This is a genomic window from Winogradskya consettensis (assembly GCF_018332715.1).
In the GTDB taxonomy this organism is placed as follows: domain Bacteria; phylum Actinomycetota; class Actinomycetes; order Mycobacteriales; family Micromonosporaceae; genus Actinoplanes; species Actinoplanes consettensis.
Genome location: NZ_BOQP01000009.1, coordinates 1 through 52,949, shown reverse-complemented (window position 1 = coordinate 52,949; position 52,949 = coordinate 1). Strand labels below are relative to the sequence as shown.

Here is a 52,949-nt window from a genome sequence, read left to right as displayed (position 1 = left end):
TCGGCGGCGGCTCGGCCTGCGGTGCAGGGGAGGCGTTCGCCGCAGATCGGGCAGATGGTGATGCCGTCGTGCGGGCCTTGGCCGCCGGCGTGGGATTGGAGCATTTCCCAGGCCGTGCGTGCGAGGACGCTGTCGGGTTTAACGTACTTTGTAATGCTGCCTGTCATGGTGTCCCACCCCCGAATGCTCCGCCGTGGAAGGCGTTCGGGGTCAAGTTCACCGTGATCCGCCCTGTTCCGGGCCACTTTCGGCACAATCGGGCCGCGGACCGGGGTGTGCGGGTTTTGCGGGGGCGGCGGCGGGCATCCGTGCGGGCATGACTGATACGGCTGGTGGCGGCGGGGCGGTCGTGGTGCCCTACGAGGACGGGCCGTTGCTGATCAGGGGCAACTTCATCATGCGTACGCCCGATGGTGCCGTCATCGATCCCGGCCGCGGCACGGTCGCGTTGTGCCGGTGCGGGAAGTCCGCGTCGAAACCGTTCTGCGACGGCACCCACAAGGCCGTCGGCTTCCGAGCCGGAACCGGCCGCGACACGCCGGCACCCCGCGAGACGCCGGCACCCCGCGACACGCCAGCAACCAGCGGCACTCCGTCAAAGAGCGACACGCCAGCGGACAGCAGCACGCCAGTAAACAGCGACACCCCAGCGGACTACAGCACGCGAGGTAACAGCGTCGTGCAGCCAGACAGCGACACACAGGCGGACAACGGGAAGCCAGCAGGTTACTGAGAGTCGCCAGAACGCTACCGACGGGCGGCCACGAGCCCGAATATTGCGCCGACGACCGGGATGGCGCAACTTCTCGGACCGAGGGCTGTCAAGCGCAAGGCAATCGTGTCTGAGCAAGAAACACATAACTTTGGGCCAAGGCTGTGACCAGCCACAACGCGAGCAGCCCAAATCGCCCGACCGGGCCCCGAGGAACAAGCGGCCGCAGCCCCAAAGAAAGCGGAGAGCTACAACGCCGCGCGGAGCGAGGATTCGCCGGCCGACCAGGCGGCCAGAACGTCCGAGGCCCAGCGGTCGTCGAGCGTGAGCACGCAGCGCGCGCCGAAAAGGACGTCCGCGGCGAGTTCAGGCTCCGCGGTGGCGAAGGAGCCGCACATGTCGAAGGCGGCGATCTGTTCGTGGACCGCGTCCGCCTCCACGTGCTCGTCGTAGAAGCGGGTTGCTGCCTCAGAGCCGCCGAGGCGGCGCAGGCCGTTGCCGTAGTTGCGGTTGGGGCCGGTGGAGGTCATCTCGTAGGCGGCGAGGTGGCCGAGGAGGGCTCCGCGCCAGCGCCGGTGCAGGCCGAACAGCGACATCAGGTTGTTGTTGGCGAGCGTGGCGGCGGGGACGAGGTCGACGTACGCGCCGTACGTGGTGTCGAGGTTGAGGGCTGTCATCGTGGATTTGAACAGTTCCTGGTGCATGCGGTTGAGGACTCCCCCGCCGTACTCGTCGATCTGGATCTCGAGGAGGGCGGCCTTGGCCGGGCCGCTGAGCCGGGGGATCGCGAAGGTGTGGGGGTCCGCCTCGCGCAGGTGGTAGACCGAGCGGTGGGCGGCGAATTCGCGGAACTGCTCGCGGGTGGCGCGGCCACGGATGTAACCCGAGAGGGAGGGCCCACCGGCTTCGCGGGTGAGGTCGATCAGGGCGTGGGGCACGTCTTTCACCGCGACGGGTACGCCCAGAGTCCGCAGATCCGCCTCGAACAGAGCCTCCAGCGCGGCCCGCACGCCGAGCAGCCCGGGCTCCCACTCCCACGCGTCGTCGACGCCGTCCCAGCCCCGGTAGTGCAGTTCGTAGCAGACGAACAGCGCCAGGTGCAGGTCGTCGGCGTCCGACGGATCCCCCGCGGAAATGGCGTGCGGGGCCCGGGTCAGGGCGTTGATCAGGGCTTCGGAGACGGGGCCTCGGGGCGTGGGCAGTTTCATGGTGGTTCCTTGCGTCGGTGGACCGGTGGGATTCCCGGTCACGATCGCTCGAAACGGTGGAGCGCCGATGAGGTTTCATGAGGTGCCAATTCACTCACTGTGGCTAGAACATCGCGCTCCGTACGATTGGGATACCCCCTGGAGGTGATCCCCATGGATGACACCGAGCTGTACCGCGAGCAGATCCTCCGGCACTCCGGCCCGGTCATCACCGGCCGGTTCCTCGGCTATCGAACCTCGTACACGCGCGAGGTCCGGGTCGGTCAGCCGCTGCTCATCGCGATCTTCGTCACCGCGAAGGTCATGCAGTCCATCGTCGGGCTGCTGCTCAGCCTGCTGCGCAGCGGTGGCGGCGGCGCGCGGCGCAAGTTCAAGGATCTGAAGAAGGGTCCCGAGTATCTCGTCACGGAACTGCGGCTGCGCGACGATCTCGGGCAGATCTACGAGATGGAGATGCACGGGCAGCTCCCCCAGTCGGCGCTGCACCGCGGCGACCTCGTCCAGGTGCGCACGGTGGCGCAGAAGGACCCGGATCTACCCGTGAAGATGCAGCAGGTCATCAATCTGGAGACGCTGCAGCCGTACCGGCCCTGGGTCCCGACGATGTGGTCGCACCTGGGTCCGGGCCTGCTGATCCAGGCCGTACTCGGCCTGATCGTGGTCCTGGCCGTGGCGGTGGCCTGGATCAGCTGACCGGTCGCTACCTCCTCAGAGCCGCGAGAGCGGGACCACCGCCGCCATGACCGCGTCCCCCGCGTCATTGGGGTGCAGGTGGTCACCGCTGTCGTACGCGGGAGCGATGATCGCCGGGTCGACGGCGTCCCGGGTCGCCTTGTCGAAGTCGGCGAGCCCGTCGAGCTGACCGTCACCGCCGTCCCGGATCCACGTGTTGACGGCGACGCGGGTCCGTTCGAGCTCGGGCGTCCACGAGTTCCAGCCCTTGAACGCCATGATCGTGGCGCCGACGACGCGCAGCCCGCGGGCGTGCGCCTGCGCGGTGATCTGGGCGAGCCCGGCGATGATCTGCTCCGGGTCGGTCTGGTGCGGGGTCTGCTGGATGTCGTTGACGCCCTCGAAGACGATGACCGAGCGGGCGCCGGCGCGTTCGAGCACGTCGAAGTTGAGCCGGGTGACCGCGCTGGGACCGAAGCCCTCGTAGATCGTGTAGTTCGGGTAGTTGGCGTCGAGCAGCACCCGGTTGCCGCTGATCCCCGAGTTGGCGATGCCGTAATCGGGCACCGGGCTGCCGGCGAGCCGTCCGGCCAGATAGTCGGTCCAGCGCCGGTTCGCGCCCCGGGTGGACGTGACACCGTCGGTGATGGAGTCGCCGAGCGCGACGACCGTGCCGGGCCCGCCGGTGACGTCGACGCCGTTCACGTAGTGCCACACGCCCGTGGTCTCGGCGAACGCGGTGGCCGCCTCGTCACCCGCGTGATCGGCCGGCCCCCGGCTGAAGAACGAGTCCTGCATGGCCGCCGGGTGGTAGGTGACGGTTCCGGACGGCTGCGGGGTCCAGGTCGTGACGAGCAGATCCCGATCGGCGGGTACGCGCAACCGCACCGGATCGCTGACGATCTCGGCACCCCGGGGGATCGTGAGGGCGGCCTTGCCGTTGAACAGCACGTTCCGCACGGTGCCCGGCGCCGCGGTGCCGTCGCTGCGGTCGACAGTGCCGTCGCGGCGGCCGCCGGCGTGCGCGGAGACGGCGACGGTGACGTGACCCATCAGCACGGGCTGCGTACCGAAGCGGTTGGAGAGATGGATCCGCACGCTGCCGCCGCCGGACGTGGTGTGCACGACGTTGCGGATGGAGTAGCCGGCGTATCCCTGCTCGGCGTCGGACACCGCGGCCGAGGGCGCGGTGGCCCAGGCGGTGGTCCAGGCGGCGGCCGCCGGTCTTGCCTGTTTCTCGCTGGCACCCGCGGGCGCGGCGATCACGGCCACGAGCAACGTGGACGTGGTGAGTGCACGGACGAGTCTGCGCATCGTTACCTCCCCTTACCGGTCGGAAGACAACGATCAGTCTCGATGTATTGTCACCTCCGTGTAAAGGGTGCGTTACTTTACGGAGTGCTTCTCCCTTACGATGGGACCACTTCCGCCGTACGGTCGGTGAGCAGCCCGCGCGACTTCGCCCAGCGCTCAAAGACGAGCGTCGCGAACGGCGGGATCGAGCAGACGAGCGCGACCAGCGTCATCCACCACTTCCAGCCCCCGGCCCGCGCCTGCAGAGCGGTGACCGCGAGGTACGCCATGAAGATCCCGCCGTGGATCGGACCGGCGATCTTCACGCCGATCTCGTTGTGCACGACGACGTACTTGAAGAACATCCCGGTCAGCAACAACGCCCAGCTCACCGCCTCGGCGATTGCGATGGTGGCGAACAGGGCAGGTATGCGGCGCAAGGTTTGTCTCCTCAGACTCAGCTGTCGGTCATCATAGGTGTGAGCCCGGTTCGGCCGGGGCTCGGGGAAAGGCGGTGCGCAGGTGGGCGAAGAGGTCGAGCGGCGCGATTTCACCCGCGAGGACCGCACGAAGTACCGGCAGAAGATCCGGCGGAGCCTCGACGTGTTCGCCGCGATGCTGCGCGAATCCCGCTTCGATTTCGAGCGGCCGATGACCGGGATGGAGATCGAGCTCAACCTCGTCGACGACAACGCCGACCCGGCGATGCGCAACGCGCAGGTGCTGGCCGCGATCGCCGACCCGGATTTCCAGACCGAGCTGGGCCAGTTCAACGTCGAGATCAACGTGGCGCCGCGCCGGCTCGCCGGGGACGGCAATGCCGAGCTCGAACGCGAGTTGCGGGCCAGCCTCAACAACGCGGAGAAGCACGCCCGGGACGCCGGCGCGCACATGGTGATGATCGGCATCCTGCCGACGCTGCGCCGCGAGCACCTGACCGCGGCGTCGCTGTCGACGAATCCCCGCTACGCCCTGCTCAACGAGCAGATCTTCGCGGCCCGCGGCGAGGACCTCGACATCAAGATCGACGGCGTCGACCGGCTCGCGGTCACCACCGACTCGATCGCGCCCGAGGCGGCGTGCACCAGTACCCAGTTCCACCTGCAGGTCAGCCCCGACCAGTTCGCGGCCTACTGGAACGCCGCTCAGGTCGTCGCCGGGGTGCAGGTCGCGCTCGGCGCCAACTCACCGCTGCTGTTCGGGCGCGAGCTGTGGCGCGAGACCCGGATCCCGCTGTTCGAGCAGGCGACGGACACGCGGTCGGAGGAGATCCGCGCCCAGGGCGTACGCCCCCGGGTCTGGTTCGGGGAGCGCTGGATCACCTCCGTCTTCGATCTCTTCGAGGAGAACGTGCGGTATTTCCCGGCGCTGCTGCCGATCTGCGCGGACGACGACCCGGAGCAGATCCTGGAGAGCGGCGACACCCCGGACCTCAGCGAGCTGCGCCTGCACAACGGCACGGTCTACCGCTGGAACAGGCCCATCTACGCGGTGGTCAACGGCCGCCCGCACCTGCGCGTGGAGAACAGGGTCCTGCCGGCCGGCCCGACGGTGCTCGACACGGTCGCGAACGGCGCGTTCTACTACGGCCTGGTCCGGGCGCTCGCCCTGGCCGACCGTCCCGTCTGGACCCAGATGTCGTTCAGTGCGGCGGAGGAGAATTTCCACACCTGCGCCCGGCACGGCATCGCGGCCTCGGTCTTCTGGCCGGGTCTCGGCTACGTCCCGGTGTCGGAGCTCGTTCTGCGCCGGCTGCTGCCGCTGGCCCACCAGGGCCTCGAGGAGTGGGGCGTCAGCCGCGAGCAGCGCGAACGCCTCCTCGGCATCATCGAGCAGCGCTGCCTGACCGGCCGCAACGGCGCCACCTGGCAGGTCGACACGCTGCACAAGCTGGAGGGCGAGGGCCACCTCGACCGCCAGGCCGCCCTGCACGAGATGCTGCGCCGCTACCTGCCGCCGATGCACGAGAACATCCCCGTCCACGAGTGGCCGGTCTAGCGCACGGCCTCTCGTAGCTCCTCGAGCACCTGACCCATCAGCGTTTCGAGGTCCCCGGTGCCCTCGCCGATCCATGCGACATAGGCGGTGTCGAAGACGGCGAGGGCGGCCTGGGCGGTGAGCCGGGCCCTGCCGAGGGGTACGCCGCGAGCGTTCAGCGCGTCCGCCAGCGCGGCGGTCAGCGAGGCGGTCTTGACCAGGTCGCGCTCGCGCAGCTCGATCGACGACTCGATGAGCCGCTGCCGGGCGCGGGCGAAGTCGCCGTACTGTACGAGATCCTCGCTGCTGCGGGTCAGCGCCGCGAGGACGGCGTCGAGGGGGCTGAGGTCGTCGCCGGCCTCCGCCAGGTATTTCAGGATGCCCGCCTCGTAATCCTTCGCGCCGGCGAAGAGAACCTCCCGCTTGTCGGTGAAGTGGTTGAAGAACGTGCGCTTGGTCAGCCCGGCCCGGTCGGCGATCTCGGCGACCGTCACGGAGGCATACCCCCGCTCCTGAAAAAGCTCCAGCGCCGCCAGTTGCAGTCGCCCCTGCGCGTCAGGTTCCCACCGTGCCATGGGTCTCAATCTAGCTCATTGCACTTGGTGCAGTCCCGTGCCAGACTGGCGACTGCACCAAGTGCATTCACTCTTCTCAGCAGGGAGCCGGGACCATGCCGACCAACACCGCCGCCTGGATCAACGCGAAGCACGCCCGGCTCGAGGTCGGGCCCGCGCCGTACCCGCGGCCCGGCGACGACCAGATCGTCGTCCGCAACCACGCCGTGGCGATCAACCCGCTCGAATGGATCATCCAGGTCGAGGGCACGCTCACGTACAACTGGCTGAAGTATCCAACGGTGCTCGGCTCAGACGTCGCGGGCGAGGTCGTCGAGGTCGGCAAGGCGGTCACCCGGTTCCGGGCCGGGGACCGGGTGCTCGGCCACGCGGTCGGCACCGACAAGGACACCAACACCGGGGCCGAGGGCGGCTTCCAGCAGTACACGGTCGTGCTGGAACGCCTGGCCGCCCCGATCCCGGAGTCCATGTCCTACGAGGACGCCGCCGTCCTGCCGCTGGGTGTCTCCACCGCGGCGTGCGCGCTGTTCCAGACCGACCAGCTGGGGCTGCGGCACCCGTCGGCGCGGGCCACGCCGACCGGCGAAACGGTGCTGGTGTGGGGTGGCTCGACGAGCGTCGGCAGCAACGCCGTCCAGCTCGCGACGGCCGCCGGCTACGACGTCATCGCCACGGCGTCGCCACGCAACTTCGACTACGTGAGGTCCCTCGGCGCCGTGCAGGTCTTCGACTACGCCGGTCCCACGGTCGTGCCGGACATCGTCGCGTCCCTGCGCGGGCGGACGTTCTCCGGGGCGGTCGCCATCGGGACCACGGGTGCGCCTGCCTGCGTACGCATCGCCGGTGCGGCCGAAGGCCAGAAGGTCGTGGCCGTCGCCAGCCCGCCGGTCTCGTTCGCAGGTCTCGCCGACGGGGGCCGCTTCGCCTTCGCGAAGGTGTTCGCGAAGCTCGTCGGCTCCAACGTGGCCCTGCAGGTCGCCGCCCGGTCCCGCGGGGTCCGCACGAAGTACATCTTCGGCAGCTCCCTGAAGACGAACGAGGTCAGCACGGCGGTCTACCGCGACTTCCTCCCGGCGGCCCTCGCCGAGGGCCGCTACCTCGCCGCGCCGCAGCCCACCGTCGTCGGGCACGGTGTCGGGGACTTCCAGCACGCCCTCGACATCCAGCGCAAGGGCGTCTCCGCGGCGAAGGTCGTCGTCACCCTCTGACGGGGTACGGCAGGGTCGGCTTCGGGAAGCGCAGGCTTCCAGCGGACTTCGCCAGGGCTGCCGGCGGGGTGTCGGTGCGGCGCATCAGGCGGCCGCCGTAGCGGTAGAACTCGACCCGGTCGTGACGGTCGCGGACGAAGCTGCTGCGGCTGTTGGAGTAGGTGCCGTCCGGGAAGGCGAAACGGACGAAATCCTTGCGGTAGAAGCCCAGCCGGAACAGTTCCTCGCCCTCGTACCGCAAACTCAGCTCGCCGCCGACGGCGACGGCCTCCAGCGTGATGCTCACGGCCGCGCCGTCGAAGCCGATCTGCTCCAGCGTGTAGTAGCCGAGGTAGTCGGCGATCCGGGATTCCGGCCGGACCTTCGCCGGAAGGTTGTGCAGGCCCGCGAACCTCGCCAGGGCCCAGTCATCGACGAACAGCTCGTCGAGCAGGTCGGGGCCGGTCTCCGAGTTGGTCAGCACGGTCAGGGCGAAATCCTGCCCCGGCACCATCAGGAACCCGGAGTGCTGACCCTCCCAGTCACCGCCGTGCTGGATGACCTTCGTGCCCTCGGCGGTCGGGCGCACCATCCAGGTCACCCCCATGCCGTCCAGCTCGACGAACAGGGCGCCGCCCGGGCCGGGCCGCGACCGCATGAGCCGCAGCGACCGGCGGCTCAGCACGCGTCCCCCGTCCCCCATGTGGAACCGGGCCCACCGCAGCTGATCGCGGACGCTGGAGATCAGCCCGCCCGCCGGATGGATGCTGCGGGGCATCGCGAACGATCCGAGGCTCGGCACCTGGGTGCCGTCCGGCCCGAACACGTGCGACATCGCCACCGTCACGGAGTCGTCCGGGAAGAAGCTGCTGTGGTCCAGCCGCAACGGCCCGGTGATCAGAGACCGGATCGCTTCTTCGTACGGCACCCCGGCGGCCACCTCGACCAGCCGGCCCGCCACACCGAGGGCCGCGTTGTTGTAGGCGAACACCTTCCCCGGCGGCGTCTGCTGCGGCACCCGCCCCATCGCGCCGACGTACCGCGCCAGGGCCTGATCGTCCGCCCCGGTGTCGTAGAAGTAGTCCCCGAGCCACCCGGCACTGTGGTTGAGCGCCTGCCGCACCGTCGCCGCGGGAAACCCGTCACGGAACCCGGGCAGATAACTCCGCACCGTACGGTCAAGATCGATCGTGCCCCGCTCCACCAGACGCATGACCGCCGTGCCGGTGAACGTCTTGGTCGTCGACCCGACCCGGAAAACCGTGTCACCGTCCACCATGGCCGGCTTCCCGACCTCAGCAACCCCGTAACCCCGCACGTAGTCCACGCCGCGATACCGCAGCCCGAGCGCGACACCGGGAATATCGAACCGCCGCATCCCCGCGAGAATCTTCTCCTCGAGCTCCCCCACCACCGCGGGAACGCGCCCACCGGCCCCGGCGGCCAGCGCCACCGCACCCCCAGCAGCACCGGTCAGCAGAGCCCGCCTCGACATCGCCATACCCAGCAAATTACCCGCTGACGAAGATCAATGGGGCCCCCTCACAACGCCTGCAGCACCCGCACCACGTCGCCATACCGATGCCAGCGCGCACCATCCCGGCGCGCCTTGTCCGCCAGGGTGAGCGCGATACCACGCACCTCGGGCAACGCCGCCAGGATCTCCTTCACATTGCCCGGCGTAAAATCCAGACCCACCACCATCGGATGCGTACGCGCGAGCTCGTTCAGATCCGCGATCTGGAACTCCTCCTCGAACTCCGGGGACTCGTCCCGCAGAAACGCCCAGGAATTCTCATACTCGGGAAGAACATCGGCGTGAAAGAGCGCGGCATCCAACTCCGCCACGGAATCGTATCCGTCGAACACCCAGCCCGGATCGTCATCATGGGCGATCTCGATCCCGCCGTAGACGACCCCGATCCCCGCATCCCGCAACGCGACCCGCACCTCGACCGGCGGCATCACCACGGTGATCGGCTGCACCATGCTCGCCCCGGCACCCGCCACGACCCGCCGGATCCTGCCGGGATCGTCCCGCAGATCCATCGCGACAACCAGCCTCGCCCGCCGCAGCGCCCGCCCGATCTCCGCGGCCTGCTCAACCGTCACCGTCCGATCGTCGTCAAACCGAGGATCGGGACTCAGCGACACTGTCACCAGCCGCGCCCCCAGCCCCTCGACCACCGAGGCCTCCTGCGCCGACCGCACCCGGTCCACCTTGATCAGATCATTCGTCATAACGAATCACAGCGGTCGCGGCCAGCTTGTCGAGGGCGGCGGCGGAGGGGGTGCCGGGGGCGGCGTGGTACACGACCAGGAGGAGGCCGGTCGTGCGCAGGCCGACGTCCTCGGGCCGGACGAGTTCCCGGCGGGCGCGCAGGAACTCGCCGAGGGCGTTTCGGGACCCCATGGGTTCACCGTACGTCCGTGGCTGTCCCTGCCATTGGTAGTGACAGCGGGGATCTGCCTGTAGAGCCGTCAGCTGCGCAGACTCGGAGGATGACATCACGCACCTGGTTCATCACCGGCATCAGCAGCGGCTTCGGCCGTGAGATGACGTCGCAACTCTTGCAGCGCGGGGACCGGGTCGCCGGCACCGTGCGCCGGCCGGGCTCGGTCGACGACCTCCGGGCGAAGTACGGCTCGCTTCCGTGGGTCGCGCACCTCGATGTGACCGACCTGCCGGGCGTAGGCATGACCGTGGACCGGGCCTTCGCCGAGCTGGGCCGGATCGACGTGGTCGTCTCGTCGTACGGCGGGCAGGCCACGAATCCCGGTGCGTCGCTCTACCACGCGTCGAAATGGGGCGTCGAGGGTTTCATGGAGGGCACCGCGAGGGACGCCGAGCCGGGCGGTGCGCGTACGGAATTCCGTTTCGACAGCCTCAGCCTGGCCGCGCCGCTCCCGGCGGACGACGGCACCCCGGCCGCGATGGTCCGTGGCGCGAAGGACCGCTGCCGGACCCCGCTGGGTGATCCGGCGAAGATGGCGGCGGCGATCGTCGACAGCGCGGAGCGGGAACCCGCGCCGCTGCGGCTGGTGCTGGGCAGTGACTCCTACCGGTTCGTGACGGGCGCCCTGCGCGAGCGGCTCGCCCAGATCGAGCCGCAGGAGGCAGGCGCCGCCGCCACGGACCGGACCGACGCCGGCTGAGCTCACCGCAGGCCTCGGAAGGTTTCGCGGATGTCGGCGACCAGGAGTTCCGGCTGTTCGAGCAGCGCGAAGTGCCCACCGCGGGCGACCTCGTTGAACAGGACGAGGTTCGGGTAGCGCTTCTCGGCCCAGCGGCGGGAGCGGCGCACGTATTCACCCGGCATGACGCTGAGACCCACCGGGACGGTCAGGGGCGATTCGATCGTGCCCGGGGCGGACCAGTGGCGCCGGTTCTCCTCCCAGTACATCCGGGCCGCCGACGCGCCGGTGCCGGGCAGCCAGTACAGCATGATGTCGTCGAGCATCTCGTCGAGGGAGAAGAGCTTCTCGGCGTCGCCGTGCTCGGCATGGGTGCCGCCGACGTCCTGGAACATCGCGTAGATCCACGAGGCCAGCGCGACCGGTGAGTCGGTGAGGGCGTAGCCGATGGTCTGGGGCCGCGTCGACATCTGCTGGGAGTAGGCCGACAGCGTCTGCCAGTAGTAGCCGCCTTCCTGGAGCATCGTGCGTTCCGCCTCGTCGGCGTCGCGCATCTCGTCGTCGGTCGGCGTGAACAGCGCCATGTTCAGGTGGATGCCCGCCAGGCCTATTCCCGTCTCCGCTTCGAGGGCCGCGAGCTCCGCCGTGACGACCGCGCCCAGGTCGCCGCCCTGGGCGAACCACCGCTCGTAGCCGAGCCGCCGCATGAGGGCCGCCCAGGCCGCTGCGGTCCGGCGCAGGTTCCAACCGGTGCCGGTGGGGTGCCCGGAGAACCCGAAGCCGGGCAGGCTGGGGATGACGAGATCGAAGGCGTCCACAGCGGACCCGCCGTGCGCGACCGGGTCGGTCAGCGGGCCGATCGCGTGCCGGAACTCGAGCACCGACCCCGGCCAGCCATGGGTGAGCAGAAGCGGCCGGGCACCGGGCACCGCGGACCTGATATGGACGAAGTGGATCTCGAGGCCGTCGATCGTGGTCGTGAACTGTCCCCAGTCGTTGAGCAGTTTCTCCGTCGCGCGCCAGTCGTAACCGGTGGCCCAGTGGTTGACGAGCTGCTGGATCTTCGCGAGCTGGGGCCCCTGGGCGGTGTCCGCCACGGTCTCCCGGCCCGGCCACCGGGTGTGCAGCAGCCGTTGCCGCAGGTCGTCGAGGTCGGTTTCGGGAACGTGCAGGGTGAACGGGGTGATCACGATGTCATCCTTTACTAGATCTTCCTGATGAAGGACGATCCTTGCTGAGGACGATCCTGTCAAGGTAATGTTTTGCCCATGAGCACTGAACGGACGCCGATCGACTGGCGGGCAGCCGGGATCGAGACCGAGCTGGGCTGGTCACTCCAGGCGATGTATGCGGGCTTCTCGCGGACCGCCGCCGGCGCCGTGGCCGGGGTGCCGGGCGGCGCGCGTGGATACCAGGTGCTGGTCGCCGTCACGACGGAGCCGCCGACCTCGCAGCTCGCTCTCGGTCAGCGCCTCGGCATCGACAAGAACGCCATGACCTCGGTCGTCGACGCGCTCGAGGCGCGGGGTCTCGCCGCGCGCCGCCCCGACCCGCAGGACCGCCGCAAGAGCCAGGTCATCGCCACCGACGCCGGCCGCGCGCTGCTGGAAACGGCGCGGATGTCGCTGCGCACCGTCGAGGCCACCCTCATGCGTGACCTGTCGGCCGACGAGCAGACCCAGCTCAGGCAGCTCCTGGCCCGCGTCGCACTCGGCGCGGGCGACACCGAGGCATGCACCACCTGATCGGTGGCCGTGCGCCGGCTCAGCCGGTGGTGGCGACGGCGACGGTCACGCTGGTGAAGGCCTTTTTCGTCAGCAGCAACGTCGCCCCGGGGCCCGCCCCTCGCAGCGCGGCGGCCTCGGCGACGCTCGGCGCCCCGGTCAGCCGGACGACGTTCGGCGTGGTCATCTCCGCCAGCTCGTCGTCACGGAAGAGCAGCAGCTCCCAGCCCCGCCGGGTGGCCAGCGCCCGGACCGCCGCGGCACGCCGCTCCACGGTCGCGACGACGTCGACCTCGACACCCGCCAGCGCGACCGCGGCCTGAGCGGCCTCGTCCAGCTCCTCGTCGCGTACGCCGCCCCGGGCCCCGATCCCCAGCACCACCGGGCCCCGGGGCGTCACAGCGCGGCGGCCGTCACCAGGCGGTGGGCGATCGCGCGGTCGGCGGCCCAGTGCAGGTGCAGATAACTGGCGTGCAGGTTCGAGGTGGCGAAGCCTTCCGGGTCGGCGCCGCGCCAGGCCCAGGCCGCTCCCCCGGCCGGCTCGAGGAGCAGGCCGGAGCGGGGGTGCACCGTCGTGCGGTGGAATTCGTGGCCGGTGATGCGGGAGCCGGCGGGCAGCAGGGGGCTGTCCGAGAGGGCGACCGCGTCCCGGTAGCCGAGGGTGAGGGTGGGGGTCATCGCGGCGTCGGCGTCGAGGACACCGCACATCGGGGCGCCGTCGAGGGTGCGGCAGAGCCAGAGCAGGCCCGCGCATTCGGCGGCGATCGGCATGCCCACGGCGGCCAGGGAGGCCACGGCGAGGCGGAGCGGTTCGTTGGCGGACAGCTCGGAGGCGTACACCTCGGGGAAGCCGCCACCGACGACCAGGGCCCGGGTGCCGTCGGGCAGTTTCTCGTCGCGGAGCGGGTCGACCACCACGACCTCTGCGCCCGCCCCGGCGAGCAGCTCGGCCGTTTCGGCGTACGCGAAGGTGAAGGCGGGACCACCCGCGATCGCGACCACCGGGCGGCTCCGGACCGGTTCGTCGGCCTCGGGGCTCCAGGGCGTGGCCGTCAGCGCCGGTGTGGAGCGGGCCAGCGCGAGCACTTCTTCGAGGTCCACCGAGGACTCGACCAGCGCCGCGAGGGCGTCGACGGAGGCCAGGGCCTCGGCTCGGCGTTCGGCGGCGGGGACCAGACCGAGGTGGCGCGACGGCGCCGCGACGGCGGAAGCGCGGCGCATCGCCCCGAGGACGGGGGTGCCGACCTCCTCGCAGGCCTCGCGCAGCAGCGCCTCGTGGCGGTCCGAGCCGACCTGGTTGAGGATGACGCCGCCGATGCGGACATTGCCGAAGCTGCGGAACCCGTGCACCAGCGCGGCCACCGAGCGCCCCATCGCGGCGGCGTTCAGCACGAGCAGGACGGGCGCGCCGAGCAGCTCGGCGACGTGCGCGGTCGACCCGGTGTCGCCGCCGCCGGTCCGGCCGTCGTAGAGACCCATGACCCCCTCGACGATCGCGAGGTCGGTGCCGGCCGACCCGTGCGCGAACAACGGCCCGATCAGGTCCTCCCCCACCATCACCGGGTCGAGGTTGCGCCCGGGCCGCCCGGCCGCGAGCGCGTGGTAGCCGGGATCGATGTAGTCCGGCCCCACCTTGAAAGGAGCGACCTTCAGACCCCGTTTCGCGTACGCCGCCAGCAGCCCCGTGGCCACCGTCGTCTTCCCGTGCCCGGAGGCCGGAGCCCCGATCACGATCCGCGGGATGCTCACCATTCGATGCCCCGCTGCCCCTTACGCCCGGCGTCCATCGGATGCTTCACCTTGGTCATCTCGGTGACCAGGTCGGCGGCGTCCATGAGGTCGGGGTGCGCGTCGCGCCCGGTGATGACGACGTGCTGCGTCCCGGGCCGATCCCGCAGGGTGGCGACGACCTCGGCGACGTCGACCCAGCCCCACTTCATCGGGTACGTGAACTCGTCCAGCACGTAGAACCCGTGGGTCTCGGCGGCCAGGTCGCGCTTGATCTGCTCCCAGCCCTCGGCGGCATCGGCGGCGTGGTCACGCTCGGTCCCGGCGCGCTGGATCCACGACCAGCCCTCGCCCATCTTGTGCCAGGTGACGGGCGCGCCACCGGGGACCGTGCCGAGTGCCTTGAGCGCGGCTTCCTCACCGACCCGCCACTTCTCGGACTTCACGAACTGGAACACCCCGACGGACCAGCCGGCGTTCCACGCCCGCAACGCCATCCCGAACGCCGCGGTCGACTTGCCCTTGCCCGGTCCGGTGTGGACGGCGAGCACGGCCTGGCGCCGGCGCTGGCGGGTGGTCAGCCCGTCATCGGGAACCGTGGTGACCTTCCCCTGCGGCATCAGGCGGCCCTTCCGATCGAGGTGGTGAGCGTGACGGCGGCCGGCCGCAACGCGGTGGTGGCCGATGGCCGCAACGCGGTGGTGGCCGACGGCCGGGGCGCGGAGGTGGCGGCGACCGACGGCCGGGGCGCGGTGGTGGCGGTGGGCGACGGCCGCGGCGCGGTGGTGAGGGGGACGGCGGGCATCAGGCGGCCCTTCCGATCGGGGTGGTGACGGTGGTGGGGGTGGCGCTGAGGGCGTCGAGGGGCATGACGTCGGCGTGGAGGGCGGCGGCGAGGCGGCGGGCGAGGCCCAGGCGGATCGGGCCGGACTCGCAGTCGACGACGACGGTGGCCACGCCGGCCAGGGCGGGGGCGAGGGTGACCGGGTCGGGGCCGCTGGTGGCGCGGCCGTCGGTGACGACGATCAGCAGGGGACGGCGACGGGGGTCGCGGCGGCGTTCGGTGGCGATGGTCGCGGCTGCGGCGCTCAGGCCGGCGGCGAGGGGGGTACGCCCGCCGGTGCGCAGGCTCGCGAGACGCATGACGCCGACCTCGTGGCTGGAGGTGGGTGGCAGGACCTGCTCGGCCGAGCGGCCCCGGAACGTGATCATGCCGATCCGGTCGCGGCGCTGGTAGGCGTCGCGGAGCAGGGACAGGACGGCGGTCTTGACGACGGTCATCCGTTTACGGGCGGCCATCGAACCGGACGCGTCGACCACGAAGAGCACGAGGTTGGCCTCGCGGCCGACGTGCACGGCCTCGCGCAGGTCACGGGCCTGGACGCCGTCGGCGCCGCCGCGGTGGATGGCCGCGCGCAGGGTCGCCGGCAGATGCGCGGCACCTCGCAGCCTGCCCTGCGGGATCCGGGAACCGACCACCCGGCCGCGCCGCGCGAACGCCGGGGACCGCCGCCCGGCGTGCCCGCCCTCGCCACGTGCCGCGATCCGGAGAGTCTTGGGCCGGTAGACGGAACCGGCCTGCGCCTGCTGGCCGCCGCTCGCGTTCGCACCGCCGGCCCGCTTGTCGTCCGCGTCGGCCGGCTGATCCGTGAGCTGACCCTCAGCACCCGAATTGTCCGCCCTGGTGGTGTCATCGAACCCCGCGCTGCTGTCGCCCACACCATTACCAGGCGGTGACGAGCCCGGCCCGCTGGGAGGCGCTTGCGAACCGGAGCCACCACCCGGACCATGTCCGTCCGATTTGTCCGGACCATCCTCCGGACCGCCACCGGGACCACCCTCGGGGTCGCCATCAGGGCCACCGTCGGACGGCCCGCCCTCGGGGGGCGTGGGGTCGTCGTCCGGGTCGTCGGCACCGGCCTGGGACAGCGCCTCCTCGAGGCGGTCCTCGTCGGTGCCCGGCGGGTCGAGGGGGTCCTTGCGGCGCCGGTGCGGCAGCGCGAGCCGCGCGGCGTCCCGCACGTCACCCGCGGTGACCGTGCCGCGCCCGTGCCAGGCGGCCAGGGCCACCGCGCACCGCGCGACCACGATGTCGGCGCGCATGCCGTCCACGCCGTAGGCGAGGCAGATCCGGGCGATCCGGTCGAGCTCGGCGTCGGGCAGCACCACCGCGGGCACGGCGCGGCGCGCGGTGAGGATCCGGGCCGCGAGCTCCCGCTCCTCGTCGGCGAAGCGGGCGGCGAAGACGTCGGCATTCAGCTCGTACGCGAGCCGGCGCCGCACCACCTCCGCCCGCTGCACCGCATCGCGGGGCGCGGCCACCGTGACGACCAGCCCGAACCGGTCGACGAGCTGCGGGCGGGGCTCGCCCTCCTCGGGGTTCATGGTGCCGACGAGCAGGAAGCGGGCGGCGTGCTTGACGGAGACCCCGTCGCGCTCGACGTGGGCGCGACCCATCGCCGCCGCGTCGAGCAGCAGGTCGACGAGGTGGTCGGGGAGCAGGTTGACCTCGTCGACGTAGAGCGCGCCGCGGTGGGCGGCGGCCAGCAGGCCGGGCTCGTAGGCCTTGACGCCGTCGGCGAGGGCTCGCTGGATGTCGAGGGTGCCGACGACGCGGTCCTCGGTGGCGCCGACGGGCAGCTCGACCAGGGTGGCCGGGCGGTGCCCGTGCGGGGCGCCCGCCTCGTGGGGGCCGTCGGGGCAGGCCGGGTCGGGGGCGGCGGGGTCGCAGGCGAACCGGCAGCCCCGGACCACGTCGACCTCGGGCAGCAGGGTCGCCAGGGCACGCACGATCGTGCTCTTGGCGGTGCCCTTCTCGCCGCGCACGAGCACGCCGCCGACCGCGGGTGAGACCGCTGTGAGCAGCAATGCCAGGCGCAGGTCATCGAGGCCGACAACGGCGGAGAACGGGTACGGCGTCACGCCACAGTCCTTTCCGGCGGGTGTCCACGCCCGCGTGTGAGGAAGCGAGCGGCCGGAGTCTCCTGACTCCCGGGCAGAAAAGCACCCGGTCACAGTGGCGGGACCGTCCCGGACTTCCACCGGGTTCCTCCGCTACCGCTCGCCGGTCAGTCTTCCCCACCCCGCCCCGCATCGGCAACGCGGCGCCCGGTGTCCCACCTCACGCCCACCGAGCGGCATCCCGAGCGGCAGCCCGAGCGGCAGCCCGAGCGCCCAGCCGAGCGGCAGCCCGAGCGCCCGATCCAACGGCAGCCCGAGCGGCAGGTTATCCCTTGACGGCCTTCTCCGTGCTCGGCAGCGACGCCGGGGCGATGCGGTCGAGCTCGGTGAGCACGTCGGTCACCGCGAGCGCGGACTTCTCCACGAGCGGGCGCAGCCGCCGGTAGAGGTCGGCGTTGGCGGGGTCGGGGGTGGTGCGGCCGGTGATGTCGACCAGGGCGGCGGCGTCGTCGAGGTCGGGCAGGTCGCCCAGGGCGTGCAGGCCGAGCAGGCAGGCGCCGAGCGCGGTGCCCTCCGGGGTGTCGGCGATCGCGACGGGCAGGTCGAGGGCCGCGGCGAGCACGCCGACCCACAGGTCCGAGTTGACCGCTCCGCCGGTGGCCCGGACCTCGGTCATGGCGATGCCCTCGTCGCCGAACGTGTCGCGGACCAGGGCCAGCTGCTGGCAGACGCCCTCGACGGCGGCGCGGACCAGGTGCGCGCGGCCGTGCTCGCGGCGCAGCCCGAGGTAGGCGCCGCGCATGCCGCCGCGCCACCAGGGTGCGCGTTCGCCGAGCAGGTAGGGCAGGCAGAGCAGGCCGTCGCTGCCGGGCGGGGCGCCGGCGGCCTCGACGAGCAGGGCGGCGTCGCGCTCGTCGGCGTTCTCGGCCTCGGCGGCGGGGCGGTCGAAGCCTTCCGCCATGGTCTGGCCTGCCCAGCGGACGACCGAGCCGGCGTTGTTGATGGCGCCGCCGATCACCCAGCGGTCCTCGGTGAGCGCGTAGCAGAACAGCCGGCCGGCCTTGTCGGCGAGCGGCCGGTCGACGACGGTGCGCAGGGCGCCGCTGGTGCCCAGGGAGACCGCGGCGATCCCGGCCGGGGTGGCGCCGACGCCGAGGTTGGCGAGCGGGCCGTCGGCGGCGCCGATGATCAGCGGGGTGCCGGGTGGCAGGCCCGCGGCGGCGGCGACGTCGGGGTTCAGCTTCAGCGCGGTGGTGGTGGGGACGACTTCGGCGAGCTGCTCCTCGCGTACGCCGGCGATGTCGAGGGCTTCGGGGTCCCAGCGCCGTTCGTGGATGTCGTAGAGCCCGGTGCCGGAGGCGACGGACAGGTCGAGCACGAACGCGTCCGCGGCGAGCCCGGCCAGCACGATCTCCTTGACGCCGCCCCAGCGCGGGGTGTCACGCAGGACCGCGGGGCCGGTCTCCTTCCACCAGGCCAGTTTCGCCAGCGGCGCCATGGGGTGCACAGGGGTGCCAGTGCGGGCCTGCAGCGCCTTCGCCCGGCCGGTGTCGGCGATGTGCTGCGCCTGCCCGTACGCCCGGTTGTCGGCCCACGTGATCAGCGGCCCCTTCGGGTTGCCGGTGGCATCGAGCGGGGCCAGTCCGTGCAGGAACGCGGAGAGGCTCACGGCGACGACCCGGTCGCCACGCTCGCGCACCCCGGCGGCCACGGTGATCAGCGCCTCGACGGCCGCGTCCCGCAGTTTGCCGGCGTCGAGCTCCGCGCGGCCGGGCCCGGGCACCGACAGCGGGTAGTGCACGCTGGTCGTCACCCGCACCTCGCCGTCCATGCCGGCGGCGACCCCCTTGGTGGCGGTGGTCCCGGTATCGATGCCGATCACGACGTCCATGCATTCCCCCTCGAGTTCCTCTGGGCAAGCATTGCCCAGACGGGTGGCCGCCCATGCGGGCTTGCCCGGCTCAGAGACTTTTCTCGTACGCCGCCCGCAGCGCCTCCCACCCGTGCTCCATCGCGTCGCGTCCCCGGATCACCCCGACGGGCACGCCGTCGAGCAGCTTGACCAGCACATCCGCGCAGATGTGCCAGCCCGCGGCGTACAGGGGGGCGGCGTCGCGCCCGTCGAAGACGTGGCGCAGGGTGAGCCGGGTGCCGCCCGGGGTTTCCTCGAGCTCCCACCGCAGCACGTCGCCGCCCCAGGTGTGTTCGAGCAGCCTCGGCGCGTCGGCCCGCAGCACCGTGGCGGCGGTGTCCGTCCGGTCCGGGCCGTCCACCATGGTCAGGACGACGTCTCCCGTACGGGACAGATCGCGCCCGGCATCGAAAGGTGCCCATTGCGAGAGCCGGCCGGGCTCGGTCAGCGCTGCCCATACCTTCTGCGGCGGGTGGCCCAGCTCGCGGATGAAGACCAGCGCCCAGCGCGCGCCGTCGGCCTCGACGCGTTCGGTCATGACTCCTCCAGGTGTCGTTCGAGGGCATCCAGGTGGGTGCCCCACAGTCGGCGGTAGGGGGCGAGCCAGCGTTCGAGGGCGCGGAACGGCTCCGGCTCGAGGCGGTAGATGCGCTGCTGGGCGGCCGTGCGGCTGGAGACGAAGCCCGCCTCGCGCAGGACCTTGAGGTGCTTGGAGACGGCGGGCTGGCTCATGGCGAGGGCGTCGACGAGGCTGCCGACGCTGCACTCGGTGACGCGAAGCTCGTCGAGGATGCGGCGGCGGACCGGTTCGGCCAGCACCGTGATGGGATCCACCATGCCTGTCACGTTATATAACCGATCAGGCATTTACAAGCGCTCAAAAAGGCCGCCCGCGAGGGACGGCCCAGATGAGTGTCAGCGTTCGGTGATCGGGACGAACTGGCGTTCCGCCTCGCCGGTGTAGAGCTGGCGCGGGCGGCCGATCTTGGTGCTGGCGTCGGCGGCCTGCTCGCTCCACTGGGCGATCCAGCCGGGCAGGCGGCCCAGCGCGAACAGCACCGTGAACATCTTGGTCGGGAAGCCCAGTGCCTTGTAGATCAGGCCCGTGTAGAAGTCCACGTTGGGGTAGAGCTTGCGGGACACGAAGTAGTCGTCCGCGAGGGCGATCTCCTCGAGCTGGAAGGCGATCTCCAGCAGCGGGTCCGGCTTCTCCATCGTGGCCAGGACCTCCTGGGCGGCCTTCTTCACGATGGCGGCACGCGGGTCGTAGTTCTTGTAGACCCGGTGGCCGAAGCCCATCAGCTTGACGCCCTTCTCCTTCGCCTTGACACGGCGCACGAAGGACTGGACGTCGCCGCCGTCGGCGCGGATCTGCTCGAGCATCTCGAGCACCGCCGAGTTGGCGCCGCCGTGCAGCGGTCCGGACAGGGCGTTGATGCCCGCCGAGACCGACGCGAACAGGTTGGCCTGCGCGGAGCCGACCAGCCGCACCGTCGACGTGGAGCAGTTCTGCTCGTGGTCGGCGTGCAGCACGAAGAGCATGTCGAGGATCTTCGCGATCTTCGGGTCGACCTCGTAGTCGACGGTCGGCAGGCCGAACGTCATCCGCAGGAAGTTGTCGACGTAGTCGAGCGAGTTGTCCGGGTACGGCAGGGGGTGCCCGATGGACTTCTTGTACGCGTACGCCGCGATGGTCGGAAGCTTCGCCATGAGCCGGATCCCGGAGATCTCCACCTGCTCGGGATCGGTCGGGTCCAGCGCGTCCTGGTAGAACGTCGACAGCGCGGTGACGGCGGACGAAAGGACCGCCATCGGGTGCGCGTCGCGCGGGAAGCCGGAGAAGAAGGCGCGCATCTCCTCCTGCAGCAGCGTGTGCACGCGGATCTTGTCGGCGAACTCGGCGAGTTGCGCCGGGGTCGGCAGGGCGTCGTGGATCAGCAGGTAGGAGACTTCCAGGAAGGAAGCCTTGCCCGCGAGCTGCTCGATCGGGAAGCCCCTGTAACGAAGAATGCCGGCATCACCATCGATGTAGGTGATCGCCGACGCGCAGGAGGCCGTGTTCACGAAGCCCTGGTCGAGGGTGACGTAACCGGTCTCCTTGAGGAGGGTGCTGATCTCGATGCCACCGGGGCCCTCGACCGCCGGGCGCACCGGCAGAGAAAGTTGGCCACCAGGGTGGTCGAGCTTGACATCCGTCATGTATTTCCCTCACTTCACCGGCAGATGTCGCCAATAACCTGCCGTTCACCGTAAACCCTCAAGCTGAACGGGTCATCAGCCGGTCGATCGCTGAGGGATTGATCACGAATACGTGCGGACCGTCACACCATAGATAATGGTCGGTGAAGCATCCTCGTGGTGCAGAGGTGGTGAACCGATGCAGATTCCTGATAAGGCTCCCGTCGTCGTGGCGGTCAGCGGATCCTCCGCCGGCCTGGCCGCTGTACGTCTCGCTGCCCGGGAGGCAGCCGCGCGCGGGCTCACGTTGCTGGTCCTGCACGCATTTTCCTGGCCGGGCACGCGTTACACCGATGATCCTCCCGATTACGGCACCGCGCGACACGAAGCCGATCAGATAGTGAACGAAGCGGTGGCGTCGGCGCGGCGTTCCGCTCCGGGCGTACCCGTGAAGGGCAAGGTGGCGGACGGCCTGGCCGTGCGCGAACTGCTGGTCCAGAGTCACCGGGCGGCACTGCTCGTCCTGGGCGACGACGCGCTGGCCGGCGGGATGCGAATACCCGCGGATTCCGTGCTCGTGCAGGTCGTGTCGCGGGCCCGCTGCCCGGTGGTGGTCGCCCGCGGTGTGCGGCCGCCGTCCGGTCCGCTGCTGGCCGCTGTGGACGGCTCCCCCAGTTCGATGCTCGCGTTGCGGCTCGCCGCGGGCGAGGCGCAGCGCCGGCAGATCCCCCTGGACGTGGCCCATGTGGTCGGTGAGGCCGGCGAGGCGGCCGGCTCACGCCTGCTGCGGCGCATGGTGGACCAGATCCCGGACATCGCAGGGGTACGCCCGCAGCTGCTGATCGGCGAACCTGCGCCAACTCTGCTCCGCGTGTCGCGCCGGGCTCGCATGATGGTGGTGGGACCGCGGGGCACCGACGGCAGTTCGCTGCTGGGCGCCGTGGCCTCGGAGTTGCTGCGCCGCTGCGCCTGCCCGACCGTGTTTGTCCACGGAACCCCTGCCGGGGACGACCCGGCGGACGGTACGGTGCCTTCGGCGGGAGCGCTGATCAGCTGACACGGGTGCCAGGGGGCGATGCGGGGTGCGATCCACTGCTCCGCCCGCCCGCGGGCAGCGGGCGTGGCAGGTGTTCGGTGCGGCCGGGCTGGCGGCGACGGTCGTCTACGTCCTCGACCTGTCCCCCGCCGTCAACGCCGCCTGCTTCCTGATCATCGGTCTCGGCGCCGCCGTGGCGTGTTTCGCCGGGCCGCGCAGGTTCCAGGCCGAGCCGCGCGCCGCGTGGCCGTTCATGGCGCTGACCGGGCTGTGTTTCGTGGCCGGGGTGGTCCTGCGTCCCACGGTCACCGCCGAGCCGCTGCTGGCCGACGCGATGATCGTCCCGGGGTACGTCCTGCTCGGCGTGTTCTTCGCGATCCTGCTGCGCGCACGGGGCAGCATCAAGCGCCACGCCGTCCTCGACGGGCTGATCGTGGGTGTCGCCGGGGCCATCGCGAGCGCACTGCTGCTCGCCTTCCCCGCCGCCGCGATCGAGGGACGCCCCGCGATCGAGTCGGTGCTCGCCGGGCTCTACCCCGCGTTCGACGTGGTGCTGCTCGCGCTGGGCATCAACCTGACGTTCACCGCGCGGACGTGGCCGGTGAGCCTGTCGCTGCTGGTGTCCTGCATCGCGCTGCTCATCGCCGGGGACGTCGCCTACAGCATCATCGGGACGTACGGCTTCACGTACGTCTCGCCGGTGTTCGACACCCCGTTCCTGCTGACGTTCACCCTGCTCGGGGTCGCCGCGCTGCACCCGTCGGTGGTGGAGCTCGGGCACGCCGACCGGCACCCGGTGCAGGCGTGGTCGTGGCGGCGGATGCTGCTGCTGGTGCCCGCGGTCGCCGCCCCGTTCGTGCTGCTGGTGACCAGCGGCGGCAGCTTCACCGCGCGGGTGGTGATCGGGGCGGGCGGCGCCGCGATCGTCGCGCTGCTGCTGCTGCGGGCGATCTCCGCGGTGCAGGCGCAGGTCGAGGCGCAGCTGCACTCCGAGTTCCAGGCCATGCACGACCCGCTGACCGGGCTGCCCAACCGGCGCAGCATCGCCGCCGCCGTCGAGGCTCTCGTCACGACGACCCCCGCGCAGGGCCCGGCACGGGTCTGGGTGACGTTCCTCGACCTCGACGGCTTCAAGTGGGTCAACGACTCGTGGGGCCACGACGCGGGTGACCAACTGGTCATCGAGGTGGCCGCGCGGCTGCGGGTGGCGCTGCCGGCGGGCACGGCACTGGCCCGGGTCGGCGGCGACGAGTTCGTGGTCGCCTACGTGGGCGAGGAACAGGGCGCCCTGCGGCTGGTCGACGGGATGCAGGGCTGTTTCTCCTCCCCGCTGCCGGTGCGCGACACCGAGGTCGTCATCAGCGCCTCCATCGGGCTGGCCCACGCCCCGGGCGGCGGGGACCCCGCGATGACCACCGAGGCGCTGCTGCGCGACGCCGACACCGCGATGTACCGGTCGAAGTCCGAGGGCCCGGGCCGCGCCACCATCTTCGACACGTCCATGCACGACCGGGTCCGGGAGCGCATCGAGCTGGAGAGCGCGCTGCGCGTCGCCCTCAACGAGGGTCAGCTGCACGTGGTCTACCAGCCCATCGTGCGGCTGGAGACGGGCCGCCCGCACGGCGCCGAGGCCCTGGTGCGCTGGAACCACCCGCAGCGCGGTGCGATCCCGCCGATGACGTTCATCCCGGTCGCCGAGGAGTCCGGGATGATCGGCACGCTCGGCACCTGGGTCCGCAACGAGGCGCTGCACCAGCTCGCCGAATGGCGCGCCGACGGCACCGTCGACGGCGACTTCTACATGTCGATCAACGTGTCGCCGAAGCAGCTCGCCGAGCCGAACCTGCCGCTGATCGTCTCCGCCGAACTGCTGCGCTACGGCGTACCGTCCTCCGCGGTCGCGCTGGAGATGACCGAGTCGGTCATGGTCGACGGCGGCGGGGTCGCCGCGAAGGTGCTGTTCGAGCTGCGCGAGCTGGGTCTGCGCCTGCTCGTCGACGACTTCGGCACGGGCTTCTCCGCGCTGGGCTATCTGCGCCGCTTCCCGGTCACCGGGGTGAAGGTCGACCGCTCGTTCGTCTCCGGGCTCGGCGACGGCGGCGAGGACGAGGAGATCGTCCGCGCGGTCGTCGCGATGAGCCGCGCGCTCGGGCTCAGCATCGTCGCCGAGGGAGTGGAAACACGCATTCAGCGTGACGCTCTGGCGGCCGTCGGCGTTACACAGGGTCAGGGCTGGCTCTGGGGGCCCGGGGTCACCCCGGGTGACTTCGCCCTGCACTGGGCCGCGGACCGGCACGTGCCCGGTCCCGCTCCGCTCACGGCTGGTAATTCTTAGCCATCGGCCCAGCTCAACGGGCATCACCTTTACCTGATCGTGACAAACGTCCCGTGGACCCCTTCCGCACCGCCGGGCAGTCATGCATTATTCCCACGGTCACGGTGATGCAGGACAAGTCCTCGGATCCGGGCCGGTGCTGCCGATCACATGAGAACACGGTTCGCGGTGACGCGTCCGAGCGACCAGGGAGGCCACGACATGGCGACATTGATCGGATCCGCGGGATCGACGATCTGGCTCGTGGCTGTGCTGCTCGTCCTGGCATCGGGGCTGGCAGCGGCACTGCTCGCCGCCATCCGTGACGACGCCACCCCCGTGCGGGTGCGAGCCGAGCGCCGTCCCCAGGGTGGACGCCCGATCGTGTAGGTCCGTGGCGATGCGGCAGGCTGGACCCATGCGCTTCGCCACCTGGAACGTGAACTCGGTCAACGCCCGGCTCCCGCGACTGCTGGAGTGGCTGGAGCAGACCGCCCCCGACGTGCTCTGCCTGCAGGAGACGAAGGTCGCCGCGGACGGCTTCCCCGACGCCGAGGTCAAGGCACTCGGGTACGAGGTCGCCGCGTACGGTCAGGGCCGCTGGAACGGTGTCGCCCTGCTCTCCAAGGTCGGGCTCGACGACGTGCGGCACGGCTTCGACGGCGAACCCGGCTACCCCGATCCCGAGGCTCGGGCCATCAGCGCCCTGTGCGGCGGGATCCGCTTCACCTGCGTGTACGTGCCGAACGGGCGGACGCCGGACGACCCGCACTACGCGTACAAACTGTCGTGGTTCGCGGCCCTGCGCACCGCCCTGGCCGCGCAGAAAGGCCCGGCCGTGCTGACCGGCGACTTCAACGTCGCCCCCGCCGACGACGACGTGTGGGACATCGGGGTCTTCGCCGGCTCCACCCACGTGACCCCGCCCGAACGCGACGCCCTCGCCGCCCTGCGCGACCTGGGCCTCACCGACGTCGTGCCGCGCCCCCTCAAGGGCGACCACCCCTTCACCTACTGGGACTACCGCGCCGGGATGTTCCACCAGAACAAAGGCATGCGGATCGACCTCGTGTACGCCACCGCCGACGTCGCTGCCGCGGTCACCGACGCGTACGTCGACCGGGAGGCCCGCAAGGGCAAAGGCCCCTCCGACCACGCGCCCGTCGTGATCGACATCAGCCCCGGTTCGGGGTTCTGAGCCGCGCCCCCGGGCCACCCCTCGCGTAAGGTGGGGTGGATGAGAGGAGGACCGGCATGAGTCAGCTACCCCGCCAGAGCGGGACCCGCACCCTCGGTCCCCCCGCCCCTGACCTGCTACGCGCTGCCCTCGACGCGTCCCGCGAGGCGATCATCCTGTGCGCCGCCGACGACGACACGATCGTGCTCGTCAACGCCGCCGCGACAGCGCTGGTCCCCGGGCTCGACCCCGGCACGCTCCAGGCTCTCGAAGCATCCACGATCGAGCACGGCGGCCGCCGGTTGAAAGGTGAACGCCGCCGGCTCGACGACGACCACTACGCGTGGTATCTCCGCGACTGCACCGACGAGGAGCTCCAGGCCGAGAAGTTCCGCGCCGAACGCGCCCGGACGGCGTTCCTCGACGAGGCCGGGCGGCGGCTGACGGCGTCGCTCAACCAGCGGCGCGTCCTGCGCACGGCGGTGGAGCTCGCCGTGGCGCACCTCGCCGACGCCGCCGTGGTGGTCCTGCCCGTCCGCCGCCGGCACAGCGAATGGATCCGGCTGGTCTCCGGCGGCTCCGCCGAGGAGGGCACGCTGCGCGAAAGCGTCCTCAGCGAGGTCCCCGGGCTCGAGGAGGCCCTCGGCGGCTTCCCGCCCATCCCCAGCCGCTGGCTCGACGCCTCCCAGGTGCCGGCCTGGCTGCTGCCCGGCGACGCCGCCCCGGTCGGCGCGCTCCTGGTCACCCCCCTGCCCGGCAACGCCGAGCCCGCCGGTGCACTGATCCTCGCGCGCCGCGGCGCTGCTTTCTCTGACGAGGACGAACTGCTCGCCCGGATCTTCGCCGCCCGCGCCGGAGCGGCCATCGCAGCCGCCGCGCTCTACCGCGACCAGGTCGACACCGCCGCGATCCTGCAGGCCGACCTGCTCCCCCCGGAGCTGCCCCAGCCCGACGGCATCGAGCTGTACGGCTCCTACCAGGCAGCCCGTGACGCCCTCAGCATCGGCGGTGACTTCTACGACGTCTACGAAGCCACCCCCACCAGCAGCGACACCATCGTCGTGCTCGGCGACGTCTGCGGCAAAGGCCCCGAGGCCGCCGTACTCACCGGCAAGATCCGCCAGACCCTGCGCGCGCTGCGCCTCGTCGAGGACGACCCCGAGGTCATGCTCTCGGTGCTCAACCGCGCCCTGCTCAGCTCCGGGCGTCAGCACCGCTTCGCCACCATGGTCATCGCCGCGATCAGCCGCGCCGAGCACGGCAGGCTCCGGGTCACCCTCGCCACCGGCGGCCACCCCGTCCCGCTGATCCTGCGCACCGACGGCACCGTCGAGGCCGCACCCATCCGCGGCACCCTGATCGGTGTCGTCCCCGAGATCACCGTCCAGCCCGCCACCGTCGAGCTCGCCCCCGGCGAGACCTGCCTGCTCTACAGCGACGGGCTCACCGAGGCCCGCGGCGGCCCCACCGGCCAGGACCAGTGGGGCGAGACCCGGCTGCGCGACGCCCTCGCCGGCTGCCGCGGCATGCCCGGCGACGCCGCCGTCGAACGCCTCCGCCAACTCGTCTCCGACTGGGTCCACGGCGGCGTCCGCGACGACATCGCCATGCTCGCCGTCCGCGCACCCGCCCGGACCCGCCTCAGCCTGATGGACACCGGCGTCGCCGCCACCTCCCCGTTCGCCATCGACGCACGGCGGGGTGAGCGGCGAGGACGGGCCCGCTGATGACCGTCTTCACCAGCACCGGGCCCCGATCGCTCGACGACCCCGGCTTCAGCGAACACTTCCTGCGCCTGGTCGGCGACGGCGACGAGTGGGGAGCCGTCGAAGCCGTCACCGACCTGCTCGACGCCGGTGTCGCCCCGCAACGCGTCATGCTCGACCTGATCGCGCCCACCCAGGGCCGCATCGGCGAGCTCTGGGCAGCGAACGAGTGGTCGATCGCCCGCGAGCACGCCGCCACGGCCATCAGCGAGCGGGTCCTCGCCGCCGTCGCCGCCCGCACCCCGATCCGCCCCACCCGCGGCCGCATCACAGTCGCCTGCGTCGACGGCGAATGGCACGCACTGCCCGTCCGCATCCTCGCCGAGACACTGCGCCTCGACGGCTGGCGCGTCGACTTCCTCGGCGCCAACGTCCCCGGCCCGCACCTCGTCACCCACCTGCACCAGACCGGCCCCGACGCGGTCGCCCTCAGCTGCATGATCACCGCCCGGCTCCCCCGCGCCCACGCGGCGATCACCGCGTGCCGTTCCGTCGGCGTCCCGGTCATCACCGGCGGGCGCGGCTTCGGCCCCGACGGGCGCTGGGCCCACCGCCTCGGCGCCGACGCCTGGGCCGCGGGCGCCGACGACGCCGTCACCCGCCTCGCCCACCACTGGCCCCCGGCGCCCACCGACCCCTACGAGACCGCGTTCCTCGGCGACGAGGAATACACCCACGTCTCCCGCAGCCGCGGCGTGCTCGTCAGGACCGCCATGGAGAAACTGCGCGCCGCCTACCCGCCGGCAGCCGACTACGACCAGCGCAAGCACGACGCCACCGCCGAGGACCTCAGCCAGATCACCGACTTCCTCGCCGCCGCCCTCTACGTCGGCGACGACCTGGTCTTCACCGACTTCATCGAGTGGACCCGGGCCGTCCTCGACGCCCGCGGCGTACCCCCGATCGCCCTGCGGTCCGGCCTGACCCTGCTCCGCGACCAGCTCCACGACTTCCCCGCCGCCACAGCCGTCCTCGACACGGGCCTGCTCAAGGCCACGTGATCTCCTCGTCGCGGGCGACGAACCGGCCCGACCCGTGCCCCGGCCCCTCGGTGGCGAGACCGACGATGGCATCCGTGCCCTCGGTGACCGTCTGCGTTCCCAGATAGTTGGTGAAGTCCGTCGCCGTGTAACCAGGATCCGCCGCGTTGATCCTGATGTCCGGCCACGCCTTCGCATACTGCGTCGTCAACATCGTCAACGCCGCCTTCGACGCCGTGTAGGTCGGAGCCAGATACTTCGACTCCGGCCGCGACGGATCATGAGTGGCGTCGAGCGACCCCATCCCGCTGCTGACGTTGACGATGACCGGATCCGCCGACCGGCGCAGCAACGCCAGGAACGCCGAGCTCACCCGCACCACCCCGGCCACGTTCACATCCAGCACACCCAGGACGTCCGCACCGGTCAGGCCGGTCGGATCACCTGCGGGCCCCTGCACCCCCGCATTGTTGATCAGTACGTCCACAGCGCCCTCGTTACGCTCCACGTCAGCGGCGGCCGCGGCAACAGACCCGTCATCGGTGACATCGATCCGTACGAACCGCGCCCCCAGCTTCTCCGCGGCAGCCGCACCGGCCTTCTCGTCCCGCGCCCCGAGCACCACGGTGTGACCCTGCTCGATGAGCCGGCGGGCTGTCTCAAAGCCGAGACCCTTGTTGGCCCCGGTGATAAAAGTGATCGTCATGCACCCATCGTGGGAGCACCCCGTGACCCGCACCAGAGACGGCTCAACGGTAGGAAAACGGGTACCACCCTGGACCCCCGGCCGCGCGCGACAATAAACCCATGACCGAACTTGGCACGACGCTGCGCGCCTGGCGCGACCGCCTCACCCCGGCGGCAGCGGGCCTGCCGACCGGCCACGCCCGCCGCGCCCAGGGCCTGCGCCGCGAAGAACTCGCCGACCTCACCGGCATCTCGGTCGACTACGTCGTCCGCCTCGAACAGGGCCGCGCCACCACCCCGTCGGAACAGGTCGTCGCCGCCCTGGCCCGCGCCCTGCAGCTCACCACCACCGAACGCGACCACCTGTACCGCCTGGCCCGCATCATCCCGCCGGCCGACGGCCGCATCTCCGACCACATCCCACCCGGCGTCCACCGCGTGATCACCCGCCTCGGCGACAACGCCGCCGTAGCCGTCTTCGCCGCCGACTGGCAGCTCATCACCTGGAACCGCGGCTGGTCAGCCCTGTTCGGCGACCCCGCGGTCAAACCCCCGGCCCTGCGCAACTTCGCCCGCGACACCTTCCCCGCGCAAGGAGCCACCCCCGCCCTGTCCCAATGGCCCGTCACCTCGTGCGCCAGCGACACCATCGAAGCCGCCATCGTCTCCGACCTGCGCCGCGCCACCGGCCGCTTCCCCGACGACCGACGCCTGGCCACCCTCATCCACACCCTCACCACCACCAACAAGACCTTCGCCACCCTCTGGGCCACCGGCGCCGTAGGCCCCCACCGCGAAGACCACAAAATCGTCGACCACCCCACCGTCGGCCCGATCGCCGTCGACTGCGACGTCATGACCGACGGCGACGCCGAACTCAAAATCGTCATCCTCACCGCCACCCCCGGCACCGAGGACGACACCAAACTCCGCCTCGCCATCATCGCCGGCAATCCGGTCGCGCCCCTGCCCACACCGGTCTACGGTGAGGACATGATCTCCTGAGAAACTTCCGCTGCCACTCTCTTCTGGCACTCGGGTAGTTCCGGCGGCACCGTCCGCCGTGGGTCAGCCGCGTCCGGCCACCCGGGGCTCCACAGTTCTCACATCTTCCACGGCACCCGCCGCACTCCCTCACGAGGAGGCCGCACCATGCCAGACCCCGATCCCACCAAGCCGCAATCCACCGACTCAGACTTCACGATCTCCGTCGACCCGGACGACCTCGCCGCCCGTGACCTGGCCCCGGCGGAACCCCCGCCCCTGCCCGGCCACCCCCAGGCCAAGGACCTCCCCTCGACCCACCACGGCCTCGCGGACCCCCGCCAGGCCGCCCGCGACCGCTCCGACCGAGCCCACGCCACCCGAGGAACCCAAGGCACAGGCCGCACGTACGCCTTCCGCCGCAGCTGACAGCCCCCACCGCGCCCCGGCTCTCCTGCCGGGGCGCGGTTCCATCCCCCCGCTGGGCCCCGCATCGCCACGACGTCGGGCGCGACCTCAGATGCACCCAAAGTCAAGGTGGCCGCTGCATCCGGGGGCGTCCTCCAACCGAATACGATCCCGAGTTCGGCAAAATCTCCGAATCACCTGGGTCGGCCCGGTTTCCCGCCGCAGCGCCGGCCGACGTCGTTGTCAACCTCTGGCGAGCTATGTCCACTGGGCGGATGTGGCGCAATTTCGAGCTCGGGGGTCCCCGCGGAAATGCGGCCCACGCGGTCACAACCTCTTCGGCATCCTAGGAGGCTAGGTGGCGAACTTGCCGTCTTGTGCAAAAGGCTCGGGTGAGCGGTCCCAGCCTTGATCGGCGCAAGCCCTTGATCGGCGCAAGCCCTTGATCGGTCCAAGCCAGAAAGTTTGACCGTCGACACGGGACCGTTCGGCACGGGACCGTTCGGCAGGGGGGCGCGAGACGTGGGTTGGTGTGATGTTGCGCGAAAGGTCGAGTTGCCGCAACTTTTTGTGATGTCAGCCGTCAAGCACGGGGCAATCGCATCTCGCGACACTACATATACATTTTGGCCGAGGCTCTGACCAGCACTTATCTGCTGACCCTCTCCGCCCTGCAGCCCTGACCGAAAATCGGGCCAGTCGACATCGACATCCGGGTCCCGCACTCCAGGTGGCAACGGCATAGCCGACGGCCGACCGCCGTCGGTGTCCTTGCGAAAACCCGTTCGCGCGCGGAAAACGGGAGCAGAAGCGGAAAGCGGGGACGGAGGGCCGGGACCTTTGCCGAGGTCCCGGCCCTCCGCGTGCCCGGCGCCGCCGGTGGATGACGGGGGACGGCGGGCCGGGGTTCTTACCGGTGGGGTCAGCCGAGGCGGGCGTACACGTCGTCGAGGAGGCCGTGGTACATGTCGCTGGTGGTGTTGAAGTTGGGGCCGGCGATGCGGAGGGGGAGGTTGTTGCTGATGGAGAGCGTGGCGGGGATGGCGAGGGTGCCGCTGATTTTGCCGTCGACGTAGACGCTGAGGCGGGCTCCTGAGCGCTGGCACAGGACCGAGTGCCAGGTGCCGTCGGCGACCGTGACGGCGGAGCGGACGAGGTAGATCACGGGGGTGGTGGAGCCGGTGCCGATGGCGACGCACTGGGCTTTGCCGTGGGTGGCGCCGATCTGCATCTTCCAGAGGCTCTGGGTGTCGACGACACCCTTCTGCATGACGTTGGACGAGCCTGCCACCTGGGCTTTTGTCAGGCGGACCGAGGCGCCCCAGCGGAACTGGCGGGTGCCCGGGTCGAGGTCGGCGTCGTCGGTGCCTTCGAGCAGGGCCCGGGGGCAGGTGGGGGCCTTGGCGGCGCAGGGGGCGGCGAAGGCGGCGTACGTGTGGGGCCTCGTGCCGTTGAAGTTGATCCGGCCCTTGTCCTTGGAGCGGATCGTGAGGGCGGAGCCGCGCTGGGAGAGGTCGCTCACCTTGGTGGCGGAGGTGGTGCCGGTGTCGAACGTGTACCGGGCGACGGTGACCGGGGCAGCAGCAGCGGCCGGAGCGGCAGCAAAGCCAGCGGAAGTAGAGCCGGCGGAAGTAGAGCCGGCGGGAGTGGAGCCAGAAGCAGGGGATGCAGAAGCGGGTGCCGAAACCGAAGCAAGAGCGAGGGCGCTGATCAGAGCGGTCGTGGCGGTGAATCGCATCCGAGAAACGTACTTTTCACCCGGTAGATTGCGAAATGCAAAATATAGGTGTTTCAGCCTGGTTACGAAGCGGGAAGGCCCAGGCCCGGCAGAAAAGCGGCCGGTGCGGATCGCCCGAGCGGGCTAATCACCTGGGGCGGGCCGGCACGGGCCGGCCGGAAGCTGCTGGCCGGCCGAGCTCAGAGCAGGCCGGCCGACTCGGCGATCAGGCAGACCGCGACGAGACGCATGAGGTGCCACTCGGCGGCGAGCCAGGCCGGGCCGGACACGTACGCCTGGCCGGGCTCCGGGATCGGGCGGCCCATGCGCTTGGCGGCGGCGACGATCGACCTGGTGTACGCGGCGAGACCGTCGGCGTCGACCGCGCGGCCGGCCTGTCCGAGGGCGTCGCGGACGGCGGCGGCGTGCTGGTCGACCTGCGCGAGCAGACCGGAGTCGCCGAGCGCGGCGGACAGACCGTCGACGCCCACCCGCGCCATCATCTCGTCCAGGAGCGCGCGGGCCGGGTCGGCGGCGGGAGCGGTGGAAATCGGGGCGAAGGCGAGGAATTCGTTCGTCATGGGAAGGACGCTAGGGCCTGCGGGCGCCGGTTGACAGCGGGGTAACCGAACGGCACCCGACCCATGCCCGCAGCGCACCCGGGGGCACCGGATTCGGCCCTCGTGCCCCGTTCGGCGAGGGCACGGATTCAGACCCTCGTGCCCCACTCGGCGTTCGTGAGCAGCTTGGCCGCGGCGTCCGCGGGCAGCGGGCGGGCGTAGTAGTAGCCCTGGGCGCGGTCGCAGCCGAGCTCGCGCAGGAGCTCGACCTGCTCCCGGGTCTCGACGCCCTCGGCGATGGTGCCGAGCTTGAGACCGGCGGCCAGGTCGATGATCGCCTTGACCATGGTCCGGGCGGTGGGATCGGGTCCGCCGGATCCCGGTTCGGTCGCCGGGCCGGGCATGAAGGATTTGTCGATCTTGACGTGGTCGATCGGGAGGTCACGCAGGTACGCGAGCGACGAGTAGCCCGTACCGAAATCGTCGACCGCGACCTTCACGCCGTGCCCGCGCAGCGTCTCGAGGTGACGGATGGCCTGGTCGGTCACCATGCCGGAGGCGACGAGGACGCCCTCGGTGATCTCCAGGATGAGCGCGGAGGCGGGCAGGCCCGAATCGCGCAGCGCGCTGAACACCTGCGCTGCGAAGTCCGTCTCCCGCAGCTGGCGCGGCGACACGTTGACCGACACGACGACGGCGTGCCGGCGGCGGTGCCATTCGGCGACGACCTCGCAGGAGCGCCGCAGCACCCATTCACCGATCGGCACGATCAGGCCGCTGTCCTCGGCGGCCGGGATGAACTGGTCGGGCGCGATCATCGTCTCGCCGGCGGGCTGCCAGCGGATCAGCGCCTCGACCCCGGTCATGCGCTCGTCGGCGAGGCGCACGAGCGGCTGGAAGTAGACGATCAGCTCGTCGCGGTCGATGGCCCCGCGCAGGCGTTCGACCGTACGCGAGACCGCCAGCTTCTTCTCGCTCAGCGCCCGGTCGAACAGCGTCATCTGGTCCCGGCCCGCCGCCTTGGCGGCGTGCAGCGCCAGGTACGCGTCCCGCAGCACATCCCCCGTGAGCAGGTCCCCGTCGAGCGCCCTCAGCCCGATACTCACCGTCGCGAACAGCTCGTGGCCCTGCACGGCGAAGGGGCTGCGCATCGCCGAGAGGACGCGCTCGCCGATCCGGATGCAGTCGGCGGCGTCCCCGTCGTGGGCCAGGATCGCGAACTCGTCGCTGTCGAGGCGGGCGAGCAGGTCGCCGGCGGGGAGGAGCTTTTGCAGCCGTCCCGTGGCCGCGACCAGCAGCTCGTCGCCGACGGCGTGGCCGAACCGGTCGTTGACCTCCTTGAACTCGTCGAGGTCGAGGACGATCAGCGCCCCGGGACGTTCGGCGGCCAGCGCCGCGGTGACCCGTTCGTAGAGCAGTTCCCGGTTGGGCAGGCCGGTGAGGCTGTCGTGCTGGGCGTGGTGGCGCAGCTCGTCCTGGAGCTCCTGCTGCTTGCCGAGCGACTGTTCCAGGGCGACCGCGCGACGGCGACCGACCAGGTTGAGTTGCCGCATCCGGGTCACGACCAGCGCGGCGGTCAGGGCGGTGGCGCCGACCGGGACGATGACGTCACCGGCGGTGACCCGGTCGACGGCGCTCTCGTGCAGCAGGAAGATCCCGGTCATGATCGGGGTGGCGACGACCGTGACGATGTAGATCCGGGCGGTGCCGAGGTCGTCGAGCGCGTCGTCCTCGCTCGGAGCGGGCTGGGTCACCGCCATCGACGGGTGCAGGGCGGCCGAGCCGAGCAGCGCGTTGGCCGCCATCCAGGAGGCCATGCTGAGCACGGGCAGGTCGCCGCCGTTGATCGTGGAGAGAAAGAGCGCGCTGTCGGCGACCAGCAGCCCGGCGGTCGCGGCGCAGAGCAGGACGTAGGCGGCCGACTTCGTGCCGCCGACCAGCAGCAGCCGCAGGCCGAGGGCGAAGATCACCATGTCGAGCATCGGGAGCGCGACGAGGTGGGGCTGGCTGGGGATCCGGCCGGGGTCGAGCACGTACGGGTCGACCAGCAGCGTCCACCAGACCACCGCCGCGCCGCTGGTGATGATCCCCGTCTCGGTGTAGCCGGCGAAACGCAGGGCGCGCCGGCCCTGGCCGGGAAGGACCATCAGCGCGCAGGCGAGGATCGGGTAGGTGACGAGGTGGAACAGGCCGGTCGCCGCATAGTCGCTCATGCCGCCCACCGACTGCGGCAGGGGCCAGACCAGGTCGCAGAACAGGGCGTAGATGATCCCGCTCAGCAGCAGGTACCAGCCGAGCGGGTGGCGGGGCCGGTACACCCGCAGCCCCGCGACGAGGGCTGCGATCACCGCGAGGGCGCCGAGCAGGCGGAGCGCCGTCCGGACGCTCGTCCAGGGCAGGAAAGGCAGGACGACGGCTGCCGCGCCGGCGACGCAGAGGTACCACAACCACCACCGGCGGGCGGGGCCTGGAGGCCCGCCCGCCCGCACTGTCGTTTGCCCGTCCGCCATTTCCGTTCCACGGTCGCATGCGGACCGTACGGCTACGGGCGGAACGGGACAGAACGTGTCAGGTCGGCAGTTGGTCCATCGCCTTGTAGATGCGTTTGTCCGATACGGGGTACGCCGTACCGAGCGCCTGCGCGAAGAAGTTGATCCGCAGCTCCTCGAGCATCCAGCGGATCTCGCGCAGCCCCTCGTCGGCCGGCCCGCCCACCGGCAGGTCGGCGCGCAGCTCGCGGTACTCGCGCTCGATCTCCTGCAGCTGACCCATCAGTTGCCGGTCGCGGGCGAGGTTGCCACCGAGCCGGTCGAGGCGGTGCACGATGCCCTTGAGGTAGCGCGGGAGCTGGTGCAGCTGCCTCCAGCCCGTGTCGGTGACGAAACCGGGGTAGACGAGCGCCTTGAGCTGGGCCCGGATGTCGGCGAGCGCCGGGACCATCGACGGGTCGCGGGTGGTGCCGAGCCGCTGGCCGACGTCGTACGCCGTGGCCAGCACCGCCTGCACCTGGGTCACGACGGCGGCGGTCGCGTCGACCAGGTCGGCGCGCACCTCGTCGCGCAGCTTGGCGAACTCCGGGGTCGACCAGACCGGCCCGCCGGCGTCCTGCACGAGGCGGTCCACGGCGGCCCCGGCGCAGTCGTCGAGCAGGTCGGCGATCGAGCGGTACGGGTTGCCGCGCGACAACTCCAGTTTCGCCCGGTTGTCGAGGCGCCCCTGCAGGTAGCGGGCCGCCGGGGGCAGCGTGAGCAGGAGCAGCCGGCGGGTGCCGTCGCGCATCGCCTCGCGCTGTTCGGCCTCGCTCTCGAAGACCCGGATCGCGACGCTGTCCTTCTCGTCGGCCAGCGCGGGGTAGACCGTGACCTCGTACCCGCCGCGGACCTGTTTGATCGACCTGGCGAGCGTACCGAAATCATTGGTCGTGATGCCGCGCCGTTCGATGTCGCCGGCGGCAGCGGAGATGGTCTGTTGCACCTTGGGTGCCAGGCTCGCGCGCAGCACGTCGAGGTCGCGGCCCTCCCCCACCGGCGCGCCCTGCTCGTTGACGACCCGGAAGTTGATCCGCAGGTGGTCCGGCACGGCGTCGGGGCGCCAGGCGTCACGCGGCACGATCGTGCCGGTGAGTTTGCGCAGCTCGGCGCCGACCGCGTCGCTGAGATCGCCGCGGCGGGCCGGGATGCGGGACAGCACCGTGTCGGCCCAGTCGGGGACCGGCACGAAACTGGTGCGCAGATGCTTGGGCAGGGCCCGGATCAGCGCGACGACGATCTCCTTGCGCAGGCCGGGGACGTTCCAGCCGAAGTCGGCGGCGTCGAGCTTGTTCAGCAGCGGCAACGGCACCTGCACGGTCACGCCGTCGGCCCGGGCGCCGGGCTCGAACTGGTAGCTCAGCGGGAGACGTACGCCGTTTGCCCTCTTGTCGGTTTTTGAATCGTTGGTCGGCACCAGCCAGGCGTCCGGATACGCACCCGGGTCGACCCCGTCTCGCCCGGTGTTGACCAGCAGCTCGCGGGTGAACGTGAGCAGCTGGGGGTCGTCGTGGCGGGCCTTCTTCCACCACGAGTCGAAGTGCCGGGCGGAGACCACGTCGGCGGGGATGCGCGCGTCGTACAGGTCGTAGACGGTCTCGTCGTCGACGAGGATGTCACGGCGGCGGGCCCTGTTCTCGATCTCCTCGATGCGGGCGAGCAGCGTGGTGTTCTCGGCGAAGAACGTGTGGTGGGTCTCCCAGTCGCCCTCGACCAGGGCGTGCCGGATGAACAGCTCGCGCGAGACGACCGGGTCGACCTTGGCGTAGCCGACCTTGCGGCGCGGCACGATCGGCAGACCGTAGAGCGTGACCTTCTCGTACGCCATGACGGCGCCCTGCTTCTTCTCCCAGTGCGGTTCGCTGTAGCTGCGCTTCACCAGGTGCGGGGCGAGTTGCTCGGCCCATTCCGGCTCGATGCGGGCGTTGACGCGGCCCCAGAGCCGGGAGGTCTCGACGAGCTCGGCGGACATCACCCAGCGTGGCTGCTTCTTGAACAGCGCCGAGCCGGGGAAGATCGCGAACTTGGCCCCGCGGGCGCCGAGGTACTCACGCTTGTCGGTGTCCTTGAGCCCGATATGGCTGAGCAGGCCGGACAGCAGGGCGGTGTGCAGCCGCTGCGCCGCGGGCACGCTCTCGTCGTCCTCCGAGAAGGTCAGATCGAGGGACCGGGCGGTCTGGCGGAGCTGGGCATACAGGTCCTGCCATTCGCGTACGCGCAGGTAGTTGAGATATTCGCTGCGACACATCCGGCGGAACTGGTTGCCGGACAGCTCCCGCTGTTTCTCGCGCAGATAGCGCCACAGGTTGAGGTAGCTGAAGAAGTCCGATTCCTTGTCGACGAACCGGGCGTGCTTCTCGTCGGCCTGCTGCTGGCGCTCGGTGGGGCGCTCGCGCGGGTCCTGGATCGACAGCGCCGCGGCGATGACCATGACCTCGGCGACGCATTCCTGCACGCCGCCCTCGACGACCATGCGGGCCAGCCGCGGGTCGACGGGCAGCGCCGCGAGCTTGCGCCCCATCGGGGTGAGGTTGCGCTGCTCCAGCGCGCCGAGCTCCTCGAGGAGCTTGACGCCGTCGGTGACGTTGCGCTTGTCGGGCGGGTCGATGAAGGGGAACTTCTGCAGGTCGCCCAGGCCCAGGTTGGTCATCTGCAGGATGACGGAGGCCAGATTGGTACGCAGGATCTCCGGCTCGGTGAACTCGGGCCGCCCCTCGAAGTCCTCCTCCGAGTAGAGCCGGATGCAAATGCCGTCAGAGGTACGCCCGCAGCGGCCTTTGCGCTGGTTGGCGCTGGCCTGCGACACGGCTTCGATGGGGAGCCGCTGCACCTTGAGCCGGCTGCTGTAACGCGAGATCCGCGCGGTGCCGGGGTCGATCACGTAGCGGATGCCGGGCACGGTCAGCGACGTCTCGGCGACGTTGGTGGCGAGCACGACGCGGCGGCCGGTGTGCCGTTCGAAGACCTTGTGCTGCTCGGCGGCGGACAACCGGCCGTAGAGCGGGACGACCTCGGTGTTGCGCAGGTCGAGCTTGTTGAGGGCGTCGGCGGTGTCCCGGATCTCGCGTTCGCCGCTGAGGAACACCAGGATGTCGCCGCTGCTCTCCCCGCCGAGCTCGTTGACGGCCGCGGAGATGCCGTCGACCAGGTCGATCGGCTCTTCGCGCGGCTCCCCGTCCTCGATGGCGACCACATCGACAAGCGGCCTGTATCGAACCTCGACCGGGTAGGTCCGGCCCGACACCTCGATCACGGGCGCGGGCTTGCCGGCCGCGTCGCTGAAGTGCTCGGCGAAGCGCTGGGTCTCGATGGTCGCCGAGGTGATGATCAGCTTGAGGTCGGGGCGCTGGGACAGGAGTTGCCGCAGGTAGCCGAGGATGAAGTCGATGTTGAGGCTGCGCTCGTGCGCCTCGTCGATGATCAGCGTGTCGTAGCGGCGCAGCATCCGGTCGTGCTGGATCTCGGCGAGCAGGATGCCGTCGGTCATCACCTTGATCATGGTCTCGTCGGAGACCTGATCGGTGAAGCGGACCTTGTAGCCGACCGTGGCGCCGAGCTCGGTGCCGAGCTCCTCGGCGATGCGCTCGGCGACCGTGCGCGCGGCGATCCGGCGGGGCTGGGTGTGCCCGATCTGGCCGTTCAGGCCGCGGCCCAGCTCGAGGCAGATCTTGGGGATCTGGGTGGTCTTGCCGGAGCCGGTCTCGCCCGCCACGATCACGACCTGGTTGTCGCGGATCGCGGCGAGGATGTCGTCCTTGCGGGCGCTGACCGGCAGCTCCGCGGGGTAGGTGACGACCGGCATCGACGCGATGCGGGCCGCGCGGCGCGCCTGCGCCCGTTCGACCTCGCCGGCTATCTCGGTCAGGGCCGCGGAGCGCGCGACGTCGTCGCGGATCCTGCGGGTGCCGTCGAGACGGCGGCGCAGGCGGCGCTCGTCGCGAGGGAGGAGTTCGGACATCCGGCGGCGGAGCTCGGCAGGATCCGGGCTTACGGGGGCTACAGACATGGCGACACAACAATAGGCATCCGCGCCCCCGAGCGCCTGGTGATTATCGCCGCAGCTTGTCGATCTGGGCCATCTCGTCCTCGGACAGCACGAAACCACCGACCTGGGCGTTCCGGGAGATCCGTTCGGGCGTCACGCTCTTGGGGATGACCACGATCCCGTGCTGGATGTGCCAGCGCAGCACCACCCGGGCGGTGTCGACGCCGTGTGCGGACGCGATCCGGGTCAGGACGGGGTCCTTGAGGTTCGTGGTCTTGAACGGCGAGTAGCCCTCGACGACGACGCCCCGGTCGCGGTGCTCGGCGACCAGCGCGGGGTCGTACAGGCTGGGACCCCACTTGATCTGATTCACGGCGGGCTTCTGCCCGGTCTCGTCGATCAGCTCGTCGATGTCCTTGATGTCATAGTTGCTGACCCCGACGGCCCGGACGAGGCCCTCGTCGCGGGCGGCGAGCATCGCACGCCACATCGGCACGGAGTGCCCCGCACTGGGCTGCCAGTGGATCAGCCAGAGGTCGATGGTGCTCACGCGCAGGGCCTCGAGGCTCGCCGCGAGGACCTCGCGCTCCTGCCCGGCCTGATGAGCGGGCATCTTGGTGGTTACAAACACCTCGTCGCGGGGTACGCCACTGTCTGCCAGAGCACGCCCGACCTCGGCCTCGTTGCCGTAGACCGTCGCGGTGTCGAGGTGCCGGTATCCGGCCTCGAGAGCCTCACGGACCGCTTCGTACGCGGCTTGTCCTTCGATCTGCCAGGTGCCGAAGCCGAGCAACGGCATGGAGAGGCCCCCGTCGAGGGGTACGGAAGCAATCGTCATACCCCCATCTAACTCCTGGGGACGACAAGGAAATTGGTCACGTGCCCGTGTCCGGACGTGGCCTCGGTCTTTAACCCTGCGACTACAACGCAAAACCGGAGGCCGGGGCCATGATCGTCGTCGCCGAGGACCACGAGGACATTCTGTTCGTGCTGCGCCGGGCTCTCGAGAGGGCCGGGCACGAGGTGGTCACCACCACCGACGGTGAGGAAGCCCTGGAAGCGGTACGCAAGCACCTGCCCGACATCGTCGTCACCGACGTCGACATGCCGAAGATGACCGGGCTCGACCTGTGCCGGGCGATCCGCGCGGACGAGGGCCTGCGGCACATCCCCGTGGTCCTGGCCAGCGGCTCGATGCTGCCCGGCGACGCCCGCGCCGCGGAGGCCGGTGCGAGCGCCACTCTGCTCAAGCCGTTCCTGCCCGCCCAGCTCCTGGCGTGCGTGGCGTCGCTCCTGCCACCCCGGCCGGCCTGACGCTCTCCCCCGCCGGCCTGGCTCTTTCTCAGGTCGGCCTGACCCTTTCTCCGGCAGGCCTGACGTTTTCTCCGGCCGGTCTGACGTTTTCTCCGAGGCGGGTCAGCTCGACCACGTCGGCGCGTTCGGCGAGGGCCCGGTCCAGGGTCACGGCGGCGAGCGGCAGGGTGAAGTGGAAGCGCGTGCCCCCGCCCGGGTTGTCGGACACGCCGATCCTGCCGCCGTGGCGTTCCACGATGCGGCGGCAGATCGCCAGGCCCAGCCCGCTGCCGGCGTAACGGGCGGCCGCCGGGGCCCGGTGGAACGAGTCGAAGATGTTGGGCTTGTCCGAGTCGGGGATGCCGATGCCGCGGTCGGCGATCTCGATCCGGGTCCAGCCCGGCGCCCCCGGTCCCGCGGTCACGTCGATCCGCGCGCCCCGGCCGCTCGGGACGTACTTGAGCGAGTTGCCGATCAGGTTGTCGAGCACGTGCCGCAGCATCGCCGGGTCGGCCCGGACCTCGGGGAGCCGGCCCACGTAGAAGTCGGGGGCGGCGCCGTCCGGGCGTACGTGCTCGGTGCGCTGCGCGATCACGTCGGCGACCAGCGGGCTGAGAGCGACGGTCTCCAGCTTCAGCGGGGCGTCCCGCGACGTCGTGTACGCGAGCAGCGTGTCGATCAGCGCGGCCATCCGGTCCACGGAGTTGGCGATCCGGTCCATCGCCGCGCGCGCCTCGAACACCTCCGGGCCCTCGGGGGCGTCGGCGAGTTCGTCGGCGGCGGTCTCGCAGTGTCCGCGGATGATCGCGAGAGGCGCCTTGAGGTCGTGCGCCACCACCCCGGCGAAGACGGCCAGGTCGGTCTCGTAGCGGCGCAGCTCGGTGATGTCGTGGAACACCGCGACCGCGCCGTGCTGCCCGGCGCTCGGGTCGAGCGGGCGACCGTCGACGCTGACCAGGATGCCGTCCTTGCGCTGGCCGTTGCGGATGAGGATCTCGACGCCGTCGCAGGACTCACCGCGCAGCGCCCGCATCAGCGGCAGCTCCTCCAGGGGGAACGGGGTGCGCCCGTCCCCGCGGAACAGCCCGTAGTGCTCCTGCCAGCCCTCCGGCTCGTCGATGTCGTCGGAGATGCCGAGCAGCCCCTTCGCCGCCGGGTTGTGCAGCAGGAAGTGCCCGTCCTCGTCGACGACGCCGACCCCGTCGCCGATGCTGGTCATGACGGCGGAGAGCAGACCGGCCTGACGGCGGCTCTCGGCCTCGGCGGCGCGCAGCTCGGCGGTGGCGACCAGCACCTCCTTGCGGGCCCGGGTCCGGCCGGTGGCCAGGATCCAGACCAGCAGCGCGAGCATCAGCGTGACGACGAGACCGCCGAGCAGGACCGTTGCCGGGGTGCTCGTCCGGGCCCCGGGCAGGTTGCGCGAGTCGGCGCTCGTGACCAGGGTCCACTGCCGGTCCGCGACGGGGAAGCTCGCCGTGCGGGTCAGGTCGAGGCGGCCCCTCGCGTCGTACGAGGCCACCTGGACGCGTTTGCCGGCGCCGTCGAACGCGTACAGCCGGCCGTCGAGCAGGCCCTGGCTGGCCTCGCTGAGCACGCCGCCGAGAAAGTCCTCGCCGTGCAGCCCGAGCGCGAGCCAGCCCTGGAACTCCGGGGCGAAGACCGGCGTCACGAACAGGAACGACAGCTGCTGGCGGTTGGCGGGCAGGTCACGGTCGCGCAGCAGCACGTACGCCGCGGAGACCGTCGGCCGGCCGGTGTGCCGCGCCTCCACCAGCGCCGCGGCACCCTCCGGGGACTCCGCCACGTCGATACCGGCGGGGCGCTCCTCGTTGTTGTTGAGGGTGCGCTGGAAGACGGAGAAGTAGTGCTCGGCGGGCGTACCTTTCGGCTTGAGCTCGAGATCCGCGGCCCCGCGGCTGCGCCAGAGAGCCTGGGTCGCAGCGACCCGGCCCGCCGCCGCCGGGACCACGAACGCGACCGAGGTGGCTCCGGGCAGCGTCGCCCGGTCGAGCGGGGCCGTGGCGGCGGTGAAGTCGGACGACGTGAGCCGGGTGTTGGTACCGAGACCCGCGGCCACCGCCTGCATGAGGTCGCGGTAGCGGCCGGTCTCCGTCGTCACCGCGGTCCGCGCGACGGCGGTGCGCTGATCCATCACCCGGGCGGCCGCCGCGCGCTGGTCCTCGCGCAGCGCCCCGACGGTGAGCAGCGTCGCGGTCAGACCGACGACGAGCACGTTCGCGGCGAGCAGCGGACCGACGAAGCGTCCCTGCCACGCGCTCGGCCCGTTTCTGCTGCTCACTGACAGGAGCATAGGACGCAGAACACCCCCGCCGACGAGGTTCCGCCGACGGAGGTGCCGTCCGTGCGCTTCCCGCAACCCGCGGCGCCCGTTGCCGCCCGCGCGCCCCAGAAAGGTTGTGTGCAATTTAGTTGTGCACAACTAAATTGCACACAACCTGACTCAGCGTTACTTCCAGGTGTCGTACTGGTACAGGTTCCAGGCGGCCATGATCCCGGTGACCTTCGTGACGTAGTTGGGGTCGGTGGCGTACCCGGCCTTCCAGATCTTGAAGATGAACTTGTTCGCGTCGGTGGTGTAGTCGAACGCGCCGGCGTAGCGGGGGTTGACCCGCAGGAAGCTGCCGTGGTCCCGGAACGAGTGGGCCATGGTGGGGTACGTCCGGAACGCGCCGGTGGTCGCGAAGCAGGTGCCGGCCTTCGTGCACTCCTGGGTGTTGTAGACGTGGCAGCCGTCCGCGTACCTGCCGAACGCGCCGTTGAAGCACTTGATGCCGAAGTAGTTCCGGTCCACGGCGGCGAGGCCGCTGCGGCCCCAGCCCGACTCGAGGATGGCCTGGGCGATCGTGACCGACGGCGGGACGCCGAACTCGCGCCAGCCCCGCTGCGCACCGGCGACCGATGCCCGGATGAACTGCTCCGGGGTCAGCGTGACCGCCGGCTCGTCGCTGACCACGGCACCCGCGCAGACCGGCAGCGGGCCCGAGTAGATGAAGCCGTGCGAGATGTAGGTGCCGACCGACGTCCGGTCCCACTGCTTCGTGGTCCGGACCGTGCCGGTGACGCTCTCCCCGGCGACCTTGCAGAGCAGGTTGATCTTGCGACCGGTGTTCACCGATGCGAGCACTGCTCCGGATGTCGCGGGCGCCGAGCGCAGATTGACCTTGCCCTCGAGGCTCTTCACCGTGCCGACCACGAAACGCTTGGCGTTCGCGGCGGTGGCCGGCTTGGCCTTGGTCGGGACGGCGGCACCGGACTCGGCGGCGCAGACCGGGATCTTCTTCGACGTGGTGACGTACGCGTGGGAGACGTAGCGGCCGGTGCCGAGGCGGTCCCAGGCTGCCGAGGTGCGCACGGAGCCGCGTACCTTCTGCCCCGCGGTCTGGCAGACCACGGTGACCTTGTCCCCGCCGCGCAGCGTGCCGACCGCCCGGGCGGTCAGCGACGGCGCCGAGCGCACCTTGAGTGAGCCCGTCACCTTGACGGTCGTGGCGACACCGGTGGCGGCGGCGCTCGCAGCCTGCGGCGCTGCGAACCCGGCGCATACGGCGGCGAGCAGCAACGGCCCAGTGAGCAGTCGTCGGGCGGTGTGCGTCATGGACATCCCCTCGATCGCGGCGTCGGCATCCGTGCCTCGGCTCTGTTCGAAGGTCTCGGTGCGCCGTTGCCGCCCGAGAGCGATGCGGGGTGCAGTCGGGTTGCCACGTCCCCCGCCGGGTGACAGGGCTATATTCCGGGCGGTTGAAACCCTGGCGGTATGGGCAAAGCTGAGCCGCCCACCTCACCCCCCAGGAGGACCCCCCGATGACGGCCGTGGCCGCCCCATCCCCCGCCGTGGACTCCCGAGGCCGCGGTGCCACCAGCGTGTTCGGGAACCTGTTCGTCGCGCTGCTCGCAGCCGGTGGCGTCGCCGCCGCGTACTACGTCTGCGTGCTCACCACGATCGGGCAGAAGGCGGACACCCTGGCCATGCGTGGCGCCGACGTGAGCCACCCCCGCTTCGTCGAGGTCATGCAGCGCGCCCTCAACGGCACGACCCTGGTCAGCCTCGTGGCCATCTGCGTCGCCGCCGCGCTGATCGGCTTCGTCCGCCGCCGCAAGGACCTGGCGATCGCCGCCGCGCTGCTCGTGCTCGGCGCCAACGCCAGCACCCGGCTGCTCAAGACCTACCTCGAACGCCCCGACCTCGACGGCACGGGCATGCCGAACTCCTTCCCGAGCGGGCACACCACCGCCGCCGCGTCCGTCGCGTTCGCCCTGATCCTGGTACTCCCCTACGCCATCCGGGGCACCGTCGCGATGATCGGGGCCGCGTACACGACCACCATCGCCGTCGCCACGGTCTGGGCGGAATGGCACCGCCCCAGTGACACCGTCGCGGCCCTGTTCGTGGTGCTGGCCTGGAGCGCGCTCGCCTCGGCGGTCGTTCGCCTCGGCCGCGTACGCATCACCGGCGTCACCGCCCGCCCCAACCGCATCGCCATGTGGATCTTCGGCGTCGTCGGCGCCCTCAGCGCCGTCGCGGCCGTCGTCGGCTTCAGCGCCCTCGCCCTCGGCGAGCACCTCACCCCGGACCTCGTCTCCGGACGCTACGTCTTCGCCGCCGGAATTGCGGCGGTCACCACAGTGGTCGCTGCAACCTTCGCCATCTGGGTACGTCTGGCAGCAGGCGACCGCCCCACCCCCGCGCCCCAGCCCGAATCGCCCTTCGCAGGAGGCACCCCATGACCACCCCGACTTCCCCCGCGACCGAACCCACCGCCGGCGCCGTCCCCCCGGGCCCGGCCGGCGTCCCGGTCCTCCCCGCCGCCGACCCCCTGGCCCAGGCGGGCGCGGACCGGACCGGCCCGTCGCTCACCATCGGCACGTACGCCGACTACGCCCTCGCCCAGCAGGCGGTCGACTACCTGTCCGACAACAAGTTCCCGGTCGAGCGCACCGCCATCATCGGCACCGACCTGCGCCTGGTCGAGAACGTCCTCGGCCGCATGACCACCCTGCGCGCGGCCGGCGCCGGCGCGGCCAGCGGCGCGTGGTTCGGCCTGTTCATCGGCCTCTTCTTCGGCATCTTCGGCAACGCCAACTGGTACGGCGTCATCTTCCTGGGCCTGCTCATCGGCGCCGTCTGGGGCGCCGTCTTCGGCGCGATCGCCCAGGCCATGACCGGCGGCCGCCGCGACTTCACCTCCCGCAGCTCCCTGCAGGCCGCCCAGTACGCCGTCACCGCGGATGCCGAGGTCGCCGACGAGGGCCGCGCCCTGCTCACCCGTCTCAACTGGAACAACAGCGGCGCCAGCTGACCCTGGCATTTCCGGCGCCGCCTCCGTCGGGGGCGGCGCTTCTTCCATGTACGCCAACCGTGCCCGCAGCGCTCACACCACGCGGGCCGCATCGAACGGCCGCGACCTCCCATCCCACTCCCGCCCGATGCGGGCGGCGCGAGGCCGCTAATCTTCTGCGCATGAACCGGGGACGGGGCGCGGGGCCGGTAGTCACGGCGATGGTGGCGGGAGCGGTGCTGGCGGGCTGCGGAGGCGGCGGCTCGGCGCACACCTATGACACCACCGTGCAGGACTGGATCACCCAGATCGTGCTCGAGGGCGGCAACGGGAAGGTCACCGTGCGCACCACGCCGAACGCCGCGACCACGATCCGCCGGACCACCACCGCGAAGTCCGACCCGGGAAAGTTCTACCGCGTGGACGGCCGCGTGCTGCTGATCAACACCAGCTGCGGCCTGCGCTGCGACCAGGACTACTCGATCGAGGCACCCGCCGGGGTGGCCGTCAGCGGCGGGATCACCGCCAACGATCTCACCCTCGAGGGTGTCGGCAGCGCCGACGTGGGTGTCTCCGCCGGCAACATCACCATCACCGGCGCAACCGGCGGCGTCCGCGCCCGCTCCGACCACGGCGACGTCACGGTCGCCCTGACCGAGGTCGCCAACGTGAGCGCGAAGTCCGCCACCGGCGACGTCGATGTGACCGTCCCGCCCGGCCAGTACGAGGTCACCGCCCTCAGCGCCGCCGGCGGCACGGTCACGAGCACCGTCTTCAACATCCTCGACGCACGCAACACCCTCGACGCCCAGACCGGCGTCGGCTCGGTCACCGTCGCCCTGGCCGAGCCCGGGCCGGAGGTGTCCCCCTCGGCCTCGGGCCCGGCACTCCCGGCACGCCCGTCACGCCATCCGGTACGCCCTAAGTAACGTCACCGTCGCGCCGTCCGCGGTGAGGCGCAGCGACACGAACCCGGCCCGCCGGGGATGGGTGATCGTGGCGATCCCCCGGGCCACCGGCACCGCGATCCACGTCCTCCCGTCGTCGAAGGACACCGACACCCGGGTGGCCGCCTCGACCGGGACGGCGAGAGTGCTCCCTGCCCGGGCGGTGTTGGTGTCGTCCAGTCGCGGCGCGACGGACGGCGTGACCAACGGCAGATCCACCACCTCATCGGTACGTGCGGATGTGAAAGTCCACACCGCGGCGACCGACGACGACAGCGTGTCCGGGGCACCGCGGGTGACGGTCGCCTCCAGCCGGTAGGCGGCCCGCCCGGCCGGCACCTCGAACTCCGCGAACGGCAGCTCGTTCGACTCCCCCACCACGACGCCGTCGCGCAGCAGCCGGAAATGCACCGGCAGGTCGTCGCGGGACGCCGGGCGCCCCGACGCGTCGGTGAACAGCGGCGGCTGCACGGCGATGACGTCACCGTCGCGGGTCGCCCACCCGGGCGCGGTGCCGGGTCCGAACGGCGCGTTGTTCCAGGTCCGGGTGTACGCCTTCCCTGCCTGGTACGTGTCGTCGGAGACGGTGCTGTTGTCGCCGTCGAGGAACGTGGTCGTCCACACCAGCCCGCCGTCGGTGTTGTAGTACTCGGTGGCGTGGAACGGCAGGTCGAAGGCCGTGCTCGCGCCGATCGGGCCGGGCCCGCCGGGCACCGCCGCGCGATGGAACCGGGTGCCGGTCGCCGTCGACGTCTGCTTGCGATAGGTGGCGTGGACCGTGGCGAGGGTGCGGGGACCCGGTTTCTTCGTCAGTCCGGTGAACATGTCGCCGGTGAGGACGTACGCGAGGTCGTACGAGTAGGGGCTGTTGCGGAACGTCCTGTCCCGCCCCGGGCGGGCGAGCCCGATGCCGAGAGTGGCACTGAACTCGGGGGCTTCGGTCCGCGGGCCGATCCGCCCGAGGTAGACCTGCGCGAACGTGCCGGCGCTCAGCTGGACGCCCGGGTACCTGATGCCGTCGTCCCAGTTGGCGCTGACGTTGATCGCGACGGGCGCCGCGTCCTTCTCCGGGACGCTGATCGTGATCGGCTTCGCGGTACGCGCGTCGAGCGCCTCGGTGACCGGACCGTGCACGTCCAGGACGGGCTGGGCGAGCAGCGTCGTGACGTCGCCGTCGTGGATCGTGCTGTACAACGCGTACCGGCCCTTGGCGAGCCGCATGACGCCGGCGTCGGGTGTGGTGAACTCGCCGGTGCTCAGGTTCGCGGCAACCGTCTCGGCGACCGTGGCCGGTTTCCCGTCGCGGCCGGTCGTGGGCACCGTGACGTCATAGGACTCGATCTCACGGTTCAGCGCGTACGGCGTACTGATCCGCAGATCTCCCGGTCCTGTCGCGTTCAGCGCCCCGGTCTCGAGCCCGTCCGGCGCTTCCACCCGGGTGTCCACGGTCAGCGTGACCCCGGCGCGTCCCCCGGCGGGCACGACCAGCGTGGCCGGGCTGACCGTGACGTTCGGCGACGTCCCGGTGGACAGGGCGAGGGTCACCGGCGTACCGCCCGAGTTGAGGTAACCCACCGTCCGGGTGACCGGCGTGTCGTCGCCGTGCGGCCAGCGCTGCACCGGGAAGTCGATGTCCGCGACGTCGGCGGCGACCGGTTGCGCGACCGCCCTGCCGATGTCGACCCGGCCCGCACCCTGCTGGTAGAGCTCGCCCGGCTTCGTGACCGCCGAGCCCATCAGCGCGGCCTTGAGCTGCGTGCCGGACCAGTCCGGATGCTGCTGCGCGAGAATCGCCGCGGACCCGGCGACGTGCGGGGTCGCCATCGACGTGCCGGACATCGTGGCGTAGCCCCCGCCCGGCGCGGCGGCGGTGATGTCGACACCGGGCGCGCTGATCTCCGGTTTGATGTGGTTGTCCCCGATCCGCGGGCCCTGGCTGGAGAAGTACGCGCGGTTGTCGTCGGCGTCCACCGCGGCCACGGCGAGGGCGTCGTCCGCGGAGGCCGGCGACGACACCGTCCTCGGCTTGCCCTCGTTGCCCGCGGCGATGACGAACAGGGTTCCGTACTGTGCGCTCAGCCCTTGAACTGCCGTTTCGAGCGGGTCGAGGCCCGGCGTGTCGTCGGCGCCGAGGCTGAGGTTGACGACCTTCGCCCGGGGCGCGGCCCACTGCATGCCGGCGATGATCGCGGAGTCCTGGCACTCCTCGTCCGCGCAGACCTTCCCGACGGCCAGCTTCGCGCCGGGCGCCACGCCGCGGTACGTGCCGCCGTTCCCCGCGATGGTCGACGCCACGTGGGTGCCGTGCCCGACCGTGTCGGCGATACCCGTACCGGTGAAGTCCTCGGCCACCGCGATGTGCCCCGCGAAGTCGGGGTGGGTGGCGTCGATCCCGGAGTCCAGCACACCGACGGTCACGCCGGTGCCGTCGAAGCCCGCCTGCCACGCCGCCGGGGCGCCGATCCGGGGGACGCTGCGGTCCAGCGAGACCTTGCGCTTGCCGTCCAGCCAGACGTGGGTCATGCCTGCCAGCGTCGTCCAGAGCGCGGTCCGGCCGGCCTTCTCCGCGCTGACGGCCGCGGCGCCGATGGCGGGAAGCCTCCGTGCCGCGCCGAGGGCTTCCGGCATTTTTCCTTCCGGGTACGCGACCAGCAGCGGCAACGCGGCGGCCCGGTCGTCGTACCCGAACTCGCCCAGCGTGGTGAGGTCGAACAGCCGCCGATCCAGCCGCCCGTCACGGAGCAGGGGCAGCGCGTCGGCCGGCACGACGAACCGGTGACCGCCCTCCCGGCTGCTCACGAACGTCATGCCCGCGCGACCCGGCCCCCGCTCGATCACGGGCTGCCCGTCCGCACCCACCGTCACCCGGTCACCGGTGATCAGGGTGAAGCTCGTGTCCCCGCCCTGTCCCCGCTTGCTTTCCTGTGCTTCCGCTCGTTGGACCGCCGGGACTGCCGTCACCAGCACGGCCGCCAGCACGCCGGCCGTCAGGGTGCGTCGTCGCACATCGTCCTCTCCGCCCACGGGAATGTCCCGGGGCGCCACGATGACGCGTGGGCCGCCGTACCGGTTGAGCACTGTCTATGTGTTGCCGATCACAGCACCGCCTGCAACCGCGTACGCCGCGCAGGCGTCAGGTCCACATGATCACGGTCCACAACGCCGGAGGGAACGGGTCAGATGCGTGACGCCGAGGAGTTCGACGCCTTCTACGCGGCCTCGGCCGGCAACGTCGTCGGCCACGTCTACGCGCTGACCGGCAGCCGTAGCGAGGCCGAGGACGCGGTCGCCGAGGCCTTCATGCGCGCCTGGCAGCGCTGGCCCGCGGTCCGGGACGCGGACAGCCCGGAGGCCTGGGTACGCCGGGTCGCGTCCCGCATCGCCGTGAGCAGCTGGCGCAAGACGGTCAACCGGCTCCGCGCCCACCGCCGCGAAGCCGTCGACCAGCCCGTCCCCGGTCTCAGCGAGGACCACGTCGCCCTCCTGCAGGCCCTGCGCCACCTGCACCCCCACCAACGCCGCGCCGTGGTGCTGCACCACCTGAACGACCTCACCGTCGCCGAGGTGGCAGCCGAGATGAACACCCCCGTCGGCACGGTCAAGTCGTACCTGGTCCGCGGCCGCCGGACGATGGCCGCCCTGCTGGCACCCACCGACCTCCCCCAGGAAGAGAAGAACCATGCCTGACCTGCACGACGACCTCACCACCCTCGCCGGGCGCGGCAAGCATGCGGCGAAACTCCCCCCGGCCGAGACCTTGCGCGTACGCAGCGACCGCCGCCGCCACCGCCGCACCGTCATCGCCTCCGCGGGCCTCGCCGTCCTGGCCGTAGCCGGCGGCGCCGCCTTCCTGCAGACCCGGTCCCCGGCTCCGCCCCCCGTCGCCGCGCCCACGCCCCCGTCACCCTCGGCCACCGCGCCCGCGACCATCCTCAACGGTAAGCGCCAGGTCAGCATCGAGGTGGCCGGCATGAACGGCGCGGTGCTCGCCCTCGGCCGCGGCGACGACGACCAGGTCAAAGCCACCACCGACACCGACCCGGGCGACCGCTCCCGGTGGATCCTGCGCCCCCGCGGCGACAAGTACCAGATCGTCCTCGGCGCTCTCCACGGCACGAGCCAGGTCTGCATGACCACCGTCCACGACAAAGCCCCGGGCACGGTCCGCGGCCGCGTCTGCGACCCCACCCTGCCCACCCAGCTCTTCATCCTCGGCAGAACCGCCGACGGCACCTGCTCCCTGTTCCAGGACGAGCACTACATCCAGGTCATCGACGGCACCAACGCACTGGTCCCCGACCTCCCCGAATCCCTCACCACCACCTACGAACTCCACGACCGGGGCCCCGCCGACCCCGCCATCTCCTGACCCGGGCAGCAGCTGCCCCAGCCGCGCCAACAGCTCGCCCGGCATCCTGCAGATCGAACATCACATGCCCTGCAAAACGAAAGCCCGGAGCCCTGCAATTCGAAAATCACCTTGCCGAACGCCGCGACTTGGACAGGGCCCAGGACCGCGCCGCGGCCCTGGCCGACCCTGTCGGCTTTGTCGACCTGCCCCACTTGTTGGTGATCGACGAAATTCAGCGTGCGCCCGATCTGCTGCTCGCCATCAAAGCGTCTGTCGACGAGGATCAGCGTCCGGGCCGATACCTGCTGACCGGGTCCTCGCGCCTGTTCGGTATGGCAGCTGCCCCCGATGCGCTTCCCGGCCGGATGGAAACGGTAGAGCTGTGGCCGTTCTCCCAGGGCGAGATCGACGGCGGCCCGGACGGCTTCGTCGACGCCATGTTCACGCTCGGGCCGGATCTACGGCATGAGTCGACCGTGCCGCGGGCCGACTACGCCACCCGGATCGTGCGGGGTGGCCTACCGGAAGCGGTCTCCCGGGACGATCCACGTCGTCGCGGGCGGTTCTTCGACGCTTACGTCCAATCGCTCGGGTTGAGCCGGCCGACGATCGCGCGGTATCTGAAAGCGCTCGAGGAGATATTTCTCGTGAAGCGCATACCTGGCTGGTCCCGCAATCTGGGCACCCGCGCCACCGCGTCGCCCAGGCTTGTCTTCGTCGATTCGGGCATCGCTGCGAACGAGGTCGCGGCTGATGCGCGCGGCCTGCTTCGGTCCGGCGCACCGTTCGGTCCGTTGCTCGAGTCGTTTGTGCTCTCCGAGCTGGCTCGGCAACTTACCTGGTCCGACCAGCTCGCCGACCTGTACCACTACCGCGACCAGGGCCAGTACGAGGTTGACGCCGTTCTCGAGAACCGTCAGGGCAAAGTCGTCGGCGTCGAGGTCAAGGCCGCATCCACGGTGGGACCTGACGATTTCCGGGGGCTGCGGCGGTTGGCTGATCGGCTGGGTGATGATTTTGTCGTGGGCGTCGTGCTGTACACCGGGACGGCCACGCTTCCGTTCGGCGAAAGGCTTCGGGCTGTGCCCGTCAGTGCGCTCTGGCAGGTGGCGGCTCCTGGCCGTTAGATCACGGCCTTTCGGAGGGCTTCGAAGTCGTCGGTACGCAGACCGTGCCGCGCGTCGACCCGGTGCAGCAGTGCGCGGGCCGGGTGGTGGGCGGCCACATGGCGGCGGTCGGCGTCGGTGATCTCGTCGTCGACCCAGATGAAGGGGCGGCCGGCCGCGTAGTCGAGCAGCGGGCGGGTCTTCGAGTGCACTCCGTCCGTACCAGTCGCATTCTTGTCCGGGACGGCCGCGACCGGCAGGTCGGTGGGCAGGCCGACGCGGGGGCTGATCCACTCGTTGGCCTCGGCACCCCAGGTCGTGGCCCAGACGATGCGGTACGGCAGGGCAAGCAGCCGCTCGCCGTGCCCGGGATGCAGCCACAGTCGCAGCGTCCGGCGATGCGAGAGTGTTTCGTCCACCCAGGACGCGGGGCGGATGCGATGGGTCAGGTAGCCCTCGGGGCGCTGCGTCGGCTTGCCGGCATACGGGTTGAGCGGGCCGTCGACATCGAGGAACAGCAAAGTCTCTGCCACGCGCCACATTGTGCCCGGCGCGGGATCGCCGCGCGACGCGGTTAGAGAGCGCTGCGCAGCTGGGTGCGCAGCTTGGTC

At 71.1% G+C, this 52,949-nt stretch carries 47 protein-coding genes, 1 pseudogene and 1 riboswitch; of the genes and pseudogenes, 21 read left to right on the top strand and 27 right to left on the bottom strand.

Going from position 1 to position 52,949, the window contains the following annotated elements; all coding sequences use genetic code 11:
* Window positions 1–316: 316 nt before the first annotated feature.
* Window positions 317–733, top strand: coding sequence for a CDGSH iron-sulfur domain-containing protein (locus Aco04nite_RS12100; RefSeq protein WP_212997337.1), 417 nt, complete (start codon window positions 317–319; stop codon window positions 731–733).
* 227 nt (window positions 734–960) lie between these two features.
* On the opposite strand, the gene Aco04nite_RS12095 is transcribed toward Aco04nite_RS12100, so the two are convergent.
* Window positions 961–1,920: an iron-containing redox enzyme family protein gene (locus tag Aco04nite_RS12095; RefSeq protein ID WP_212997336.1), complete on the bottom strand. Its 960-nt coding sequence runs from the start codon at window positions 1,918–1,920 to the stop codon at window positions 961–963.
* A gap of 153 nt (window positions 1,921–2,073) precedes the next feature.
* On the opposite strand from Aco04nite_RS12095, the gene Aco04nite_RS12090 reads away from it, so the two are divergent.
* Entirely contained in the window at window positions 2,074–2,613 is a 540-nt protein-coding gene (locus Aco04nite_RS12090; protein ID WP_203839506.1) for a hypothetical protein, read from the top strand.
* 15 nt (window positions 2,614–2,628) lie between these two features.
* Here Aco04nite_RS12090 and Aco04nite_RS12085 read toward each other — a convergent pair whose 3' ends face one another.
* Together Aco04nite_RS12085 and Aco04nite_RS12080 are read right to left on the bottom strand one after the other, a co-directional pair.
* Entirely contained in the window at window positions 2,629–3,906 is a 1,278-nt protein-coding gene (locus tag Aco04nite_RS12085; RefSeq protein ID WP_212997335.1) for an SGNH/GDSL hydrolase family protein, read from the bottom strand.
* Window positions 3,907–4,001: 95 nt separating this feature from the next.
* Window positions 4,002–4,325 (bottom strand): DUF3817 domain-containing protein, encoded by a 324-nt coding sequence (locus Aco04nite_RS12080; RefSeq protein WP_212997334.1) that lies wholly within the window; start codon window positions 4,323–4,325, stop codon window positions 4,002–4,004.
* An 82-nt stretch (window positions 4,326–4,407) separates the two neighbouring features.
* Here Aco04nite_RS12080 and Aco04nite_RS12075 point away from each other — a divergent pair, with 82 nt between their 5' ends.
* On the top strand, window positions 4,408–5,883 hold the full coding sequence (locus Aco04nite_RS12075; protein WP_212997333.1) for a glutamate-cysteine ligase family protein: 1,476 nt from the start codon (window positions 4,408–4,410) through the stop codon (window positions 5,881–5,883).
* Here Aco04nite_RS12075 and Aco04nite_RS12070 read toward each other — a convergent pair.
* Window positions 5,880–6,437: a TetR/AcrR family transcriptional regulator gene (locus Aco04nite_RS12070; RefSeq protein WP_212997332.1), complete on the bottom strand. Its 558-nt coding sequence runs from the start codon at window positions 6,435–6,437 to the stop codon at window positions 5,880–5,882. The genes Aco04nite_RS12075 and Aco04nite_RS12070 overlap by 4 nt on opposite strands.
* A gap of 95 nt (window positions 6,438–6,532) precedes the next feature.
* Here Aco04nite_RS12070 and Aco04nite_RS12065 point away from each other — a divergent pair, with 95 nt between their 5' ends.
* A complete protein-coding gene (locus Aco04nite_RS12065; RefSeq protein WP_212997331.1) occupies window positions 6,533–7,645 on the top strand; it encodes a zinc-binding alcohol dehydrogenase family protein in 1,113 nt (370 codons plus the stop codon).
* On the opposite strand, the gene Aco04nite_RS12060 is transcribed toward Aco04nite_RS12065, so the two are convergent.
* From Aco04nite_RS12060 to Aco04nite_RS12050, 3 genes are read right to left on the bottom strand one after another with little or no spacing between them, the layout of a single operon-like run.
* The gene (locus Aco04nite_RS12060; RefSeq protein WP_212997330.1) at window positions 7,635–9,125 is read right to left on the bottom strand and encodes a serine hydrolase domain-containing protein; all 1,491 of its coding nucleotides are present in this window, start codon (window positions 9,123–9,125) and stop codon (window positions 7,635–7,637) included. The two genes, Aco04nite_RS12065 and Aco04nite_RS12060, sit on opposite strands and share 11 nt — an antisense overlap.
* Before the next feature lie 41 nt (window positions 9,126–9,166).
* Window positions 9,167–9,865: a hypothetical protein gene (locus Aco04nite_RS12055; RefSeq protein ID WP_212997329.1), complete on the bottom strand. Its 699-nt coding sequence runs from the start codon at window positions 9,863–9,865 to the stop codon at window positions 9,167–9,169.
* Window positions 9,855–10,037 carry a hypothetical protein gene (locus tag Aco04nite_RS12050; RefSeq protein ID WP_212997328.1) on the bottom strand — a complete coding sequence of 61 codons (183 nt, stop codon included), beginning with the start codon at window positions 10,035–10,037 and terminating at the stop codon, window positions 9,855–9,857. The genes Aco04nite_RS12055 and Aco04nite_RS12050 overlap by 11 nt, the downstream gene beginning before the upstream one ends.
* 89 nt (window positions 10,038–10,126) lie before the next feature.
* Between Aco04nite_RS12050 and Aco04nite_RS12045 the strand changes: the two genes are divergently transcribed.
* Complete coding sequence (locus Aco04nite_RS12045) at window positions 10,127–10,780, top strand: SDR family NAD(P)-dependent oxidoreductase (protein WP_212997327.1); 654 nt, start codon at window positions 10,127–10,129, stop codon at window positions 10,778–10,780.
* Window positions 10,781–10,782: 2 nt separating this feature from the next.
* Here Aco04nite_RS12045 and Aco04nite_RS12040 read toward each other — a convergent pair whose 3' ends face one another.
* Complete coding sequence (locus Aco04nite_RS12040) at window positions 10,783–11,949, bottom strand: epoxide hydrolase family protein (protein WP_244875923.1); 1,167 nt, start codon at window positions 11,947–11,949, stop codon at window positions 10,783–10,785.
* A gap of 78 nt (window positions 11,950–12,027) precedes the next feature.
* Between Aco04nite_RS12040 and Aco04nite_RS12035 the strand changes: the two genes are divergently transcribed.
* Window positions 12,028–12,504: a MarR family winged helix-turn-helix transcriptional regulator gene (locus tag Aco04nite_RS12035; RefSeq protein WP_212997326.1), complete on the top strand. Its 477-nt coding sequence runs from the start codon at window positions 12,028–12,030 to the stop codon at window positions 12,502–12,504.
* A 19-nt stretch (window positions 12,505–12,523) separates the two neighbouring features.
* Here the strand turns inward: Aco04nite_RS12035 and Aco04nite_RS12030 are convergent, their stop codons facing one another.
* From Aco04nite_RS12030 to Aco04nite_RS11990, 9 genes are all read right to left on the bottom strand, one after another.
* Window positions 12,524–12,883, bottom strand: a complete 360-nt coding sequence (locus Aco04nite_RS12030) for a cobalamin biosynthesis protein (RefSeq protein WP_212997325.1) — start codon at window positions 12,881–12,883, stop codon at window positions 12,524–12,526.
* Window positions 12,880–14,235, bottom strand: coding sequence for a cobyrinic acid a,c-diamide synthase CobB (locus Aco04nite_RS12025; RefSeq protein ID WP_212997324.1), 1,356 nt, complete (start codon window positions 14,233–14,235; stop codon window positions 12,880–12,882). Before Aco04nite_RS12025 ends, Aco04nite_RS12030 begins: the two co-directional genes overlap by 4 nt.
* Window positions 14,229–14,831, bottom strand: a complete 603-nt coding sequence (gene cobO / locus Aco04nite_RS12020) for a cob(I)yrinic acid a,c-diamide adenosyltransferase (protein ID WP_212997323.1) — start codon at window positions 14,829–14,831, stop codon at window positions 14,229–14,231. The genes Aco04nite_RS12025 and cobO overlap by 7 nt, the downstream gene beginning before the upstream one ends.
* Complete coding sequence (locus Aco04nite_RS12015; protein ID WP_212997322.1) at window positions 14,831–15,016, bottom strand: hypothetical protein; 186 nt, start codon at window positions 15,014–15,016, stop codon at window positions 14,831–14,833. Before Aco04nite_RS12015 ends, cobO begins: the two co-directional genes overlap by 1 nt.
* Window positions 15,016–17,133, bottom strand: a complete 2,118-nt coding sequence (locus Aco04nite_RS12010) for a VWA domain-containing protein (protein ID WP_212997321.1) — start codon at window positions 17,131–17,133, stop codon at window positions 15,016–15,018. Before Aco04nite_RS12010 ends, Aco04nite_RS12015 begins: the two co-directional genes overlap by 1 nt.
* 33 nt (window positions 17,134–17,166) lie before the next feature.
* A riboswitch (cobalamin riboswitch) is annotated at window positions 17,167–17,288 on the bottom strand.
* Window positions 17,289–17,437: 149 nt separating this feature from the next.
* A complete protein-coding gene (locus Aco04nite_RS12005) occupies window positions 17,438–19,003 on the bottom strand; it encodes a gluconokinase (RefSeq protein WP_212997320.1) in 1,566 nt (521 codons plus the stop codon).
* Window positions 19,004–19,073: 70 nt separating this feature from the next.
* Complete coding sequence (locus tag Aco04nite_RS12000; RefSeq protein ID WP_212997319.1) at window positions 19,074–19,562, bottom strand: SRPBCC family protein; 489 nt, start codon at window positions 19,560–19,562, stop codon at window positions 19,074–19,076.
* On the bottom strand, window positions 19,559–19,861 hold the full coding sequence (locus Aco04nite_RS11995; protein ID WP_203839527.1) for an ArsR/SmtB family transcription factor: 303 nt from the start codon (window positions 19,859–19,861) through the stop codon (window positions 19,559–19,561). The genes Aco04nite_RS12000 and Aco04nite_RS11995 overlap by 4 nt, the downstream gene beginning before the upstream one ends.
* A 78-nt stretch (window positions 19,862–19,939) precedes the next feature.
* The gene (locus tag Aco04nite_RS11990) at window positions 19,940–21,223 is read right to left on the bottom strand and encodes a citrate synthase (RefSeq protein ID WP_212997318.1); all 1,284 of its coding nucleotides are present in this window, start codon (window positions 21,221–21,223) and stop codon (window positions 19,940–19,942) included.
* A gap of 178 nt (window positions 21,224–21,401) precedes the next feature.
* Here Aco04nite_RS11990 and Aco04nite_RS11985 point away from each other — a divergent pair, with 178 nt between their 5' ends.
* The 6 genes from Aco04nite_RS11985 (at window position 21,402) to Aco04nite_RS11960 (ending at window position 28,496) form a co-directional block, all read left to right on the top strand.
* The gene (locus Aco04nite_RS11985) at window positions 21,402–22,259 is read left to right on the top strand and encodes a universal stress protein (RefSeq protein ID WP_212997317.1); all 858 of its coding nucleotides are present in this window, start codon (window positions 21,402–21,404) and stop codon (window positions 22,257–22,259) included.
* 25 nt (window positions 22,260–22,284) lie between these two features.
* Window positions 22,285–24,573, top strand: coding sequence for a putative bifunctional diguanylate cyclase/phosphodiesterase (locus tag Aco04nite_RS11980; RefSeq protein ID WP_212997316.1), 2,289 nt, complete (start codon window positions 22,285–22,287; stop codon window positions 24,571–24,573).
* Between the two features lie 201 nt (window positions 24,574–24,774).
* A complete protein-coding gene (locus tag Aco04nite_RS11975; protein WP_212997315.1) occupies window positions 24,775–24,942 on the top strand; it encodes a hypothetical protein in 168 nt (55 codons plus the stop codon).
* Between the two features lie 28 nt (window positions 24,943–24,970).
* Window positions 24,971–25,750, top strand: a complete 780-nt coding sequence (locus tag Aco04nite_RS11970; RefSeq protein ID WP_212997314.1) for an exodeoxyribonuclease III — start codon at window positions 24,971–24,973, stop codon at window positions 25,748–25,750.
* Between the two features lie 56 nt (window positions 25,751–25,806).
* A complete protein-coding gene (locus Aco04nite_RS11965) occupies window positions 25,807–27,456 on the top strand; it encodes a PP2C family protein-serine/threonine phosphatase (RefSeq protein ID WP_212997313.1) in 1,650 nt (549 codons plus the stop codon).
* Window positions 27,456–28,496 (top strand): cobalamin B12-binding domain-containing protein, encoded by a 1,041-nt coding sequence (locus Aco04nite_RS11960; protein ID WP_212997312.1) that lies wholly within the window; start codon window positions 27,456–27,458, stop codon window positions 28,494–28,496. Before Aco04nite_RS11965 ends, Aco04nite_RS11960 begins: the two co-directional genes overlap by 1 nt.
* On the opposite strand, the gene Aco04nite_RS11955 is transcribed toward Aco04nite_RS11960, so the two are convergent.
* On the bottom strand, window positions 28,483–29,181 hold the full coding sequence (locus Aco04nite_RS11955; RefSeq protein WP_212997311.1) for an SDR family NAD(P)-dependent oxidoreductase: 699 nt from the start codon (window positions 29,179–29,181) through the stop codon (window positions 28,483–28,485). The genes Aco04nite_RS11960 and Aco04nite_RS11955 overlap by 14 nt on opposite strands.
* Window positions 29,182–29,282: 101 nt before the next feature.
* Between Aco04nite_RS11955 and Aco04nite_RS11950 the strand changes: the two genes are divergently transcribed.
* Complete coding sequence (locus Aco04nite_RS11950; RefSeq protein WP_212997310.1) at window positions 29,283–30,167, top strand: helix-turn-helix transcriptional regulator; 885 nt, start codon at window positions 29,283–29,285, stop codon at window positions 30,165–30,167.
* Window positions 30,168–30,314: 147 nt separating this feature from the next.
* Window positions 30,315–30,575, top strand: a complete 261-nt coding sequence (locus tag Aco04nite_RS11945) for a hypothetical protein (RefSeq protein ID WP_212997309.1) — start codon at window positions 30,315–30,317, stop codon at window positions 30,573–30,575.
* Between the two features lie 901 nt (window positions 30,576–31,476).
* Here Aco04nite_RS11945 and Aco04nite_RS11940 read toward each other — a convergent pair.
* From Aco04nite_RS11940 to Aco04nite_RS11920, 5 genes are all read right to left on the bottom strand, one after another.
* Window positions 31,477–32,292: a LamG-like jellyroll fold domain-containing protein gene (locus Aco04nite_RS11940; RefSeq protein ID WP_212997308.1), complete on the bottom strand. Its 816-nt coding sequence runs from the start codon at window positions 32,290–32,292 to the stop codon at window positions 31,477–31,479.
* A 179-nt stretch (window positions 32,293–32,471) separates the two neighbouring features.
* Window positions 32,472–32,852, bottom strand: a complete 381-nt coding sequence (locus tag Aco04nite_RS11935) for a DUF6401 family natural product biosynthesis protein (protein ID WP_212997307.1) — start codon at window positions 32,850–32,852, stop codon at window positions 32,472–32,474.
* A 128-nt stretch (window positions 32,853–32,980) separates the two neighbouring features.
* The gene (locus Aco04nite_RS11930; RefSeq protein WP_212997306.1) at window positions 32,981–35,341 is read right to left on the bottom strand and encodes a putative bifunctional diguanylate cyclase/phosphodiesterase; all 2,361 of its coding nucleotides are present in this window, start codon (window positions 35,339–35,341) and stop codon (window positions 32,981–32,983) included.
* 58 nt (window positions 35,342–35,399) lie between these two features.
* Window positions 35,400–39,365 carry an ATP-dependent RNA helicase HrpA gene (hrpA, locus tag Aco04nite_RS11925; RefSeq protein WP_212997305.1) on the bottom strand — a complete coding sequence of 1,322 codons (3,966 nt, stop codon included), beginning with the start codon at window positions 39,363–39,365 and terminating at the stop codon, window positions 35,400–35,402.
* Window positions 39,366–39,408: 43 nt separating this feature from the next.
* Window positions 39,409–40,182, bottom strand: a complete 774-nt coding sequence (locus Aco04nite_RS11920) for an aldo/keto reductase (protein WP_244875922.1) — start codon at window positions 40,180–40,182, stop codon at window positions 39,409–39,411.
* Window positions 40,183–40,292: 110 nt separating this feature from the next.
* Here Aco04nite_RS11920 and Aco04nite_RS11915 point away from each other — a divergent pair, with 110 nt between their 5' ends.
* Window positions 40,293–40,658 (top strand): response regulator, encoded by a 366-nt coding sequence (locus Aco04nite_RS11915; protein ID WP_212997304.1) that lies wholly within the window; start codon window positions 40,293–40,295, stop codon window positions 40,656–40,658.
* A 28-nt stretch (window positions 40,659–40,686) separates the two neighbouring features.
* On the opposite strand, the gene Aco04nite_RS11910 is transcribed toward Aco04nite_RS11915, so the two are convergent.
* Together Aco04nite_RS11910 and gsmA are read right to left on the bottom strand one after the other, a co-directional pair.
* Complete coding sequence (locus Aco04nite_RS11910) at window positions 40,687–42,936, bottom strand: ATP-binding protein (RefSeq protein ID WP_244875921.1); 2,250 nt, start codon at window positions 42,934–42,936, stop codon at window positions 40,687–40,689.
* Between the two features lie 168 nt (window positions 42,937–43,104).
* Window positions 43,105–44,253 carry a sporangiospore maturation cell wall hydrolase GsmA gene (gsmA, locus tag Aco04nite_RS11905; RefSeq protein WP_212997302.1) on the bottom strand — a complete coding sequence of 383 codons (1,149 nt, stop codon included), beginning with the start codon at window positions 44,251–44,253 and terminating at the stop codon, window positions 43,105–43,107.
* Window positions 44,254–44,459: 206 nt separating this feature from the next.
* Between gsmA and Aco04nite_RS11900 the strand changes: the two genes are divergently transcribed.
* The 3 genes from Aco04nite_RS11900 (at window position 44,460) to Aco04nite_RS11890 (ending at window position 46,863) form a co-directional block, all read left to right on the top strand.
* The gene (locus Aco04nite_RS11900; protein WP_212997301.1) at window positions 44,460–45,383 is read left to right on the top strand and encodes a phosphatase PAP2 family protein; all 924 of its coding nucleotides are present in this window, start codon (window positions 44,460–44,462) and stop codon (window positions 45,381–45,383) included.
* The gene (locus Aco04nite_RS11895; RefSeq protein WP_212997300.1) at window positions 45,380–45,955 is read left to right on the top strand and encodes a YflT domain-containing protein; all 576 of its coding nucleotides are present in this window, start codon (window positions 45,380–45,382) and stop codon (window positions 45,953–45,955) included. Before Aco04nite_RS11900 ends, Aco04nite_RS11895 begins: the two co-directional genes overlap by 4 nt.
* A 161-nt stretch (window positions 45,956–46,116) precedes the next feature.
* Window positions 46,117–46,863 (top strand): DUF4097 family beta strand repeat-containing protein, encoded by a 747-nt coding sequence (locus Aco04nite_RS11890; RefSeq protein ID WP_212997299.1) that lies wholly within the window; start codon window positions 46,117–46,119, stop codon window positions 46,861–46,863.
* Here Aco04nite_RS11890 and Aco04nite_RS11885 read toward each other — a convergent pair.
* Window positions 46,837–49,887 (bottom strand): S8 family peptidase, encoded by a 3,051-nt coding sequence (locus tag Aco04nite_RS11885; RefSeq protein ID WP_212997298.1) that lies wholly within the window; start codon window positions 49,885–49,887, stop codon window positions 46,837–46,839. The two genes, Aco04nite_RS11890 and Aco04nite_RS11885, sit on opposite strands and share 27 nt — an antisense overlap.
* Before the next feature lie 174 nt (window positions 49,888–50,061).
* On the opposite strand from Aco04nite_RS11885, the gene Aco04nite_RS11880 reads away from it, so the two are divergent.
* The 3 genes and pseudogenes from Aco04nite_RS11880 to Aco04nite_RS11870 all read left to right on the top strand — a co-directional run.
* Window positions 50,062–50,568, top strand: a complete 507-nt coding sequence (locus Aco04nite_RS11880; RefSeq protein ID WP_212997297.1) for a SigE family RNA polymerase sigma factor — start codon at window positions 50,062–50,064, stop codon at window positions 50,566–50,568.
* Window positions 50,561–51,250: a hypothetical protein gene (locus tag Aco04nite_RS11875; RefSeq protein ID WP_212997296.1), complete on the top strand. Its 690-nt coding sequence runs from the start codon at window positions 50,561–50,563 to the stop codon at window positions 51,248–51,250. Before Aco04nite_RS11880 ends, Aco04nite_RS11875 begins: the two co-directional genes overlap by 8 nt.
* Before the next feature lie 104 nt (window positions 51,251–51,354).
* A pseudogene (locus Aco04nite_RS11870) lies at window positions 51,355–52,359 on the top strand (ATP-binding protein); the annotation flags it as partial.
* Here Aco04nite_RS11870 and Aco04nite_RS11865 read toward each other — a convergent pair.
* Window positions 52,356–52,871, bottom strand: coding sequence for an HAD domain-containing protein (locus Aco04nite_RS11865; protein ID WP_244875920.1), 516 nt, complete (start codon window positions 52,869–52,871; stop codon window positions 52,356–52,358). The pseudogene Aco04nite_RS11870 and the gene Aco04nite_RS11865 overlap by 4 nt on opposite strands.
* Between the last annotated feature and the right edge of the window lie 78 nt (window positions 52,872–52,949).

Excerpts from the sequence above, each read along its gene's own strand:
- Aco04nite_RS11900 (WP_212997301.1), top strand. The coding sequence starts at position 44,460 with ATGACGGCCGTGGCCGCCCCATCCCCCGCCGTGGACTCCCGAGGCCGC.
- Aco04nite_RS12050 (WP_212997328.1), bottom strand. The coding sequence starts at position 10,037 with ATGGGGTCCCGAAACGCCCTCGGCGAGTTCCTGCGCGCCCGCCGGGAA.
- Aco04nite_RS12000 (WP_212997319.1), bottom strand. The coding sequence starts at position 19,562 with ATGACCGAACGCGTCGAGGCCGACGGCGCGCGCTGGGCGCTGGTCTTC.
- Aco04nite_RS11960 (WP_212997312.1), top strand. The coding sequence starts at position 27,456 with ATGACCGTCTTCACCAGCACCGGGCCCCGATCGCTCGACGACCCCGGC.
- Aco04nite_RS11890 (WP_212997299.1), top strand. The coding sequence starts at position 46,117 with ATGAACCGGGGACGGGGCGCGGGGCCGGTAGTCACGGCGATGGTGGCG.
- Aco04nite_RS12035 (WP_212997326.1), top strand. The coding sequence starts at position 12,028 with ATGAGCACTGAACGGACGCCGATCGACTGGCGGGCAGCCGGGATCGAG.
- Aco04nite_RS12085 (WP_212997335.1), bottom strand. The coding sequence starts at position 3,906 with ATGCGCAGACTCGTCCGTGCACTCACCACGTCCACGTTGCTCGTGGCC.
- Aco04nite_RS11970 (WP_212997314.1), top strand. The coding sequence starts at position 24,971 with ATGCGCTTCGCCACCTGGAACGTGAACTCGGTCAACGCCCGGCTCCCG.
- Aco04nite_RS11995 (WP_203839527.1), bottom strand. The coding sequence starts at position 19,861 with ATGGTGGATCCCATCACGGTGCTGGCCGAACCGGTCCGCCGCCGCATC.
- Aco04nite_RS12045 (WP_212997327.1), top strand. The coding sequence starts at position 10,127 with ATGACATCACGCACCTGGTTCATCACCGGCATCAGCAGCGGCTTCGGC.
- Aco04nite_RS12095 (WP_212997336.1), bottom strand. The coding sequence starts at position 1,920 with ATGAAACTGCCCACGCCCCGAGGCCCCGTCTCCGAAGCCCTGATCAAC.
- Aco04nite_RS11875 (WP_212997296.1), top strand. The coding sequence starts at position 50,561 with ATGCCTGACCTGCACGACGACCTCACCACCCTCGCCGGGCGCGGCAAG.
- Aco04nite_RS11945 (WP_212997309.1), top strand. The coding sequence starts at position 30,315 with ATGCCAGACCCCGATCCCACCAAGCCGCAATCCACCGACTCAGACTTC.
- Aco04nite_RS11975 (WP_212997315.1), top strand. The coding sequence starts at position 24,775 with ATGGCGACATTGATCGGATCCGCGGGATCGACGATCTGGCTCGTGGCT.
- Aco04nite_RS11920 (WP_244875922.1), bottom strand. The coding sequence starts at position 40,182 with ATGACGATTGCTTCCGTACCCCTCGACGGGGGCCTCTCCATGCCGTTG.
- Aco04nite_RS12015 (WP_212997322.1), bottom strand. The coding sequence starts at position 15,016 with ATGCCCGCCGTCCCCCTCACCACCGCGCCGCGGCCGTCGCCCACCGCC.
- gsmA (WP_212997302.1), bottom strand. The coding sequence starts at position 44,253 with ATGACGCACACCGCCCGACGACTGCTCACTGGGCCGTTGCTGCTCGCC.
- Aco04nite_RS11915 (WP_212997304.1), top strand. The coding sequence starts at position 40,293 with ATGATCGTCGTCGCCGAGGACCACGAGGACATTCTGTTCGTGCTGCGC.
- Aco04nite_RS11895 (WP_212997300.1), top strand. The coding sequence starts at position 45,380 with ATGACCACCCCGACTTCCCCCGCGACCGAACCCACCGCCGGCGCCGTC.
- hrpA (WP_212997305.1), bottom strand. The coding sequence starts at position 39,365 with ATGTCTGTAGCCCCCGTAAGCCCGGATCCTGCCGAGCTCCGCCGCCGG.
- Aco04nite_RS11880 (WP_212997297.1), top strand. The coding sequence starts at position 50,062 with ATGCGTGACGCCGAGGAGTTCGACGCCTTCTACGCGGCCTCGGCCGGC.
- Aco04nite_RS11985 (WP_212997317.1), top strand. The coding sequence starts at position 21,402 with ATGCAGATTCCTGATAAGGCTCCCGTCGTCGTGGCGGTCAGCGGATCC.
- Aco04nite_RS12090 (WP_203839506.1), top strand. The coding sequence starts at position 2,074 with ATGGATGACACCGAGCTGTACCGCGAGCAGATCCTCCGGCACTCCGGC.
- Aco04nite_RS11955 (WP_212997311.1), bottom strand. The coding sequence starts at position 29,181 with ATGACGATCACTTTTATCACCGGGGCCAACAAGGGTCTCGGCTTTGAG.
- Aco04nite_RS11930 (WP_212997306.1), bottom strand. The coding sequence starts at position 35,341 with ATGGCGGACGGGCAAACGACAGTGCGGGCGGGCGGGCCTCCAGGCCCC.
- Aco04nite_RS11965 (WP_212997313.1), top strand. The coding sequence starts at position 25,807 with ATGAGTCAGCTACCCCGCCAGAGCGGGACCCGCACCCTCGGTCCCCCC.
- Aco04nite_RS12100 (WP_212997337.1), top strand. The coding sequence starts at position 317 with ATGACTGATACGGCTGGTGGCGGCGGGGCGGTCGTGGTGCCCTACGAG.
- Aco04nite_RS11935 (WP_212997307.1), bottom strand. The coding sequence starts at position 32,852 with ATGACGAACGAATTCCTCGCCTTCGCCCCGATTTCCACCGCTCCCGCC.
- Aco04nite_RS12025 (WP_212997324.1), bottom strand. The coding sequence starts at position 14,235 with ATGGTGAGCATCCCGCGGATCGTGATCGGGGCTCCGGCCTCCGGGCAC.
- Aco04nite_RS12060 (WP_212997330.1), bottom strand. The coding sequence starts at position 9,125 with ATGGCGATGTCGAGGCGGGCTCTGCTGACCGGTGCTGCTGGGGGTGCG.
- cobO (WP_212997323.1), bottom strand. The coding sequence starts at position 14,831 with ATGCCGCAGGGGAAGGTCACCACGGTTCCCGATGACGGGCTGACCACC.
- Aco04nite_RS12065 (WP_212997331.1), top strand. The coding sequence starts at position 6,533 with ATGCCGACCAACACCGCCGCCTGGATCAACGCGAAGCACGCCCGGCTC.
- Aco04nite_RS12055 (WP_212997329.1), bottom strand. The coding sequence starts at position 9,865 with ATGACGAATGATCTGATCAAGGTGGACCGGGTGCGGTCGGCGCAGGAG.
- Aco04nite_RS11990 (WP_212997318.1), bottom strand. The coding sequence starts at position 21,223 with ATGACGGATGTCAAGCTCGACCACCCTGGTGGCCAACTTTCTCTGCCG.
- Aco04nite_RS11940 (WP_212997308.1), bottom strand. The coding sequence starts at position 32,292 with ATGCGATTCACCGCCACGACCGCTCTGATCAGCGCCCTCGCTCTTGCT.
- Aco04nite_RS12005 (WP_212997320.1), bottom strand. The coding sequence starts at position 19,003 with ATGGACGTCGTGATCGGCATCGATACCGGGACCACCGCCACCAAGGGG.
- Aco04nite_RS12070 (WP_212997332.1), bottom strand. The coding sequence starts at position 6,437 with ATGGCACGGTGGGAACCTGACGCGCAGGGGCGACTGCAACTGGCGGCG.
- Aco04nite_RS11950 (WP_212997310.1), top strand. The coding sequence starts at position 29,283 with ATGACCGAACTTGGCACGACGCTGCGCGCCTGGCGCGACCGCCTCACC.